62 protein-coding genes (1 of these 62 running past the window's edge) are annotated in these 57,671 nt (G+C 32.3%); 47 read left to right on the forward strand and 15 right to left on the reverse strand.

Going from position 1 to position 57,671, the window contains the following annotated elements:
* Positions 1-322 precede the first annotated feature (322 nt).
* The 6 genes from CD111_RS00505 (at position 323) to ptsP (ending at position 6,517) form a co-directional block, all read left to right on the forward strand.
* Complete coding sequence (locus CD111_RS00505; RefSeq protein ID WP_095088689.1) at positions 323-1,495, forward strand: class I SAM-dependent rRNA methyltransferase; 1,173 nt, start codon at positions 323-325, stop codon at positions 1,493-1,495.
* A 72-nt stretch (positions 1,496-1,567) separates the two neighbouring features.
* Positions 1,568-2,095, forward strand: coding sequence for a DUF697 domain-containing protein (locus CD111_RS00510; protein WP_095088688.1), 528 nt, complete (start codon positions 1,568-1,570; stop codon positions 2,093-2,095).
* Between the two features lie 302 nt (positions 2,096-2,397).
* The gene (locus CD111_RS00515) at positions 2,398-3,489 is read left to right on the forward strand and encodes a carbohydrate kinase (protein WP_095088687.1); all 1,092 of its coding nucleotides are present in this window, start codon (positions 2,398-2,400) and stop codon (positions 3,487-3,489) included.
* Positions 3,489-4,406, forward strand: coding sequence for a pseudouridine-5'-phosphate glycosidase (locus CD111_RS00520; protein ID WP_095088686.1), 918 nt, complete (start codon positions 3,489-3,491; stop codon positions 4,404-4,406). Before CD111_RS00515 ends, CD111_RS00520 begins: the two co-directional genes overlap by 1 nt.
* A gap of 135 nt (positions 4,407-4,541) precedes the next feature.
* Entirely contained in the window at positions 4,542-4,808 is a 267-nt protein-coding gene (locus CD111_RS00525; RefSeq protein ID WP_095088684.1) for a phosphocarrier protein HPr, read from the forward strand.
* Positions 4,808-6,517, forward strand: coding sequence for a phosphoenolpyruvate--protein phosphotransferase (gene ptsP / locus CD111_RS00530; protein ID WP_095088682.1), 1,710 nt, complete (start codon positions 4,808-4,810; stop codon positions 6,515-6,517). The genes CD111_RS00525 and ptsP overlap by 1 nt, the downstream gene beginning before the upstream one ends.
* A gap of 85 nt (positions 6,518-6,602) precedes the next feature.
* On the opposite strand, the gene CD111_RS00535 is transcribed toward ptsP, so the two are convergent.
* On the reverse strand, positions 6,603-7,376 hold the full coding sequence (locus CD111_RS00535) for a metallophosphoesterase (RefSeq protein ID WP_095088681.1): 774 nt from the start codon (positions 7,374-7,376) through the stop codon (positions 6,603-6,605).
* Positions 7,373-7,606, reverse strand: coding sequence for a glutaredoxin domain-containing protein (locus tag CD111_RS00540; protein ID WP_095088679.1), 234 nt, complete (start codon positions 7,604-7,606; stop codon positions 7,373-7,375). The genes CD111_RS00535 and CD111_RS00540 overlap by 4 nt, the downstream gene beginning before the upstream one ends.
* 183 nt (positions 7,607-7,789) lie before the next feature.
* Here CD111_RS00540 and CD111_RS00545 point away from each other — a divergent pair, with 183 nt between their 5' ends.
* From CD111_RS00545 to CD111_RS00555, 3 genes are read left to right on the forward strand one after another with little or no spacing between them, the layout of a single operon-like run.
* Positions 7,790-9,136: a cytochrome ubiquinol oxidase subunit I gene (locus CD111_RS00545; RefSeq protein WP_095088677.1), complete on the forward strand. Its 1,347-nt coding sequence runs from the start codon at positions 7,790-7,792 to the stop codon at positions 9,134-9,136.
* Positions 9,136-10,152 (forward strand): cytochrome d ubiquinol oxidase subunit II, encoded by a 1,017-nt coding sequence (locus CD111_RS00550; protein ID WP_095088675.1) that lies wholly within the window; start codon positions 9,136-9,138, stop codon positions 10,150-10,152. Before CD111_RS00545 ends, CD111_RS00550 begins: the two co-directional genes overlap by 1 nt.
* A 27-nt stretch (positions 10,153-10,179) precedes the next feature.
* Positions 10,180-10,842, forward strand: coding sequence for a potassium channel family protein (locus tag CD111_RS00555; protein WP_095088673.1), 663 nt, complete (start codon positions 10,180-10,182; stop codon positions 10,840-10,842).
* A gap of 260 nt (positions 10,843-11,102) precedes the next feature.
* Here CD111_RS00555 and rnjA read toward each other — a convergent pair whose 3' ends face one another.
* Both rnjA and CD111_RS00565 read right to left on the reverse strand, forming a co-directional pair.
* On the reverse strand, positions 11,103-12,776 hold the full coding sequence (rnjA, locus tag CD111_RS00560) for a ribonuclease J1 (protein ID WP_095088671.1): 1,674 nt from the start codon (positions 12,774-12,776) through the stop codon (positions 11,103-11,105).
* Positions 12,776-12,988, reverse strand: a complete 213-nt coding sequence (locus CD111_RS00565; RefSeq protein WP_095088669.1) for a DNA-dependent RNA polymerase subunit epsilon — start codon at positions 12,986-12,988, stop codon at positions 12,776-12,778. Before CD111_RS00565 ends, rnjA begins: the two co-directional genes overlap by 1 nt.
* 234 nt (positions 12,989-13,222) lie before the next feature.
* On the opposite strand from CD111_RS00565, the gene CD111_RS00570 reads away from it, so the two are divergent.
* Both CD111_RS00570 and CD111_RS00575 read left to right on the forward strand, forming a co-directional pair.
* Positions 13,223-14,002 (forward strand): Cof-type HAD-IIB family hydrolase, encoded by a 780-nt coding sequence (locus CD111_RS00570; RefSeq protein ID WP_095088667.1) that lies wholly within the window; start codon positions 13,223-13,225, stop codon positions 14,000-14,002.
* Between the two features lie 12 nt (positions 14,003-14,014).
* Entirely contained in the window at positions 14,015-14,287 is a 273-nt protein-coding gene (locus tag CD111_RS00575; RefSeq protein ID WP_095088665.1) for a hypothetical protein, read from the forward strand.
* A gap of 104 nt (positions 14,288-14,391) precedes the next feature.
* Here CD111_RS00575 and def read toward each other — a convergent pair whose 3' ends face one another.
* A complete protein-coding gene (def, locus tag CD111_RS00580; RefSeq protein ID WP_095088663.1) occupies positions 14,392-14,946 on the reverse strand; it encodes a peptide deformylase in 555 nt (184 codons plus the stop codon).
* A gap of 121 nt (positions 14,947-15,067) precedes the next feature.
* On the opposite strand from def, the gene CD111_RS00585 reads away from it, so the two are divergent.
* The 13 genes from CD111_RS00585 to CD111_RS00645 all read left to right on the forward strand — a co-directional run bounded on the left by CD111_RS00585 (position 15,068) and on the right by CD111_RS00645 (position 27,249).
* Positions 15,068-15,700, forward strand: a complete 633-nt coding sequence (locus tag CD111_RS00585) for a YkyA family protein (protein ID WP_095088661.1) — start codon at positions 15,068-15,070, stop codon at positions 15,698-15,700.
* A 163-nt stretch (positions 15,701-15,863) separates the two neighbouring features.
* Positions 15,864-16,976, forward strand: a complete 1,113-nt coding sequence (gene pdhA / locus CD111_RS00590) for a pyruvate dehydrogenase (acetyl-transferring) E1 component subunit alpha (RefSeq protein WP_095088660.1) — start codon at positions 15,864-15,866, stop codon at positions 16,974-16,976.
* Between the two features lie 3 nt (positions 16,977-16,979).
* On the forward strand, positions 16,980-17,957 hold the full coding sequence (locus tag CD111_RS00595; RefSeq protein WP_095088658.1) for an alpha-ketoacid dehydrogenase subunit beta: 978 nt from the start codon (positions 16,980-16,982) through the stop codon (positions 17,955-17,957).
* A 42-nt stretch (positions 17,958-17,999) separates the two neighbouring features.
* Entirely contained in the window at positions 18,000-19,298 is a 1,299-nt protein-coding gene (locus tag CD111_RS00600) for a dihydrolipoamide acetyltransferase family protein (protein WP_095088656.1), read from the forward strand.
* Positions 19,299-19,300: 2 nt separating this feature from the next.
* Complete coding sequence (gene lpdA / locus CD111_RS00605; RefSeq protein WP_095088654.1) at positions 19,301-20,707, forward strand: dihydrolipoyl dehydrogenase; 1,407 nt, start codon at positions 19,301-19,303, stop codon at positions 20,705-20,707.
* A 68-nt stretch (positions 20,708-20,775) separates the two neighbouring features.
* Positions 20,776-21,048 carry a UPF0223 family protein gene (locus CD111_RS00610; protein WP_095088652.1) on the forward strand — a complete coding sequence of 91 codons (273 nt, stop codon included), beginning with the start codon at positions 20,776-20,778 and terminating at the stop codon, positions 21,046-21,048.
* Between the two features lie 112 nt (positions 21,049-21,160).
* Positions 21,161-21,703 carry a helix-turn-helix domain-containing protein gene (locus tag CD111_RS00615; protein WP_095088650.1) on the forward strand — a complete coding sequence of 181 codons (543 nt, stop codon included), beginning with the start codon at positions 21,161-21,163 and terminating at the stop codon, positions 21,701-21,703.
* Between the two features lie 9 nt (positions 21,704-21,712).
* Entirely contained in the window at positions 21,713-22,810 is a 1,098-nt protein-coding gene (locus CD111_RS00620; RefSeq protein ID WP_095088648.1) for an ABC transporter ATP-binding protein, read from the forward strand.
* Complete coding sequence (locus CD111_RS00625) at positions 22,803-23,606, forward strand: ABC transporter permease (protein WP_095088646.1); 804 nt, start codon at positions 22,803-22,805, stop codon at positions 23,604-23,606. Before CD111_RS00620 ends, CD111_RS00625 begins: the two co-directional genes overlap by 8 nt.
* Before the next feature lie 2 nt (positions 23,607-23,608).
* Positions 23,609-24,421: an ABC transporter permease gene (locus tag CD111_RS00630; protein ID WP_095088644.1), complete on the forward strand. Its 813-nt coding sequence runs from the start codon at positions 23,609-23,611 to the stop codon at positions 24,419-24,421.
* Positions 24,418-25,491 carry an ABC transporter substrate-binding protein gene (locus tag CD111_RS00635; protein WP_095088642.1) on the forward strand — a complete coding sequence of 358 codons (1,074 nt, stop codon included), beginning with the start codon at positions 24,418-24,420 and terminating at the stop codon, positions 25,489-25,491. The genes CD111_RS00630 and CD111_RS00635 overlap by 4 nt, the downstream gene beginning before the upstream one ends.
* 159 nt (positions 25,492-25,650) lie before the next feature.
* Positions 25,651-26,622: a DUF4064 domain-containing protein gene (locus tag CD111_RS00640; protein ID WP_095088640.1), complete on the forward strand. Its 972-nt coding sequence runs from the start codon at positions 25,651-25,653 to the stop codon at positions 26,620-26,622.
* A gap of 60 nt (positions 26,623-26,682) precedes the next feature.
* Complete coding sequence (locus CD111_RS00645; protein WP_095088638.1) at positions 26,683-27,249, forward strand: DUF4064 domain-containing protein; 567 nt, start codon at positions 26,683-26,685, stop codon at positions 27,247-27,249.
* 85 nt (positions 27,250-27,334) lie between these two features.
* Here the strand turns inward: CD111_RS00645 and CD111_RS00650 are convergent, their stop codons facing one another.
* On the reverse strand, positions 27,335-27,946 hold the full coding sequence (locus CD111_RS00650; protein WP_095088636.1) for a YktB family protein: 612 nt from the start codon (positions 27,944-27,946) through the stop codon (positions 27,335-27,337).
* Positions 27,947-28,050: 104 nt separating this feature from the next.
* Between CD111_RS00650 and CD111_RS00655 the strand changes: the two genes are divergently transcribed.
* Positions 28,051-28,875: an inositol monophosphatase family protein gene (locus tag CD111_RS00655; RefSeq protein WP_095088634.1), complete on the forward strand. Its 825-nt coding sequence runs from the start codon at positions 28,051-28,053 to the stop codon at positions 28,873-28,875.
* Positions 28,876-28,928: 53 nt separating this feature from the next.
* Here the strand turns inward: CD111_RS00655 and CD111_RS00660 are convergent, their stop codons facing one another.
* Entirely contained in the window at positions 28,929-29,114 is a 186-nt protein-coding gene (locus CD111_RS00660; RefSeq protein WP_095088632.1) for a DUF5325 family protein, read from the reverse strand.
* Between the two features lie 209 nt (positions 29,115-29,323).
* On the opposite strand from CD111_RS00660, the gene typA reads away from it, so the two are divergent.
* Both typA and CD111_RS00670 read left to right on the forward strand, forming a co-directional pair.
* Complete coding sequence (typA, locus tag CD111_RS00665) at positions 29,324-31,165, forward strand: translational GTPase TypA (protein ID WP_095088630.1); 1,842 nt, start codon at positions 29,324-29,326, stop codon at positions 31,163-31,165.
* 11 nt (positions 31,166-31,176) lie between these two features.
* Entirely contained in the window at positions 31,177-31,515 is a 339-nt protein-coding gene (locus CD111_RS00670) for a YlaH-like family protein (protein WP_095088628.1), read from the forward strand.
* A gap of 227 nt (positions 31,516-31,742) precedes the next feature.
* On the opposite strand, the gene CD111_RS00675 is transcribed toward CD111_RS00670, so the two are convergent.
* Positions 31,743-31,895: a DUF2197 domain-containing protein gene (locus CD111_RS00675; protein ID WP_095090156.1), complete on the reverse strand. Its 153-nt coding sequence runs from the start codon at positions 31,893-31,895 to the stop codon at positions 31,743-31,745.
* A gap of 5 nt (positions 31,896-31,900) precedes the next feature.
* Positions 31,901-32,383 (reverse strand): hypothetical protein, encoded by a 483-nt coding sequence (locus CD111_RS00680; protein ID WP_095088626.1) that lies wholly within the window; start codon positions 32,381-32,383, stop codon positions 31,901-31,903.
* 141 nt (positions 32,384-32,524) lie between these two features.
* Between CD111_RS00680 and CD111_RS00685 the strand changes: the two genes are divergently transcribed.
* From CD111_RS00685 to CD111_RS00695, 3 genes are all read left to right on the forward strand, one after another.
* Positions 32,525-32,800, forward strand: coding sequence for an Fpa/YlaN family protein (locus CD111_RS00685; RefSeq protein ID WP_095088624.1), 276 nt, complete (start codon positions 32,525-32,527; stop codon positions 32,798-32,800).
* Between the two features lie 67 nt (positions 32,801-32,867).
* The gene (locus CD111_RS00690; RefSeq protein ID WP_095088622.1) at positions 32,868-34,070 is read left to right on the forward strand and encodes an FtsW/RodA/SpoVE family cell cycle protein; all 1,203 of its coding nucleotides are present in this window, start codon (positions 32,868-32,870) and stop codon (positions 34,068-34,070) included.
* Between the two features lie 126 nt (positions 34,071-34,196).
* Positions 34,197-37,646 (forward strand): pyruvate carboxylase, encoded by a 3,450-nt coding sequence (locus CD111_RS00695; protein ID WP_095088620.1) that lies wholly within the window; start codon positions 34,197-34,199, stop codon positions 37,644-37,646.
* A gap of 78 nt (positions 37,647-37,724) precedes the next feature.
* Here CD111_RS00695 and CD111_RS00700 read toward each other — a convergent pair whose 3' ends face one another.
* On the reverse strand, positions 37,725-38,636 hold the full coding sequence (locus CD111_RS00700; protein WP_095088618.1) for a COX15/CtaA family protein: 912 nt from the start codon (positions 38,634-38,636) through the stop codon (positions 37,725-37,727).
* 378 nt (positions 38,637-39,014) lie between these two features.
* Here CD111_RS00700 and cyoE point away from each other — a divergent pair, with 378 nt between their 5' ends.
* The 7 genes from cyoE to CD111_RS00735 all read left to right on the forward strand — a co-directional run bounded on the left by cyoE (position 39,015) and on the right by CD111_RS00735 (position 45,507).
* Positions 39,015-39,902: a heme o synthase gene (gene cyoE, locus CD111_RS00705; protein WP_229726507.1), complete on the forward strand. Its 888-nt coding sequence runs from the start codon at positions 39,015-39,017 to the stop codon at positions 39,900-39,902.
* Between the two features lie 37 nt (positions 39,903-39,939).
* Entirely contained in the window at positions 39,940-41,007 is a 1,068-nt protein-coding gene (gene coxB / locus CD111_RS00710; RefSeq protein ID WP_095088614.1) for a cytochrome c oxidase subunit II, read from the forward strand.
* A 23-nt stretch (positions 41,008-41,030) separates the two neighbouring features.
* Positions 41,031-42,932 (forward strand): cytochrome c oxidase subunit I, encoded by a 1,902-nt coding sequence (ctaD, locus tag CD111_RS00715; protein ID WP_095088612.1) that lies wholly within the window; start codon positions 41,031-41,033, stop codon positions 42,930-42,932.
* Complete coding sequence (locus tag CD111_RS00720; protein WP_095088610.1) at positions 42,932-43,561, forward strand: cytochrome c oxidase subunit 3; 630 nt, start codon at positions 42,932-42,934, stop codon at positions 43,559-43,561. Before ctaD ends, CD111_RS00720 begins: the two co-directional genes overlap by 1 nt.
* A gap of 1 nt (position 43,562) precedes the next feature.
* Complete coding sequence (locus CD111_RS00725) at positions 43,563-43,916, forward strand: cytochrome C oxidase subunit IV family protein (RefSeq protein WP_095088608.1); 354 nt, start codon at positions 43,563-43,565, stop codon at positions 43,914-43,916.
* A gap of 164 nt (positions 43,917-44,080) precedes the next feature.
* Positions 44,081-45,034 carry a cytochrome c oxidase assembly factor CtaG gene (gene ctaG / locus CD111_RS00730; RefSeq protein ID WP_095088606.1) on the forward strand — a complete coding sequence of 318 codons (954 nt, stop codon included), beginning with the start codon at positions 44,081-44,083 and terminating at the stop codon, positions 45,032-45,034.
* Positions 45,035-45,045: 11 nt separating this feature from the next.
* The gene (locus tag CD111_RS00735; protein ID WP_188350525.1) at positions 45,046-45,507 is read left to right on the forward strand and encodes a DUF420 domain-containing protein; all 462 of its coding nucleotides are present in this window, start codon (positions 45,046-45,048) and stop codon (positions 45,505-45,507) included.
* Between the two features lie 80 nt (positions 45,508-45,587).
* Here CD111_RS00735 and ytvI read toward each other — a convergent pair whose 3' ends face one another.
* Both ytvI and CD111_RS00745 read right to left on the reverse strand, forming a co-directional pair.
* Positions 45,588-46,634 (reverse strand): sporulation integral membrane protein YtvI, encoded by a 1,047-nt coding sequence (gene ytvI, locus CD111_RS00740; RefSeq protein ID WP_095088602.1) that lies wholly within the window; start codon positions 46,632-46,634, stop codon positions 45,588-45,590.
* A gap of 84 nt (positions 46,635-46,718) precedes the next feature.
* Positions 46,719-47,090, reverse strand: coding sequence for a YugN family protein (locus CD111_RS00745; RefSeq protein ID WP_095088600.1), 372 nt, complete (start codon positions 47,088-47,090; stop codon positions 46,719-46,721).
* A 169-nt stretch (positions 47,091-47,259) separates the two neighbouring features.
* Here CD111_RS00745 and CD111_RS00750 point away from each other — a divergent pair, with 169 nt between their 5' ends.
* Positions 47,260-48,324: a CAP domain-containing protein gene (locus tag CD111_RS00750; RefSeq protein WP_095088598.1), complete on the forward strand. Its 1,065-nt coding sequence runs from the start codon at positions 47,260-47,262 to the stop codon at positions 48,322-48,324.
* 14 nt (positions 48,325-48,338) lie between these two features.
* On the forward strand, positions 48,339-48,779 hold the full coding sequence (locus CD111_RS00755) for a YlbF/YmcA family competence regulator (RefSeq protein WP_095088596.1): 441 nt from the start codon (positions 48,339-48,341) through the stop codon (positions 48,777-48,779).
* A 78-nt stretch (positions 48,780-48,857) separates the two neighbouring features.
* On the opposite strand, the gene CD111_RS00760 is transcribed toward CD111_RS00755, so the two are convergent.
* Positions 48,858-49,772: a glycerophosphodiester phosphodiesterase family protein gene (locus CD111_RS00760; RefSeq protein WP_095088594.1), complete on the reverse strand. Its 915-nt coding sequence runs from the start codon at positions 49,770-49,772 to the stop codon at positions 48,858-48,860.
* A 159-nt stretch (positions 49,773-49,931) separates the two neighbouring features.
* On the opposite strand from CD111_RS00760, the gene CD111_RS00765 reads away from it, so the two are divergent.
* Positions 49,932-50,198: a DUF2129 domain-containing protein gene (locus CD111_RS00765; protein ID WP_095088592.1), complete on the forward strand. Its 267-nt coding sequence runs from the start codon at positions 49,932-49,934 to the stop codon at positions 50,196-50,198.
* Here the strand turns inward: CD111_RS00765 and CD111_RS00770 are convergent, their stop codons facing one another.
* Positions 50,199-50,588, reverse strand: a complete 390-nt coding sequence (locus CD111_RS00770) for a DUF7147 family protein (protein WP_095088590.1) — start codon at positions 50,586-50,588, stop codon at positions 50,199-50,201.
* Positions 50,589-50,662: 74 nt separating this feature from the next.
* On the opposite strand from CD111_RS00770, the gene rsmD reads away from it, so the two are divergent.
* Both rsmD and coaD read left to right on the forward strand, forming a co-directional pair.
* Positions 50,663-51,217, forward strand: coding sequence for a 16S rRNA (guanine(966)-N(2))-methyltransferase RsmD (gene rsmD / locus CD111_RS00775; RefSeq protein ID WP_095088588.1), 555 nt, complete (start codon positions 50,663-50,665; stop codon positions 51,215-51,217).
* Positions 51,210-51,707: a pantetheine-phosphate adenylyltransferase gene (gene coaD / locus CD111_RS00780; protein ID WP_095088587.1), complete on the forward strand. Its 498-nt coding sequence runs from the start codon at positions 51,210-51,212 to the stop codon at positions 51,705-51,707. The genes rsmD and coaD overlap by 8 nt, the downstream gene beginning before the upstream one ends.
* A gap of 90 nt (positions 51,708-51,797) precedes the next feature.
* On the opposite strand, the gene CD111_RS00785 is transcribed toward coaD, so the two are convergent.
* Positions 51,798-52,940, reverse strand: a complete 1,143-nt coding sequence (locus CD111_RS00785) for a nucleotidyltransferase (RefSeq protein ID WP_095088585.1) — start codon at positions 52,938-52,940, stop codon at positions 51,798-51,800.
* 125 nt (positions 52,941-53,065) lie between these two features.
* Between CD111_RS00785 and CD111_RS00790 the strand changes: the two genes are divergently transcribed.
* The 5 genes from CD111_RS00790 to pheT form a co-directional block, all read left to right on the forward strand.
* Entirely contained in the window at positions 53,066-53,611 is a 546-nt protein-coding gene (locus CD111_RS00790) for a YceD family protein (RefSeq protein ID WP_095088583.1), read from the forward strand.
* Positions 53,612-53,650: 39 nt separating this feature from the next.
* Entirely contained in the window at positions 53,651-53,824 is a 174-nt protein-coding gene (gene rpmF, locus CD111_RS00795; protein WP_095088581.1) for a 50S ribosomal protein L32, read from the forward strand.
* 115 nt (positions 53,825-53,939) lie between these two features.
* Positions 53,940-54,680, forward strand: a complete 741-nt coding sequence (locus CD111_RS00800; protein WP_095088579.1) for a TrmH family RNA methyltransferase — start codon at positions 53,940-53,942, stop codon at positions 54,678-54,680.
* Positions 54,681-54,975: 295 nt separating this feature from the next.
* Positions 54,976-56,034 (forward strand): phenylalanine--tRNA ligase subunit alpha, encoded by a 1,059-nt coding sequence (pheS, locus tag CD111_RS00805; RefSeq protein WP_095088577.1) that lies wholly within the window; start codon positions 54,976-54,978, stop codon positions 56,032-56,034.
* A protein-coding gene (gene pheT, locus CD111_RS00810; protein ID WP_095088575.1) for a phenylalanine--tRNA ligase subunit beta crosses the window boundary here: on the forward strand, positions 56,034-57,671 show its 5' portion. It continues 768 nt past the right edge of the window; 1,638 of the gene's 2,406 nt are visible here — the first part of the coding sequence; the start codon lies at positions 56,034-56,036; its stop codon lies beyond the right edge, outside the window. Before pheS ends, pheT begins: the two co-directional genes overlap by 1 nt.

Raw genomic sequence — 57,671 nt, forward strand, 5'->3', positions numbered from 1 at the left:
ACTTGTGAGTTGTTATTTAACAAGTTAAGAGATTTTATTTATTTTTTATGTAAGTATAACCAATAAATTATAAGCACTTATTAAATTTATAGTGAAATTTTTCATAATTTTTATTGAAAAAGTATTGCACCTAAATAATTTATCATTTATACTATCCATAGTAAGCGTTTACATAAAAGGGGATCAAAACTTTCTGGGGGAAATTTTTGGTTAATACAATACGGTTAACAGGGTATTCTAAAGGGGGATACTCTGTTTTTTTGGTTTCTCGACGATTATACGGTATAATGTGTAAGATATTTCGAAAGGATGGCCAAATAAAATGAAACAAATTATGCTCAAAAGAGGCAAAGAAGAAAAATACTTAAGAGGATATCCTCTTATTGAAAAAGAAGATGCATTTGAAATGCCTAATATGGATGAAGGCGAACTTATCGCGTTAGTAGATGAAGGAAAGAATTTTATAGCAACAGCTTATTATGGTGAACAAAATAAAGGTATCGGATGGGTGCTATCACTAGATTCAACTGAAAAGATAGAACATAAATTTTTTGTAAACTTATTTGAGAACGCTAAAGAGGAAAGAACTTACTATGAGAACGTCAATGGAATAAATGCGTATAGACTTTTCAATGCTGAAGGAGATGGTATTGGAGGTTTAACGATAGATAATTATGATGGTCATTTGCTTATTCAATGGTATTCAGTCGGTATATACAGACTGAAAGATAGAATTTTACCGGCCATTAAAGAGACATTCGAATATAAATCTATATTTGAGAAGAAAAGATTTAAAGGAATGGAAACGACTTCTGACTTTGTTGCTGGAGAAGCACCTGAATTTCCATATGTAATTGAAGAAAATAATTTGTTTTACAATATCAATTTAGATGACGGTCCTATGACTGGTATTTTCCTTGATCAAAAAGATGTACGAAAAAAATTAAGAGATCAATATAGTGAAGATAAAGATATTCTAAATTTATTTAGTTATACTGGTGCATTTTCAGTTGCAACAAGTATGAATGCACGTTCAACAACTAGTGTAGATTTAGCAAATAGAGCAAGAGCATTAACTGAAGATAACTTTGGATTAAACGAAATGGATCTAGAAAACAATCACATTTTCATTATGGATGTATTTGATTATTTCAAATATGCATATAGACATGGATTAACTTATGATGTTGTCGTTATTGATCCACCAAGCTTTGCTCGAAATAAGAAAAAAACATTCAGCGTTCAAAAAAATTACCATGAGTTAATTGAAGGTGCAGTTGATATATTAAATGAAAATGGTCATCTTGTTTTAAGTACAAATTCAAGTGCTTTTCCTCAAAAAGCATTCAAAAAAATGATTAATCATACGTTAGATTCAATGAATTTAGATTATACAATTACAGATGTAATGGGCTTACCTAAAGATTTTAAGAGCAATCCACATTACAAGCCAAGTAAGTATTTAAAAGTTGTTTTTGTTCAAATAAATGGTTAAAATTTACTTTTAGAGGGTATATAATAACATTCATTAAAATGAATATTAATGATATGTGAGGAGACTAATATTATGAGTATTTTTAATAAATTAACAACTAAAGCAGGAAGCAAAGCATTCGGAATTGAAGAAATTAAAAAACGTTCTGAATTGCCTGTAACACAAGAAGAAATACTTGAGCGAAGAAAAAGAGCGCAAGAGATTGTAAGAAAAAAATCTTTAATGTCAACTGCAGCTAATGTTGTACCAATTCCAGGTCTTGGAGTAGGTATGGATATTAAATTGATGGGAGATATTATCGAAGATATCAATAAAATTTATGGATTAAGTCATAAACAAGTTAACAATATGCAAGATGACTTAAAACAAAAAGTTTTAGCATCAGCAGCGATGAAGGGTAGCCAATTTATCGGTCAAAAAGTTTCAAATGCTATGGTGAAAGTTTTCTTTAAATCTATAGTTAAGAGAGAAGCGGCTAAACAATCAAGATGGGTACCAATCGTTGGGCAAGCAGTAGCTGGTTCAATTAGTTACTATTTAATGAAGAAAATGGGAGACGATCACATTCAAAAATGTGAAAATGTCCTAGAAAATTTATAAATAATATTTACGAAAAGGGAGCGGGACAGAAATCTCATTTTATCAAAAAAGATTTCGTTGTCCCACCCCGGCAAGGATGACTAGAATTGAAAACAGCTTGATATAAAGCGTATTTTCAATTCAGTCATCTACTGCCAATAAAACAAAAGTCTGGGACTTATTCATGATGTCCCAGACTTTTTTGTATTCCTAAATTATGATTCGTAACTTTAGGTTAAATTTGCAATTATAATGAAAGCGTTTTATAATCAAAATATGAACAAAAGTTTGGAAAATAAACAAATGTTTGAGAGGTGAACGTATTGAATGAAAATGAAAAGCTAATACTCAAATTAATTAAAGAAAATCCTTTCATATCTCAACAAGAACTTTCTGAAAGTGTTGGATTATCAAGACCAGCAGTAGCCAATTTGATTTCTGGACTTGTAAAGAAAGAATATGTACAAGGGAAAGCGTACGTATTAAATGAACAAAGCCCGATTGTATGTATTGGAGGCGCTAATATTGATCGAAAGTTTCATATAAGTAATCAACTTATAAATGGGACATCAAATCCAGTAACATCAGAATCTTCTATAGGCGGCGTTGCAAGGAATGTAGCAGAAAACTTGGGTAGAATCGGTGAAGATGTACTGCTATTAACGACATCAGGCAATGATGCAGAATGGCAGCATATTGCTGACTTATCAAGACCGTTTATGAACGTGGATTATGTTGAGAAAATATCAAACGAATCTACAGGTAGCTATACAGCGTTACTTGATCAAGAAGGTAATATGACATTAGGTCTGGCAGATATGTCTGTATATGATAAAATCACGCCAGAATTTATGATTAAAAACACATATTTATTAAACAAAGCCCAATGTATCATTGCTGATTTGAATTGTCCGAGAGAAACGCTTGAATTTTTATGTGCTTACGCTGAAAAGAAACATATTAAACTCGTATTAATTGCTGTTTCAGGACCGAAAATGAATCGCATGCCTCATAATTTACACGCTGTTGATTGGTTAATTTTAAATAAAGATGAAGTTGAAGCATTTGTTGGAAAAAATGCTGAGAACAATGACCAACTAACTGACTATATGAATGAAATTTATTCATTAGGCGTAAAGAATATTATCGTTACGACTGGTAAAGAGAATATTTATTATGTAGGTGAGATGGGAAGCAAAGTTTTCGATGTTACACCTGTTAAAGAAGTAACAGATGTGACAGGTGCGGGTGATGCATTTTCATCAGCACTCGTATATGGATGGTTAAAATCATACGACATTGATAAGATTATTAAATTTGCGAATGCAAATGCTTCAAAGACGATACAAACACCATTTACCGTAAGACAAGATTTACATGAAAAACAATTAATAAAAGACATGGAGGAATTATAATGAAAAAATATATTCAATTTTCGAAAGAAGTAGAGCAAGCAAAACGTGAAGGAAAAGCGGTAGTCGCTTTAGAATCAACTATTATTTCACATGGTATGCCATACCCACAAAATGTTGAAATGGCCAAAAAAGTAGAACAAATTGTAAGAGATAACGGTGGCGTACCAGCAACAATTGCGATTATTGATGGAGAAATTAAAGTAGGTTTAAATGAGGAAGAATTAGAATTATTAGCAAGTGCTGAGGATGTTGCGAAAGTTTCAAGAAGAGATATAGCAGAAATTCTTGCGACGAAACGAATTGGTGCAACGACTGTTGCTTCAACTATGATATGTGCACAATTAGCAGACATTCAATTCTTTGTGACAGGTGGAATTGGTGGTGTTCATAAAGGTGCTGAACATACTATGGATATTTCAGCAGATTTAGATGAATTATCTAAAACAAAAGTAGCTGTTATTTGTGCTGGTGCGAAATCAATTTTAGATTTAGATAAGACGTTAGAGTACTTAGAAACGAAAGGTGTTCCTGTTGTAGGTTACAAAACAGATGAATTACCAGCATTCTTCACGAGAGAAAGTGGTTTGAAACTAAATACAAGAATCGATGATGTAAAAACTATTGCGAAACTAGCTGAAGTACAATGGGATTTAGGATTAGATTCAGGTATTGTCATTGCGAATCCAGTACCTGAAACAGATCAATTAGAACCATCATATATTAATGCAATAATAGATAAAGCAGTTCAAAAAGCCGAAGAAGAAGGTATTCATGGTAAAGATTCAACGCCATTCTTATTAGGTGAAATCGTAAAACAAACTGGCGGAAAATCTTTAGAAACAAACATTAAACTAGTGGAACATAATGCAAAAATAGGTACTCAAATTGCTGTTGAGTATACAAAGCTTTCAGAATAGTTATATATACAACAAATAAATGCATAGTTATGTAATTTTATTGAATTTTATCTATTTTTTTGATACTATTTAAACGTATAGATAAAATTTGATTTTATACATTTTAAATATAGGAATCAAAAGGAGATAATAAAAATGGAACAAAATTCTTACGTAATTATTGATGAAACGGGTATTCATGCAAGACCAGCAACAATGTTAGTACAAACAGCTTCAAAATTTGACTCAGACGTTCAATTAGAATATAACGCTAAAAAAGTCAACTTGAAATCAATAATGGGTGTAATGAGCTTAGGTGTTGGTAAAGACGCTGAAATTACTATCTACGCTGAGGGTAGTGACGAGAAAGAAGCGATTGCTGCTATTACTGAAGTATTATCTAAAGAAGGATTAACTAAATAATGTCAGAATTATTAAAAGGTATCGCTGCTTCTGATGGCGTAGCTATCAGTAAAGCATACTTGTTAGTTGAACCAGATTTATCTTATTCTAGTGAAAATATCAGCGATGTAGATGGTGAAGTTGAAAAGTTTAAAGCTGCAGTGAACCAATCTAAAGTCGAACTTACTCAAATTCGTAATAATGCTGAAAAGCAACTTGGACCAGATAAAGCTGCGATTTTTGATGCACATTTACTTGTGTTAGAAGATCCAGAGTTACTTAATCCAATTGAAGAGAATATTCGTAACAATAAAGTGAATGCACCAACAGCATTAAATGAAGTATCTACTAACTTTATTACAATCTTTGAAAATATGGATAATGAATATATGAAAGAACGTGCAGCAGATATTCGCGACGTTTCTAAACGTATATTGGCACATATCTTAGATGTAGAATTGCCTAATCCAAGTATGATTAACGAAAGTGTTGTTATTGTCGGGGAAGATTTAACACCTTCTGATACAGCGCAGTTAAACAAAGAATTTGTTAAAGGTTTTGCTACAAATATTGGCGGTAGAACTTCACATTCTGCAATTATGAGTCGCTCATTAGAAATACCAGCAGTTGTTGGTACTAAAGATGTTACAGTACGTGTTAAACACGGGGATAGTATCATAATTGACGGACTAACTGGTGATGTCATAATTAACCCAACTGATGATGAAGTATTAGCATATGAGCAAAAGCAAAAAGACTTCTTAGCTGAAAGGGAAGAATTAGCTAAACTTGTAAACGATGAATCAGTCTCAAAAGATGGCGTCCACATAGAACTTGCTGCGAATATTGGAACACCTAACGACTTAGAAGGTGTTAAGAACAATGGCGCAGAAGGTATTGGATTATATCGTACAGAATTTTTATATATGGGTAGAGATAATATGCCTTCAGAAGAAGAGCAATTTGAAGCATATAGTAAAGTTCTTAAAGAGATGAACGGTAAACGTGTTGTTGTTCGTACTTTAGACATAGGTGGAGATAAAGAATTATCTTACTTGAACTTACCTAAAGAGATGAACCCATTCTTAGGGTATAGAGCGATACGTTTATGTTTAGATCAACAAGATATCTTTAGAACACAATTAAGAGCACTTTTACGTGCTTCTGAGCATGGTAGGCTGAACATCATGTTCCCAATGATCGCTACGATTCAAGAGTTCAGAGATGCTAAAGCGATTCTTTTAGAAGAGAAAGAAAAACTAGTATCTGAAGGTGTGAAAGTAGATGATGATATCGAAGTTGGTATCATGGTTGAAATTCCTGCAACTGCAGCACTTGCAGATATTTTTGCTAAAGAAGTTGACTTCTTTAGTATTGGAACAAATGACTTAATTCAATATACAATGGCTGCAGACCGTATGTCTGAGCGTGTTTCTTATTTATACCAACCATATAACCCAGCGATTCTTCGATTAGTTAAACAAGTAATTGAAGCTTCTCATAAAGAAGGTAAATGGACTGGTATGTGTGGAGAAATGGCCGGAGACAGTACTGCTATTCCATTATTACTTGGATTAGGGTTAGATGAATTTTCTATGAGTGCAACTAGTATTCTTAAAGCAAGAAAACAAATCAAACAATTAGACCAAAAAGAAATGCAAGAATTGGCTGGACGTGCAATCAATTGTGCGACATCTGAAGAAGTTATAGAATTAGTTAACCACATATAATGAAATAACTTAACTAAGTTTGAATATATTTCATGCTGAAATAAAAGCTCACATTACTAGGATTGTCCTAATAATGTGAGCTTTTTTATGTGGAATATGCGTTTGCCTTAAGATGAAAAAGGGCAATTTCTGGTTGGCAAAATAATCGTATAGGAAGTCTAGTCATTCCTATACCAAAATTGACGTATAAATATTGATATCTTCTTATTTGATATAATCCTTGTTTATATATTTTTCCGAAATCTGGAGTGTAAATTGCACCATATTTTGGGAGACGAACTTGACCTCCATGTGTATGGCCAGAGAGAACTAGATTAATGTTAGGGTTTAATAACTTAACATTATCTGGTTCATGCATCAAACATAAACTAAAGTCTGGTGTTATTTCATCATGCTTAAATGAAGCATTGTAGCTTGGTTGTCCAAAACATGCATCATCTATACCTTGAATTAGAATATTACCACCATGTGTTTGAATATAATGGTGTTTATTTAATAATACGTTGAATCCAGATTGGGTTATGATATTTAGTACTTCTGAAATGCTATTTGACCCATAATCATGATTACCAGGAACAAAGTATTTACCATACTTAGAATAAATAGTTTTTAATAATGGTATGATGAGCTTAGGATTAAAATTTAATAATTTAATATTATCAAAGCAATCACCAGTAAAACATACAATATCTGGTTTTAACGCATTAATAGATAATACAAGTTGATGTAAATCTTCTAAATCAAAGTGGTATCCAATATGAGTATCCGTTATGTGTACAATTTTAATATCATGTTGGAGATTTGTATTAAATGAAATTTCTTTCGTTTTTATATTTGAATTCGGAAAATTTATTTTCATAATGAAATTCCTAACGCTATATTGAAAGATTCAATATCTACTTGATAATAAATATTGTCATTGATAATGATAGTAGGCGTAGAGAAGCTATCTAAATCTATTAATTCGTTTTTAAATTGTTTGTTTTTTATATTTTTTTCAGTGAAGTCTATATTATGATTCGTAAAATATTGTTTAACAAATTGACACGGAGGACATTGATCTTGTGTATAAATAGTGACTTGATTCATCTTTTTCACCTCAACTTTATATAGACATAATATACTGTATTTATCTTATCTTCAATCTTTATAGATCAATTTGCCATTAATTTGTCATCAATTAAGAATTTAATATATTTTAAAAATGTTTGGATTGATGTATAATGTTATACAAATGTGATGTAAATCACAAACATTGAATGGAGGAATATTATGGATGCAGTAGTTGTAAGTCGTTTACTTACTGCTATGACTTTAGGTTTTCACATCATTTTTGCAACAATTGGTGTGGGTATACCATTGATGTTTGCAATAGCAGAATTCATAGGTATTAAAAAGAATAATCCAATGTATATTGCTATGGCGAAGAGATGGTCTAAAGGATATACAATTACAGTAGCAGTAGGGGTTGTAACGGGAACAATTATAGGTTTACAGCTTTCTCTTTTATGGCCATCATTTATGCAATTAGGTGGTCAAGTTATTGCATTGCCATTATTTATGGAAACATTTGCATTTTTCTTCGAAGCAATTTTCTTAAGTATATATTTATATACATGGGATAGATTTAAAGGGAAATGGACACACTTTTTAATTACATTACCAGTTATTATCGGAGGAACATTCTCAGCGTTCTTTATAACATCAGTGAATTCATTTATGAATACACCGAATGGATTTGACTTTATTAAAGGGAAATTAATGAATATTGATCCAATTGCAGCGATGTTTAATGCATCATTTGCAGTAAGGTCTTTCCATGTTGTAGCAACTGCTTTTATGACAGCAGCATTTATATTAGCAAGTATTGCAGCATATCGACTCATTAAAAATAAATTTAATGATGATAGAGAATATCATAAAAAAGCATTGAAGTTAACAATGACAGTCGGATTAATTGCTAGTTTGTTAGCAATGTTAGCTGGAGATATGTCTGCTAAATTTTTACATCAAGAACAACCTGAAAAATTAGCAGCAATGGAGTGGCATTTTGAAAGTGAGTCAAAAGCAGATTTAGTTTTATTTGGCTATGTTGATGAAAAAAATCAAGAGGTCAAAGGTGCAATTAAAATACCTGGCGCGTTAAGTTTCTTGTCAGATAATAATTTTAATACTGAAGTTAAAGGATTAAACGAATTTAAGAAGGATGAAACACCACCATTAATTATTCATTATTTCTTTGATCTTATGGTATTCTTTGGTGTATATTGTTTCATCGTATCTGCGATTTTTGTTGTATTAAAATGGACAAAGAAATGGTCTCAATATAATAAACCGTTATTATATTTAGCGGTATTAACAGGTCCACTTGCTATGTTAGCTATCGAGTTTGGTTGGTTCTTAGCAGAAATGGGTAGACAACCATGGATTCTAAGAGGCTATTTAAAAGTAGCAGATGCAGCAACGAATGCAGATGGTTTATCATTAGTATTTATCGCTTTTGCAATTCTGTATTTAGTATTAGGTATTTCATCAAGCTATGTATTGATTAGAATGTTTAGTCATAGTAAAGCAACCGATGATGTTAATAAAATTATAGAAAGAAAGGGTGAAGTATAATGGATTATCAACATATAGGTGTCACTGTACTTTGGCTCTTCTTGTATGGTTATATTATCATAGGTGCTATTGATTTTGGCGCAGGGTTCTTTGCTTTTCACGCGAAATTAACGAAGCAAGATCATATTATTAATAATTTAATTTCAAGATATTTAAATCCAGTTTGGGAAGTGACCAACGTATTCTTTGTATTCTTCTTTGTTGGTATAGTCGGATTCTTTCCAGACTCTGCATATTATTTCGGATCAACATTATTAATTCCTGGTAGTGTCGCTTTGATATTATTAACGATTCGCGGTAGCTTTTATGCATTCGAAAATTATGGTCAAGAAGGTAAATTATCTTGGTTGTTCTTATATGGTGCTACAGGTTTATTAATTCCAGCATCTTTATCTACGATTTTAACGATAGCTGAAGGTGGATTTATTAAAGAAGACAAGCATGGCGTACATTTAGAATGGTTGGATTTATTGTTAAGTCCTTACGCCTGGGCAGTCGTATTTTTAGCAATAGTATCGGTACTATATATATCTTCAGGATTTTTAACTTATTATGCGAATAAAGCTAAAGATAATGAAGCATACAAATTATTAAGACAATGGTTCTTAATTTGGGCAATCCCAATGATTATCATATGCCAATTTGTTTTCTTATCACTTAGACAACATAATGAAACGCATTTCAATAATGCTATTACACACTTTTGGTGGTTATTTGGACTTAGTACGACATTCTTTATTATAGCAGTTACTTTAATTTATTTAAGAAGAGCGCACGGGCTGGCATTCATCATGATGTTACTTCAATTTGGAACAGCATTCTTTGGATACGGAATAAGTAAGATGCCATATATTTTATATCCTTATATAGATATCAATAAAGCAGTAGTAAATGAGCAAATGGCATTAATGTTAGTCATTGTATTTATTTTAGGTTTACTTTTATTAGTACCATCGCTAATATTGTTATTGAGATTATTTATCTTTGATGCAGATTATGTGAAAGGTAAAAAATAATTTTAAACAATAGTCTGGAGGCTTATCATGAGTAAGGAATTTGTAGTAATTGGCTTAGGTCGATTCGGAGGCAGTATTGTAAGAGAATTAAACGCTTTGGATATGGATGTAATGGCCATTGATGCTGATGAGGCAAGAGTGAATGAATTTAGTGATATTGCCACACATGCTGTAATTGCTGATACGACAGATGAAGCAGTAATGAAAAGTTTAGGTATTCGTAATTTTGATCATGTTATTGTTGCCATAGGTGAAAATATCCAGGCAAGTACACTTACTACTTTGATTTTAAAAGAGTTAGGTGTTAAGAAAGTAACAGCGAAAGCCCAAAATGATTACCATGCGAAAATACTTAACAAAATTGGTGCAGATACAGTTGTTCATCCAGAAAGAGATATGGGTAGAAGAATTGCTCATAATGTAGCAAGTGCTTCTGTATTAGATTATCTTGAACTTTCTGATGAGTATTCAATCGTTGAAATTAAAGCAGGGGAAAGACTTGCTGGAAGCTCTATATTAGAGTTAGATGTACGAGCTAATTTTGGTATCAATATTATTGCGGTTAAACGAGGTAAGGATATTATTGTAGCACCAGATCCAAATGAAAATATTGAATATAATGATATATTAATTGTGATTGGTCACGACAATGATTTAAATCGTTTTGAAAAGAAATTAGTAAATGAATAAACATATTACGACATAAATCAAAATAAATAAGCATCTCACTTAACTGATTTTAGTTTTATAGTGAAATGCTTATTTTTTTATAATATCATATGATTTTTTCACGCGCTATTTGTTACTTCAACCTCTAAGTAGCAAGATTCACTAGTCTAGCAAAATAGCACGCCTCTATACCATTATCATCAAACAAGTCAGTATTATCTTATTCACTTCATAATTAAAGAAGCTACGACATTTATGTCGCAGCTTCTTTAATACTTCAATTATTTAATTTTCATAATAATTGGTAATATCATTGGTTTACGTGCTGTTTTTTCATATAAGTAAGGTTGAAGTGCTTCAGTAATTGTTGACTTAACATGATGCCATTCAACTTTATCGTTATTGTTTAATTTTTCGATGACTGCTTTCTTGATTAATCTTTGTGCGTCGTAAATTAAATGTCCTGATTCTCTCATATAAACAAAACCACGAGATATAATATCTGGACCTGAAAGTAGTTGTTTTGTTTTGAAATCGATACTCACAACTACGATTACAAGGCCTTCTTCTGATAGTACTTTACGATCTTTAATAACAACGTTACCGATATCACCAATACCGCTACCATCTACAAATACTGAACCAGATGGTATACGTCCTGCGTGTCTTGCAGAATCTTTAGTTAACGCAAGAACATCTCCAATTTCATAAACGAAGATATTGTCTGGATCTACGCCACAGTTTATTGCTGTTTCACTATGTTTCTTAAGCATTCTGTATTCGCCGTGTATCGGCATGAAATATTTAGGTTTCATAAGTCGTAACATTAATTTTTGTTCGTCTTGTGAACCGTGTCCTGATGTATGGATATTAGATAATTTACCATGTATGACATCAGCTCCAGCTTTATAAAGTGAATTAATTGTTCTGTTTACACTTTTCGTATTACCTGGAATAGGTGATGAACTAAATACAACCGTATCTTCAGGTATAATACTGATTTGTCTATGTGTACCATTAGCGATACGAGATAATGCTGCCATTGGCTCACCTTGTGAACCTGTACATAATATTAATAATTCATGTTTAGGAACTGAATTAATCTTATTTGGTTCAACGAATGTTTCAGGTGGTACTTTAATATAACCTAATTCTGTACCAATCTTAATATTGTTTTCCATTGAACGACCAAATACGACTATTTTTCTATTATATTTAACGGCTGCTTCAACTGCTTGTTGAACACGATATATATTTGATGCGAATGTAGCAAATATAATTCTACCGGTACACTTACGGAAGATTTCGTCGACATTTTGTCCTACTTCTTTTTCACTAAGTGTAAAGTTAGGTATTTCTGAATTTGTTGAATCTGATAATAAACAAAGAACGCCTTCTTCGCCTAGTTGTGCCATCTTAGCTATATTAGCTGGTTCCCCAACAGGTGTGAAGTCGAATTTAAAGTCACCAGTATGAACGACTTTACCTTCAGGCGTGTCTGCAATAATACCATATGCTTCAGGTATACTATGTGTTGTTAAATAGAATGAAATTTTAAAGTGTTTAAATTCGAACACTGATTCTTCGTTAATTTCAATTAGTTGTGCAGTTTTTAATAAATGGTGTTCTTCTAACTTATTTCTAATTAAACCTAATGCTAATGGTCCACTATAAACTGGGACATTAATTTGCTTTAATAAGTATGGAACGCCACCAATATGGTCTTCGTGTCCATGGGTAATAAATAACGCTTTGATTTTGTGTTTGTTTTGAATTAGATAAGTATAATCAGGAATAACGTAATCGATACCAAGTAATTCATCATCAGGGAATTTAATACCTGCATCAATTACAATGATTTCATCTTGATATTCGAGGGCATACGTATTTTTACCGATTTCACCGAGTCCTCCCAGTGCGTATACACCTAATTCATTTTTTTGTAGAGGCTTCATTAAATTGTCTCCACAGTAAAGTGATCTGATTGTTGTTCATATTCTAAATGAGCGCCCTCTAATTTTTGGACAAATTCGATGTTATAATTACGATCTGATAAAAATCGTCTAACTTGTTCTTCAGTTTGTCCTTCGAAATATTTTGTTTGTGTACTTTCACGTACTATTACTTCGCTTTTATCTTGTTGAAAAAATACTTTAAAAATTGCCATATCTATAAATCCTCCTAGGTTAATTAACATAAATAAAGCCCTAGTTACAATCTAGGGTTTGTCAATTTTGAAATTTGATTCCCGTACATTTTTAAAAGTAATTATACAATTTATATAAATACCTTTTTAATAAGTTCATTTTACATGATAATCACATATAAATAAAGATATTTAACTAAATCTTTCATATATATTGATTATGGACTAAAATAGTAAAAAAGGAGGCGATGAAAGTTGGATACAAAATTAATATTTTTTGATATAGATGGAACAATCTATGACGAGAATAAAGAGATACCTAAATCAACATTAGTAGCAATTGAAAAATTAAAGGCTGCCGGACATATTGTCGCAATTGCAACTGGACGAGCACCATACATGTTTAAAGAAGTAATTAAGGCTACAGATATACATACATTTATCTCTTTAAATGGTCAGATTGTCGTTAACAACGATAAAGTAGTAGGGAAATATCCTTTAAATAAAGAAGAATTAAGCCAAATTGTAGAAAATGCACATCAGAACAATCATCCACTTGTATTCTTTGGAGAAGATGATGTTTATGCAAATGTTGAAAGTAATCAAGATATTTCGGAAAGTTTAGGGTCATTAAAGATGGATTACCCTAAATACCAAAATACATTTTATTTACATCATCCTGTATATCAAGCGCTTATATTCCATACAGAAGATGAAGATGATAAATATGATGGTTTATTTGAATCATTAAAATTTTACAGATGGCACACATTAAGTAGGGATGTTGTCCCGAACAATCGTTCAAAAGCTGAAGGCATTAAGGAGTTAAGTCATGAGCTAGGCTTTAAAATGGATGATGTAAATGCCTTTGGTGATGGGCCAAATGATATTGAGATGATAACGGAAGTTGGATGTGGTGTTGCCATGGGAAATGCTGTTGACGAACTTAAATCTATTTGTGATTTTGAGACGAAACATGTCAGTGAGGACGGCATTTACTATGCATGTATTAAATTAGGATTGATAAATGAATAGGATGTGAATGTAATGGATAAAGTTGAACGCATTATCAAAACAATAAAAGCTGAAAAAAACAGAACTGATAAACATTTCAAAGGCATTGAATTTAATATCAGACAAAATGAAGTCGTCATGATTTTTGATTATGATGAAACAGTTAATAATGTTAAACAAGACCCTCATTATATTAAACATAACAAAGACCCAGAATGGTTAACACTCGAAGAACTAGAAAAAATCCAACAAGCATTACATGAACAAAATATTCATTTTATTGAACGACGAGATGAATTTATGTAAGTGTGAGAACATAATATATTTATAAACTAAAAACACCCAATCCATGAAAAGTTTCGTCATGGATTGGGTGTTTTGCGTTTAAATACTAACTTTCATTTAAAATGTTAGTTAACTTCAATAGCGTCTTGTAATGGTTCAAAAGGTGCTTCTTGATTGATGTGATCATAGAACATAACACCATTCAAATGATCGATTTCATGTTGTAATACGATAGCTGGATATCCTTTGAATCTTTTTTTGAAGAGATTTCCTTCAATGTCGTACGCTTGAATTGTTATTTTGAAATTACGGTGAACTAAACCTGGAATAGATTCATCCACGCTTAAACAACCTTCGCCACCTTGCAAGTATGCTTTTTGAATGCTATGACTTACGATTTTTGGATTAACTAATTGTAATTCAATGGCGTTTCCTTTACCGTCATCACTAATATAAACTGCAAGCATCTTCTTAGATACATTGATTTGTGGTGCTGCTAAACCAACACCAGAGCGAAGACCGTACTTTTTAGCTAATTGTTCATCTTGTGAGTTCTTTAGGAAAATTAACATTTCATTTAAAGTTTCTTTATCCTCATTAGATATTGGTAATTCAACGTCCATTGCTTTTTTTCTAAGTGTTTCGTGTCCATCACGAATTATATTTTCCATTGTAATCATTTAAATGCACCTTCCTCATATAAAATATATCAAAAACACGCCACATTTACATCTATAAATAATTGTGTAAATAAAAAAAACAGAGTAACATGTTTATAGAATATGTAAGGAGGCAATACAAATGATTGGCAAGAAATTATTAACAGTAACATTAACAACTTCTATAATATTAACAGCATGTAGTCAATCTACTGATTCGCTTGAGGCTTACTATAATAAGTTAGATAAAGCAAATCAAAAAGAAAGTGTGATAGTGGATTTAAATAAAAAAATGAAATCTTTAGAAATGAAAAAAGTTAAAAAGATTCAAGAATTGAATAAAGCAAAAGGAAATGACTTCAATACTAAAGCTAAAAACATAACAGATGGAATTGATGATAGAGAAGCAATCATTAATAAAGAAGAGAAAGCTTTGGCTGAATCGGAAAAGATTTATAAAAGTTCAAAGAAAGAATTTAATGCAATAGAAGATAAAGATCAAAAGAAAGAAGCTAAAGAATTAAAAACAGCATTAGATAAAAAATATGCATTACACGAAAAAGTTATCAGTGGTTATAAAAATGTCTTAAAAGCTGAAAAGAATTTGTTTGGTTATTTATCAAGACCAAATGCTACACAAAAGGAAGCTGATGAACGTTCTAAAGAACTTTCGGAACAAAACAAGAAAGTAGAAAAAGTAGTAACAGATTACCAAGAAATACTTAAAAAAGTTCAGAAAGAAAAGAAAGATGTTGCGGATTTATTAGACAAATAAAGTATACTAATACAGTTATTTTTTTGTTGTAATACAGCAAGAGTAAATCCCTTTATAAAAGGGCTCTTTCAATGTTAGTATTTTTTATTTAACAGTAAAACAGTTTTGTGTTAAACTGATTAAGAAATGATTATTTAATATAGGGAAAGGTATGGTGAATTGAATGGCTCCGAGAAAAAAAGCCCAATTCGATGCAGTAGCGACTTTAAATGAAATAGAGTCTAAATTTGAAATGGTTCAAGTATTAGATGAAGAAGGCAATGTCGTAAATAATGACTTATTACCAGACTTATCAGACGAAGAATTAGTTGAATTAATGGAAAGAATGGTATGGACACGTGTATTAGATCAACGTTCAATTTCTTTAAATAGACAAGGGCGTTTAGGATTTTATGCTCCTACAGCGGGACAAGAAGCGTCACAACTTGCGTCACACTATGCACTAGAAAAAGAAGACTATGTATTACCAGGTTATCGTGATGTACCACAATTAATCTGGCACGGATTACCTTTAACTAAAGCGTTCTTATTCTCACGTGGACACTTTATTGGTAACCAATTCCCAGAAGGGGTAAATGCATTGAGTCCACAAATCATTATCGGTGCTCAATTTATCCAAACTGCTGGAGTTGCATTAGGTATCAAAAAACGTGGTAAGAAAAATGTTGCAATCACTTATACAGGAGATGGTGGTTCTTCACAAGGTGATTTCTATGAAGGAATTAACTTTGCATCTGCTTATAAAGCGCCAGCTATTTTTGTTATCCAAAACAATAATTATGCAATTTCTACACCTCGTGACAAGCAAACAGCAGCTAAAACGTTAGCACAAAAATCTGTTGCAGTTGGTATTCCTGGTGTATTAGTTGATGGAATGGATGCTTTAGCAGTTTATGCAGTTACTAAAGAAGCGCGTGATCGTGCTGTAAATGGTGACGGTCCTACATTAATCGAAACATTAACTTATCGTTATGGTCCACATACAATGGCTGGTGACGACCCAACTCGTTATAGAACTTCTGATGAAGATTCAGATTGGGAAAAGAAAGATCCATTAGTACGTTTCAGAAAATATCTTGAAGCCAAAAAATTATGGTCTGAAGATAAAGAAAATGAAGTAATGGAAAAAGCAAAAGAAGAAATTAAAGCTGCGATTAAAGAAGCAGATAGTACACCTAAACAAAAAGTTACTGATTTAATGGAAAATATGTATGAAGAAATGCCTCATAACTTGGCTGAACAATATGAAATTTACAAAGAGAAGGAGTCGAAATAAGTCATGGCACAAATGACAATGATTCAAGCGATTAACAATGCACTTCAAAACGAATTAAAAAGAGACGAAGATGTTCTTTTATTCGGTGAAGACGTTGGTGTAAACGGCGGAGTTTTCCGTGCTACAGAAGGTTTACAAAAAGAATTCGGTGAAGATCGTGTATTTGACACGCCACTTGCAGAATCTGGTATTGGTGGTTTAGCTTTAGGTTTAACGCTTGAAGGTTACCGTCCTGTCATGGAAATCCAATTCTTTGGTTTCGTATTTGAAGTTATGGACTCAATAGCTGGACAAATTGCACGTCATCGTTTCCGTTCAGGTAACTCAAAAACTGCACCAGTTACAATCCGTGCGCCATTCGGTGGTGGGGTTCATACACCTGAATTACATGCGGACAACTTAGAAGGATTAATGGCACAATCACCAGGTTTGAAAGTTGTTATTCCATCAAACCCATATGATGCTAAAGGTTTATTAATCTCAGCAATCCGCAGTAATGACCCAGTTGTTTATTTAGAACACATGAAACTTTACCGCTCATTCCGTGAAGAAGTTCCAGAAGAAGCTTACGAAGTAGAAATCGGTAAAGCAAAAGTTAAACGCGAAGGTACAGATTTAACAATAATTACTTATGGTGCAATGGTTCAAGAATCATTAAAAGCAGCAGAAGATTTAGAAAAAGATGGCTATTCAGTTGAAGTTATTGATCTTATCACTGTATCTCCATTAGATGTTGAAACAATCGTTAAATCAGTAGAAAAAACAAATCGTGTCATTGTTGTTCAAGAAGCTCAAAAACAAGCTGGTGTTGGTGCAAATGTTGTAGCTGAAATTTCTGAAAGAGCAGTATTATCTTTAGAAGCGCCAATTGCAAGAGTTGCAGCTGCAGACACAATCTATCCATTCACACAAGCTGAAAGTGTATGGTTACCAAACAAAAAAGACATCGTAGCACAAGCTAAAAAGACATTAGAATTTTAATGTGTATTAAAATACTAATTTAATATTTAGGAGGAAAAAATCGTGTCATTCGAATTTAAATTGCCAGATATCGGTGAAGGTATCCACGAAGGTGAAATTGTAAAATGGTTTGTTAAAGCAGGAGACGAAATTCAAGAAGACGATGTATTATGTGAAGTACAAAATGATAAATCTGTCGTTGAAATTCCATCACCTGTTTCAGGTAAAGTTGAAGAAGTCATGGTAGAAGAAGGTACAGTATCAGTTGTTGGTGATACAATCGTTAAAATCGATTCACCTGATGCAGAAGGATTACAATTTAAAGGTCATGATGAAGAAGAAGAAACTAAAGAAGAAGCAAAAGAAGCGCCTAAAGCAGAAGAAACTAAAGAAGAAGCATCTTCTGAAAGTAAATCTGAAGAAGTAGACGATTCTAAGCGTGTTATTGCTATGCCTTCAGTTCGTAAATTCGCACGTGATAACGATGTAAACATTAAAGCAGTATCAGGTTCAGGCAAAAATGGTCGTATCTTAAAAGAAGATGTTGAAGCATACTTAAATGGTGGTTCTAAACAAGAAGCAGCAACAGAAGAAGCACCAGCACAAACTTCAACTGAAGATACAAAAGCTGTACAACCAGCACAAGTTCCTGAAGGAGAATTCCCAGAAACACGTGAGAAAATACCAGCTATGCGTAAAGCGATTGCGAAAGCAATGGTTAACTCTAAACATACTGCACCTCATGTTACATTAATGGATGAAATTGATGTTCAAGAATTATGGGATCACCGTAAAAAATTCAAAGAAGTTGCGGCTGAACAAGGTACCAAATTAACGTTCTTACCATATGTTGTTAAAGCATTAGTATCAGCACTTAAAAAGTACCCAGCTTTAAATACTGAATTTGATGAAGAAAATGGTGAAATTGTTCATAAACATTACTATAATATAGGTATAGCTGCAGATACTGATCGTGGATTATTAGTTCCTGTAGTTAAAAACGCTGATCATAAATCAATGTTCGAAATTTCAGATGAAATTAACGAATTAGCTGTAAAAGCTCGTGATGGAAAATTACAAGCTAACGAAATGAAAGGCGCAACTTGTACAATTAGTAATATTGGTTCAGCTGGCGGACAATGGTTTACACCAGTAATCAACCATCCTGAAGTAGCAATTTTAGGAATTGGTCGTATTGCTCAAAAACCTATTGTTAAAGATGGCGAAATCATTGCAGCACCTGTATTATCATTATCACTAAGCTTTGACCACAGACAAATTGATGGTGCTACTGGTCAAAACGCTATGAACCATATTAAGAGATTATTAAATAATCCAGAATTATTATTAATGGAGGGGTAAAAATGGTAGTTGGAGATTTTCCTATTGAAACAGATACTATTGTAATTGGAGCAGGTCCTGGGGGTTATGTTGCAGCAATTCGTGCAGCGCAATTAGGACAAAAAGTAACAATCGTTGAAAAAGGCGAATTAGGTGGCGTTTGTTTAAACGTTGGTTGTATTCCATCTAAAGCGTTATTATCAGCATCACACCGTTTCCATAATGCACAACATTCAGAAGATATGGGTGTAATTGCAGAAAAAGTTTCATTAAACTTCGAAAAAGTTCAAGAATTCAAAAATGGCGTAGTTAAAAAATTAACTGGCGGTGTTGCTGGATTAATGAAAGGTAACAAAATTGAAGTTGCTAAAGGTGAAGCGTATTTCGTAGATGAAAATAACTTAAAAGTTATGACTGAAAAAGCATCACAAACTTACACATTTAAAAATGCAATCATTGCAACTGGTTCACGCCCAATTGAAATTCCTAATTTCAAATTTGGTAAACGTGTTATCGATTCAACTGGTGCATTAGCACTTAAAGAAGTTCCAAAAAAATTAGTAGTAGTTGGTGGCGGATATATTGGATCTGAGCTAGGAACTGCATATGCTAACTTTGGTTCTGAAGTTACAATTCTTGAAGGCGCTAAAGATATTTTAGGCGGATTTGAAAAACAAATGACTCAAATTGTTAAAAAAGGCTTAAAAGCTAAAGGCGTTGAAATCGTTACAGAAGCAATGGCTAAATCTGCTGAAGAAACTGATAATGGTGTTAAAGTTACTTATGAAGCAGGCGGAGAAACAAAAGAAATCGAAGCTGATTACGTGTTAGTAACTGTAGGACGTCGTCCAAATACTGATGAATTAGGTCTTGAAGAATTAGGCTTAAAAATGTCAGATCGTGGATTAGTTGAAGTTGACGAACAAAGCCGTTCTTCAATCGAGAACATCTTCGCAATTGGTGATATCGTTGCGGGACCTCCATTGGCTCATAAAGCTAGTTATGAAGCTAAAGTAGCAGCAGAAGCTATTTCAGGTGAAAGATCTGCAGTAGATTACTTAGGTATTCCAGCTGTATGTTTCACTGAACCAGAATTAGCTACTGTTGGTCATACTGAAGCAAGTGCTAAAGAAGCAGGAATTGAAGTGAAAGCTGCTAAATTCCCATTTGCTGCAAATGGTCGTGCATTAGCATTAAACGAAACTGCTGGTTTTGTTAAACTAATCGCATTAAAAGAAAATGGATTATTAGTAGGTGCTCAAGTAGCAGGTACTGGTGCTTCTGATATTATTGCTGAACTAGGTTTAGCTATTGAAAGCGGTATGACTGCTGAAGATGTATCATTAACTATCCATGCTCACCCAACATTAGGTGAAATTTCTATGGAAGCTGCTGAAGTTGTATTAGGTACGCCAATCCATACTATGTAATAAATATACTACAGAGGCTGGGACACATTAAACTATGTCCTAGCCTCTTTTTGTAAAGGAGAATTTAAATGGAATATAGTTATCCGTTCGATGTTGATTGGTCACAAGAAGAAATACTACAAGTTATAACGTTTTTCAATTTAATTGAAGATGCATACGAATCAAGTGCCAATCGAGAGAACTTAAAAGAAGCATACGCCAATTTTAAAAAAATAGTGCCAGGAAAATCACAGGAAAATAATATTTATAAAGAATTTAAAGAAGCTAGTGGTTATGATGGCTATAAAGTTATTAAAGAATTAAAAGAAAATCAAGATGAACAAAATATTTCAATTAAATAAAAAATAAACTTCCCCAAAAAAGTGTTGATGTATAAAATAATATCTGTTATTTTATTAAAGGTGCTAAACTTTTTGTTTAGTAAAAGTAAACAACAACTTTTTTGGGGGATTTATGAATATTGGAGAAAAACTTAAAAATTTAAGATATCAAAAAAATTTAACGCAAGAAGAATTAGGTGAGCGTACAGACTTATCTAAAGGATATATATCACAACTAGAACGAAACTTATCTTCTCCTTCAATGGAAACATTTTTGAATATATTGGATGTATTAGGGGTTGAACCAAGTGAATTCTTTAATGAAAAGTTATATCAAGCGCGCATTCACTATCCCATTGAAGAACAAACTTTATATGATGAATATGATGAAGGTTACATTATTAATTGGTTAGTTCCAGATTCAAATGAACTCGAAATGGAGCCTGTCGTGATTACATTAAGAAAAGGTTGTAAGTATAAATCTTTTGCTCCGTCGTCATCTGAGACATTTGCATATGTGAAAAAAGGAAGCATCACTTTAAATATAGGTAAAGATACATATACTGCCAAAGAAGGTGAGTGTTTCTACTTTAAAGCAAATGAAAGTCACCAATTTTCAAATCAAACAAATCAAGATGCCGAAGTATTAATTGTTGCTACAGAATCGTATTTATAGGAGGAAATAATGACAAAACCAATAATTAAATTTGAAAACATTTCTAAAAGTTTTAATGAAACAAAAGTGTTAAATGATGTGAGTTTTGATATAGAGGAAGGGCGCTTCTATACGCTGTTAGGACCATCTGGATGTGGGAAGACTACTATATTAAAGTTGATTGCGGGTTTTGAAACTCCAACAAAAGGTAATATTTTATTTAATGATAAAGTGATCAATAAAGTACCAGCTAATAATAGAAAAGTGAATACTGTATTCCAAGACTACGCTTTGTTTCCTCATTTAAATGTATTTGATAATGTAGCTTTTGGACTGAAAATCAAAAAGTTAAATAAAAATGTTATAAAAACAAAAGTAGATGAAGCGTTAAAGCTCGTTAAACTTGAAGGTTATCAAAATCGAGAAATCTCAGAAATGAGTGGTGGTCAAAAGCAACGAGTTGCAATTGCACGTGCATTGGCCAATGAACCTGAGATTATATTGTTAGATGAACCATTATCTGCATTAGATTTAAAATTAAGAACAGAAATGCAATATGAATTACGAGAATTGCAACAGAGACTAGGTATTACGTTTATATTCGTTACCCATGATCAAGAAGAAGCATTAGCAATGAGTGATTATATCTTCGTAATGAAAGATGGTAAGATACAACAAAGCGGAACACCTGTTGATATATATGATGAACCTGTAAATAAATTTGTTGCTGACTTTATAGGTGAATCCAATATTGTGCCAGGAATCATGAGACAAGATTATGAAGTTGAGATGTACGGGATATCTTATGAATGTGTTGATGCTGGGTTCAAGAAAGATGCTAAAGTAGATGTGGTCATAAGACCAGAAGATATAACGATTAAATCAGTGAGTGAAGGTCGTGTATCTGCGAAAGTAGATTCTCAATTATTTAGAGGCGTGCATTATGAAATTTGTTGTTACGATGAACAAGGTAATGAATGGATCATTCAAACAACTAAAAAAGCAACAATCGGCGAGACTGTCGGATTAGATTTCGATTCCGAAGCCATACATATCATGTTGCCGGGTGAAACTGAAGAAGAATTTGATCGTCGTATTGAGAGTTATGAGGATGAATCCAATGAATAAAATAAAATCATTATTATTAGTCCCGTATATGATATGGATTGTTTTATTTATAATCGTTCCAATTATCATGATTTTTTATGCATCATTATTAGATTTAGAAGGTAATTTTTCGTTTGAAAATTATAAGAACTTCTTTACGAGTAGTTACTTACAAATGACGCTTAGTTCTATTTGGTATGCCATGATTATTACATTCTTTTGCTTGATAATAAGTTACCCACTTGCACTTGTGTTGAGTAATTCAAAGCATAAAGAAATATTGTTACTACTTATCATTTTACCAACATGGATAAATTTACTGTTAAAAACTTATGCTTTTATCGGGATATTAAGTCACGATGGTTTATTAAATAAGATGGTACAAATATTCAATGTACCTTCGAGTGAATTTCTATTTACGAGTACTGCATTTGTTATCGTTTCAGTATACATCTATATACCGTTCATGTTGTTACCTATATTTAATTCCATGGATGAAATTCCGGGAAATTTAATTCAAGCATCGAGTGATTTAGGGGCCAATTATTTAACGACATTTAGAAGAGTGATTATGCCTCTGACATATGAAGGTGTGAAAACAGGTATACAAATTACATTTATACCAGCATTATCTTTGTTCATGATTACAAGGTTAATAGCAGGTAATAAAGTCGTGAATTTAGGTACAGCGATTGAGGAACAATTTTTAGTAACTCAAAACTATGGTATGGGTTCTACAATTGCAGTGTTTTTAATTTTAGCTATGGCACTTATATTAATTATTACTAAATCAAAATCTGAAAATAAGGAGGTATAGAAATGAAAATAGCAGGTAAAATATATTTTGCAATTATGATGGCGTTTCTATACTTACCCATTTTCTTTTTGATTTTTTACTCATTTAATAGCGCAGGTAATATGACACATTTCAAAGGTTTTACATTTGATCATTATATGTCAGTTTTTCAAAATAAGCGTTTAATTGTCATCATCGTTAATACGATTGCTATCGCACTGTTAGCAGCGAGCATTTCTACAATAATTGGTATCTGTGGTGCAATAGGAATTTATTACATGAGAAATAAAAAATTAAAAGTTGGATTACTTACTTTAAATAACATTTTAATGGTTAGTTCTGATGTAGTAATTGGTTCGTCATTTTTATTATTATTCACAGTTATTGGTCATTATACTGGTATGGGGCTTGGTTTTTGGTCGGTATTAATTTCACATATCGCGTTTTGTGTACCAATTGTCGTCCTTCTTGTGCTGCCTAAATTATATGATATGAATAAATCTATTGTAGATGCCGCAAGAGATTTAGGTGCATCTTCATTTCAAACTTTAGTAAAAGTCATTATTCCACATATTTTACCGGGTGCCATTGGTGGTTTCTTTATGGCATTAACGTATTCATTAGATGATTTTACGGTCAGTTTCTTTGTAACAGGAAGCGGATTTAGTGTACTTTCTGTCGAGGTATATTCAATGGCACGTAAAGGTATTACGATGGAAATTAATGCAATATCTACATTATTATTTATGTTAGTAATGATATTGATACTTGGCTATTATGCTATTAAAAAAGGACAACAAAAGCGAGTCCAAAAAAGAGGAGAGGTTATGAGATGAAACAATTGATGCAATTAGTTGGCATATCACTGATTGTTGGCGCATTGTTAATGTTATCAACAAGACTCATAGACCCTCCACCAGATAAAGGGAAAAAAGATGTCATCTACGTTTATAATTGGGGAGAATATATTGACCCAGATTTAACAAAGAAATTTGAAAAAGAAACAGGCATTAAAGTGGTATATGAAACATTCGATTCAAATGAAGCAATGATGGCCAAAATTAAAAATGGTGGCACAGCATATGATGTTGCAGTTCCAAGTGAATACACAGTTCAAAAAATGAAAAAAGAAAAATTATTATACCCAATTGATCATAATAAAATTTCAAATTTAAAAAACATCGATAAAGATTTTATGAATTTACCTTTTGATAAAGGAAATAAATATTCTATACCGTATTTCTGGGGAACTGTTGGTATATTATATAACCCAAATAAAACTAAAGGTATAGATTTCTCATCATGGAATAGTCTTTGGGATAAACGTTTGAAAGACGATGTTCTAGTAGTTGATGGTGCACGTGAAGGTGTAGGATTTGCTTTGAATAGCATGAACGAAAGTTTAAATGAAACGAATCCAAATAAATTAAAAAAAGCACAAGATAAATTAGTTGAGTTAGCACCGAACGTTAGAGGCGTTGTAGGTGACGAAATTAATACAATGATGGTACAGCATGAATCTGATGTTGCAGTCGTATGGAGTGGTATGGCAGCAGATATTATGACTGAAAATCCTAACTTAGATTTTGTAGTACCAGAAGAAGGATCTAATCTATGGTTTGATAATTTAGTTATACCTAAAACAGCTCAAAATGTAGAAGGCGCTCACAAATTTATTAATTTCTTACTCGATGAGGAAGTAGGTAAACAGAATGCTGAATGGGTTGGCTATGCAACACCAAATAAAGCATCATATCAATTATTAGATAAAGACGTTCGGGAAGATGAAAGATTTTATCCTGATTCTAAAGTAAGGAATAAGCTTGAAGTTTACAAAGATTTAGGCAAAGAACATATTGCTGAGTATAATGAAGCATTTCTAAAATTCAAAATGTCTTTAAAATAAACTACAAAGTCAGTTAACAAAATTGTATATTTTGTTGCTGTCTTTTTTTGTGAACGATCATTTAACATCATGATTAATTCAGCTAAGACTTATGATGTATGTTTATTTACTTCATTTTTGATATAATTAATACAATTCATCGTCGAGGAGGAAATTATAATGAGTTCATATGTAGAACATGTGAAACAGCCCGTTGGAAGAGGATTTGAAAAATTCTTCGGGTGGTTAGCTTGGATTATCGTTCTTGGAGTGACGGTATTATCATTATTTGCTGCACTAGTATTATTGAATAATCCTACCAATCTTAATAAACTTGAAACTTTAATTGATCAGTTAAAGATAAATGTTCAATCTAATGGGCAATTTCTATCTTCAGCTGAAATCGCATTAAATATTCAAAATGGTATTTGGTTATTTATTATCTATTTAATCATTGTTTTAATTTTTGCATTTATTGGCTTAGTGCTAATAAGATGGAGAATTTTTTCAGCATTATTGTTCTTAATATTGGCAATAGTGACTTTACCTTTAGTCATCGTACTTGTACCGTTATTATTCTTTATTGTAAGTATTTTATTATTTGTTAGAAAAGATAAAGTATTACCAATACAAGATAGAGCCCACCCAAGACAACATTTTGATGAGCGAGAGGCATATAATGAGCAAGTAAGACCGTTGCCAAGACAACCACAATACAGAAATAATGAAGAAAATGAATTCTCACACAAAGAAGAAGTTCCAGAAGAAAGTAATACGAATGACAGTATAGAACAAACAGAAACTGCTAATCATGAAATACTATCACGTTCAAAAAAACATCAAAAACAACATAAACCACAAAAACAAGAAGAAATAACTGAAGAAGAAGTAAATGAATCAGATGATTTAAATTATGGTGAACAAGATAATATAGGACAAAGACAAGAGAGTCCATATAACTATCAAACAACACAAGCAGATGATTACCAAGTTCAAACTGAAAAACAAAAAAGAAAAAAAGAAAAAAAAGAAAAACCAAATGCAACTATTGAAAGACGCAAAAATTATGAAAAAAGAATGAAACAGCAAAATAAGTATTTTGAAGATGAAGAAAAATATTTGGAAGAAAAAGTAAAAAAAGAAGAAGAATAGACTTGTAATAGCATTAAACACCTGAGAAAATAATAATATAAACTATTTAGGAGGCTATTTATGAAAAGAACAGGAGAATATACGTTACTGATTATTGGTTTAATATTTTCAATAATTGGAATTGTATTATCAGTATTTTTTAAATTCGCAATAAAAACCGAAGATTTCAAAGTACAATTTGAGAATGAGTTTAATAATCAAATTCAACAATCGGGTGATATACCAGAAGGAGTTTCTGCAAATGAAATGTTAAATTTAATTCAAAGTTTAACTACGTTTAGTATTATTGTATTAATCATTAGTATATTACTAGCCGTGTTTGCTATTGTATTTATAAAAAGACGTCGTGTTTTAGCAGCTATATTTTCAATTTTAGCAGGTCTAGTATCTCTCTTAGCATTTAACATCTTGTCATTATTATTATTTATAATTGCAGGTATTATGTTATTAGTAAGAAAGAATAAATCAGATAATCAATTTGAAGAAGCAGCATTTCAAAACAATGATAATTTAAATCATGATACGCATAATGGTTATGGATCAGATTTCAATAATGAGAAAACTCACGATGTTGTTAAAGATGAAGTAAAGAAAAACAAAAATAATGACGATCCATATATTTATTAGTTAAAAAAAGAGCCTGTGACGCAAAATGTGTCACAGGCTCTTTTATTGATTTAGAAGTACAAGAAGGCTACTTTAAGATTTATATTTAACTATAAAACTTAACCATTTCATCAAATGTTTCATTCAAGAAGTCTGTGAATGCTTTATCTGTTTTTAAGATATCAGACTTAGGATCTAATGTTCTCGCTACGAAAAATTCGGCTTTTTTAACTTCTTTAAGTCGTTTTATATGATGTTTTAAATCATCTGTATTTAGACTATTAATTGGTGATTTATCGATTTTGTAATGGTCGAAGCAAAGTGAATAATCTTGTGGTAATGATTCTAATAAGTTTATGTTCTTGTTTAAAAATTGAGCCATGTTCCCTTTATCTTGGTTTTCGTGCATTACGCCGAACATAACGAATAGTTGTGATTCGAATAGTCCGATTTGGAAGTGGGGTAACATCTTGTAACCACGTTGATTTGTTGCAAAAGCAACCCATGTATCTTTAGGTGGGTTTACCGTTCTACGGGCATGCTTTGCTACATGGAAGTAAAACTTATCACCTGTAGCTTCTGTTAAATATTTGCTATATCGTTCACCTAAGGCATTTAACTGAGGTCTCACTCTTTCTTCGATAGCTTTCATTCTATTATCTAATCCTTCAACACTAAAAACTTTAAAATCTTTTTGTTTAAACGTATACTTAGTCATAGTTGTCCTCCTAATTACAGTGTTACTATGCATTTATTTTATCATAAATGCTATTGAATATATAAAGAAGAATGCTAATATAAAATTAACAAGGAGGTATGTATATGGAAATATATAAATTTGCATATCAAATTATAGAAGAAGCGGGTAGAATCATCCGAGATTCTATCGATGATGAACTCCATATTGAAACTAAATCAAATCCTAACGACTTAGTTACGAACATAGACAAAGAAACTGAAGCATTTTTAACGAAACAAATTTTAAATACATACCCGCATCATCGAATTTTAGGTGAGGAAGGTCAAGGTAGAGATATTGAAGATGAAGCTGGTACGATATGGATTATTGATCCAATTGATGGTACGTTAAACTTTGTTCATCAGCAAGAAAATTTTGCGATTTCAATTGGTATATTTATAGATGGTGTGAAATATGCAGGATTTGTTTATGATGTAATGAATAAGAAAATGTACCATTGTAAAGTCGGTAACGGTGCCTGGATGAACGAAACACAACTTAAACCATTAAAGAATTCTGAATTAAAGAGTAGTTTAATTTCTACAAATCCTATTTGGCTAACTAAAGATAAATTAGCGGATATTTATAAACTGATTATAGATGATGCAAGAAGTACGAGAGCGTATGGTTCGGCGGCATTAGACTTTGCAAATGTTGCAAAGGGTATTACGAGTGCGTATTTGACGATGAGATTACATCCTTGGGACTTTGCAGGCGGTTTAATTCTTGTAGAAGAAGTTGGCGGCGTGGTGACAAATCAACTTGGTGAACCTTTAAATATATTAGAGGCAAATTCAATTCTAATTGGTAACAAATCGATTCATGATGAATTATTGAGTCAGTATTTCTTACCACACACATCACTTTTAAAGAAAATTCATACAGAAAGATTTAAAAAGAATAAATAACATAATAAAAAGATGCGAAATTTCTTTCGCATCTTTTTATTATGTTATTTAATTTATAGCCAACCGTTTTCACGATACTTCTTTTTAAGTGTAAAACCGTAGCCCATCGTTGCTGTAATTAACACAACAGCTAGCAACATAAAGAGGATAGAGCCTTCTGCTAAAGCAAAACTAAACACTAAAAGTAAAAAAGTTACAATTAAAGCAAGTAACACAAAAATTGCTTTAGATTTCTTCATTTAAATCCATCCTTTAACCGTTTTCATGATTATAGTATGCGTTACAATTAAATAAAAATCAACCTCAAAACTTTATTAAGAATATTAAAATATACGGAAAATTGAGTAAAAGTGGTCAATAATAGTTATTTTTCTAGCAATATATGTTATAATTATCAAGTTATAAATATAAACCGAACAAATCTTAATTGGAGAGGAAAATTTTTTGCATGACTAATTTAAGAGAGAACGTACGTAACATTGCAATAATTGCCCACGTAGACCACGGAAAAACAACACTAGTTGATGAACTATTAAAACAATCAGGTATATTCCGCGAGAACGAACATGTAGCAGAAAGAGCAATGGATTCAAATGATATAGAAAAAGAACGAGGTATTACAATTTTAGCGAAAAATACGGCAATAGATTATAAAGATCACCGTATTAATATATTAGATACACCTGGACATGCTGACTTCGGTGGAGAAGTTGAGCGTATCATGAAAATGGTTGACGGTGTAGTTCTAGTTGTAGATGCATATGAAGGAACAATGCCTCAAACTAGATTCGTACTAAAAAAAGCATTAGAACAAAATCTAAAACCAGTAGTAGTCGTAAACAAAATCGATAAACCTTCAGCTAGACCTGAAGCGGTAGTAGATGAAGTATTAGATTTATTTATCGAATTAGATGCTAATGATGAGCAACTTGATTTCCCTGTTGTATACGCATCAGCATTAAGTGGTACTGCTAGTTTAAATTCAGAAAAACAAGATGAAAACATGCAGTGTTTATATGAAACAATTTTGGATTATATTCCTGCACCTATCGATAACAGAGAAGAGCCATTACAATTCCAAGTTGCATTATTAGATTATAATGATTACGTTGGACGTATCGGTGTTGGACGTGTATTTAGAGGTACTATAAAAGTTGGACAACAAGTTTCATTAATTAAACTTGACGGAACAATTAAGAATTTCAGAGTTTCTAAAATATTTGGTTTCTTCGGTTTAAACCGTGTTGAAATTGATGAAGCATACGCTGGAGATTTAATTGCGGTAAGTGGTATGGAAGATATCAACGTTGGGGAAACAGTAACACCTCAAGATAATGTTGAAGCTTTACCAGTTCTTCGTATTGATGAACCGACTTTAGAAATGACTTTCTCAGTAAACAATTCTCCATTTGCGGGTAAAGAAGGTACTTATGTAACTGCTCGTAAAATAGAAGAAAGACTAGAAAATCAATTAGAAACAGATGTTTCATTACGCGTTACACCAACTGAATCACCAGATGCATGGACAGTTGCTGGTCGTGGAGAACTACATTTATCTATTTTAATTGAGAACATGAGACGTGAAGGTTATGAGTTACAAGTTTCTAAACCTCAAGTAATCGTTAAAGAAGTTGATGGCGTGAAATCTGAGCCATACGAACGTGTTCAAATTGATGTACCTGACGAATATACAGGTGCAATTATTGAATCATTAGGATCTCGTAAGGGTGAAATGATTGATATGCAATCAAATGAGAATGGTCAAACTAAATTAACATTTATGGTCCCAGCTCGTGGTTTAATTGGTTATACTACTGAATTTATGTCAATGACACGTGGTTACGGTATTATAAATCATACATTTGATTCTTATCGTCCAAGAATTAACAGTCGTATCGGTGGAAGAAGAAACGGCGTACTTGTTTCAATGGATAAAGGTGTAGCAAGTACTTATGCTATCTTAAACCTTGAAGACAGGGGCGTTAACTTCATGGAACCAGGTACTGAAGTATATGAAGGTATGATCGTCGGCGAAAATAACCGCGAGAATGATCTAACTGTCAATATTACTAAAGTAAAAGCAGCTAATAATATCCGTTCAGCAACAAAAGAACAAACGACAACAATGAAAAAACCTAGAAAATTAACGCTTGAAGAAGCTTTAGAATACTTGAACGATGATGAATTAGTTGAAGTAACGCCTGAATCAATTCGTTTAAGAAAAAAAATTCTAGATAAATCAGAAAGAGAACGTGCTCAAAAGAGACAAAAAATGGCTGAAGAAGAATAGGAGTGATATAGATGCTCTTTGTCGCTAAAAATGTAAGTGTTAACCCAACAGAGAGACTTTCATTTTTTGGTAAATTATTTAGAGTAGATGAAAATCCAGAACTTGGTATGTGGCTCTTACTATTAACGATATTTGTACTAAGTGCAATTGTATACAATTTAGGATTTGCTCGAAAACTGAAGTTTTGGCAAAATGTCATCATCTATATCGTGCTATTTTTAGGTTGTTTATTGTTAACCTTCTTAGCTGTATTCCTACCTGTAGGAGAAAGTTTAATCATTGCAGCAATAGTACTCGGACTTTATAGGTATAGATTGCATAAAGAACGAAGTACGGGGAATAAAAATTAAATAAAAATTTTCTAGGCTACTCGTTTCTTGATTTCTATAGGAGATAAGTAGCCTAGTTTTTGTTTATTACAAGATATAGCCCAACTTAAGGATTAAAGACTAAAGTATTCCACGAGTTGCTTCTTAACTATGGATAATTAGTATTTAAGTATTAAAAAACGAGAAAATCATTGTTTATCATGATTTTCTCGTTTATTGTGATGTCTGAAACGAAAAGTGTTTCAGAGCTATTGTTTATTTGGTTTCGGCTTATCTAATTTCGCCTTACAATCATCACACATGAATGTACGAATTGGATGATTTTTTATTCTTTTTGCTTCTAAAGATTTAGAATCTAAATTGACTACCGTATCACAAATAATGCATTTAACTTTCGTAATCAACGTTATACAACCTCAATCTCAGCAACATAGCTAAATTTATTTGAATAACCATCTTCTTGATTGTAAGTAAAGGCGTCAATTTTGCCATCTTTATAAATCATTTTCCCTTTATTAGAGAAATGGAAGAATAAGTAAGGCCATTCTTCAATGGGGATTTCTATAGAATCTTTATCATTTTTAAGGATTACTTTTGTAGTGTCTTCATTCGGTTCAGAATTCTTAATGAAAGGCATTGCGTTTATGACAAAACTTTCTTCTAAGAAAGAGCGCTTCTTGTATGTTGTTTCACTATTTAAAGTAGGTGGCATCGTCGCACCTTCTAGAATAGCACGATTCCATGCAACATTATTTTCGAATTCAATCGGTTTTTCACCATTAAATATGCCTTGCTCTAAATCTTCAATCTTTACTTTACGATCATCAAAAATCCATGTCGATGCATCTAAAGTAATATTGAATTTAGAATTACCTTTTATTTGTATCATGTTTTTCACTCCTATCAATATCTCTTCATAATTTTAACATACTTATATCGATGAACGTTCTGTTTTTACTTGCAATTTTAAGATTTCTAGTCTAAACTTTTATAAGTATAGAAACTAAAAATAATTAAGGGGGAGTATGTCATGCATTACGATGCGGAAATTTGTCAAAAGGCATATGACCAATTATATAACGATTCTGAAAAAATCCTTCAATTAATAAAGGTTCAAATGGACAATTTAACAATGCCACAATGTCCTTTATATGAGGAAGTTTTAGATACGCAAATGTTTGGTCTACAAAAAGAAGTTGATTTTGCAGTACAAATTGGACTTGTTGATAGAGAAAAGGGTCAGACACTTATGGCAAGTTTAGAAAAGGAATTATCTAAATTGCATGATGCTTTCACAAATGCTTAAATGATACAAAGTCTAGAGGGGGAGAAATCTTACTTTAGACTTATTTTTTTAGAATTGGAATGAGTAGATGGACTACATTAAAAGGTTTTTTCGCTACATAAAGAATTATTCTAAATACATAGATTTCACATTATTAATTACGTATATAATGCTAAGTTTGATTGGTTTAGTTATGGTTTATAGTGCAAGTATGGTTGCTGCAACGAAAGGTACATTAACTGGTGGTATACCTGTATCTGGGACTTACTTTTTTGTGAGGCAGTTGATGTATTGTATTGCTGGATTTTCCATTGTGTTTTTTATGTCATATTTTATGCACATCAATATATTGAAAAATAAGCGTGTTCAACAAATTGTGATATTTTCTATTTTTGGATTATTAGTACTAACATTATTAGTCGGAACGACTATAAACGGTTCGAAAAGTTGGATCAATTTAGGATTTATGAATTTACAAGCATCTGAAATTCTTAAAGTAGGTATGATTTTGTATTTATCTTTTATCATTGATAAAAGAAGAAATAGACTTAAACAATTCAAACTTGCGCTCATGATGCCACTATTTCTGATTGGTACTTGTATAGGACTCGTGTTATTACAAAATGATACTGGACAAGCATTAATATTGTGTTTAATTGTTTTTTGTATATTTGCATATTCAGGCATAGGCATAAAGGCAATTTTGAAATGGTCAGGTCCAATATTTGCAGGTGTAGTTATCTTAGTAATCTTTAGTATCGTATTTAAAGGTGGCGTGTTATCTCAACATCAAGCCGACCGTTTCCACGTATTAGAAAACCCATTTAATTATGAAAGTGGTATCGGTTATCACCTTGCGAATTCATTATTAGCAATTGGTAATGGTGGTATATTCGGTAAAGGATTAGGTAATAGTATTATGAAATTAGGATACTTACCTGAGCCACATACAGACTTTATATTCGCTGTAATTGCTGAAGAACTTGGATTAGTAGGGGTATTATTTATACTATTTCTACTTATGTTTATCGTATATAAAGGATTCTTATATGCTGCACTTACGCAATCGTATTTCTTCAAACTTGTATGTGTTGGTATCTCAAGTTACATAGGTATCCAAACATTTGTAAATTTAGGTGGTATTTCAGGAACTATTCCATTAACTGGTGTGCCGTTACCATTTATGACATTCGGTGGATCATCGATGTTAAGTTTAAGTATTGCAACAGGAATTCTGCTCTTGACTGCGAAACAAATTAGAATTGAACAATACGAAAAAATGCATATTTAGTCAGAGAAATTAATATTATTTTAATAAAAAAACGTATTACAGTAGAATGTAATACGTTTTTTTTATATAATAGATGAGTATTCCGTTTTTTGAAAATTCAAATACATTGAGGGGAGCCTTTAAAATATGAGCAACATAAAGAAATTATTAGTAGCCAATCGTGGTGAAATCGCAATTAGAATTTTTAGGGCAGCAACTGAATTAAATATTGAAACAGTAGCAATTTATTCAAATGAAGATTTAGGAGCTTTGCATAGATATAAAGCCGATGAATCTTATTTAGTAGATGAAAACTTAGGTCCAACGGAAAGTTATTTAAATATAGAAGCAATTATTAAAGTGGCAAAGAAAGCAGAAGTCGATGCTATTCATCCAGGTTACGGATTTTTAAGTGAAAATAAAACATTTGCAAGAAGATGTGCTGAAGAAGGCATTAAGTTTATCGGTCCAGAGTTGAAACACTTAGATATGTTCGGAGATAAAGTTAAAGCAAGAGAAACAGCAATAGCTGCTGATTTACCTGTAATACCAGGAACTGATGGATCAGTAGAATCCTTTGAAGAAGTAGAAGAATTTTCGAAAAAAAGTGGATTTCCAATCATTATTAAAGCCATTTCAGGTGGCGGTGGTAAAGGGATGCGTATCGTTAATGATGAAAGTGAACTTGAAGATGCATACCAACGTGCTAAATCTGAAGCAGGTAAATCATTTGGTAATAGTGAAGTTTATGTGGAAAAATACATAGATCAACCTAAACATATTGAGGTACAAATAATCGGAGATGAACATGGTAATCTCGTTCACTTATTTGAAAGAGACTGTTCAGTGCAACGTCGCCATCAAAAAGTAGTAGAGGTAGCGCCATCCGTTTCATTAAGTGATGATTTAAGACATAGAATTTGTAATGCAGCATTAGATTTAATGAAGAAAATAGGATATGTGAATGCTGGTACTGTTGAATTTCTTGTATCAGGAGATGAATATTTCTTTATTGAAGTTAATCCACGTGTACAAGTTGAACATACTATTACTGAAATGGTAACTGGTGTTGATATTGTCAAAACACAAATATTAGTTGCTGATGGTGAATCATTATTTGGTGATAAAATTGAAATGCCACAACAAGAAGATATTAAGACGTTAGGATTTGCCATTCAAAGTCGTATTACTACAGAAGACCCATTAAACGATTTTATGCCTGATACAGGTAAAATTATTGCTTATCGTTCAAGTGGTGGGTTTGGTGTAAGACTTGATGCGGGTGATGGATTTGAAGGTGCAGAAATTTCGCCTTACTATGACTCACTACTCGTTAAAGTATCAACACATGCTATGAGCCTACGACAAGCAACAGAAAAAATGCTACGTTCTTTAAAAGAAATGAGAATTAGAGGGATTAAGACTAATATTCCATTCTTATTTAACGTTGTAAATCATGAAAAATTTGCAAAAGGTACTTATACAACTAAATTCTTAGAAAATAACCCTGAATTATTTGATATAACGCCTTCACGAGATAGAGGTACAAAAACTTTACAATATATTGGGAATATTTCTGTTAATGGTTTTCCAAGTGTTGAAAAACGTGAAAAGCCACATTTTGAAAAATTCAAATTGCAAGAAGTTACAAATGAAGAATTATCTGCACTTAGTGGTACAAAGCAAATATTAGAACAACATGGACCAGAAGGTGTAAGCAAATGGTTGAAAGAACAAGATGAAGTATTGTTGACAGATACTACTTTTAGAGATGCTCATCAATCATTGTTAGCGACTAGAATGAGAACGTATGATATGTTGCAAATAGCACCCGAAACGGCTAAGCATTTAAACGATGCTTTCTCATTAGAAATGTGGGGTGGCGCTACGTTTGATGTTGCTTATAACTTCTTGAAAGAAAATCCATGGGAGAGATTAACAAGATTACGTAAGAAAATCCCGAATGTGTTGTTCCAAATGTTATTGAGAGCATCCAATGCAGTAGGTTATAAAAACTATCCAGACAATGTAATTGAAAAGTTCGTTAAGGAAAGTGCAGAAGCTGGAATTGACGTATTTAGAATTTTTGACTCATTGAACTGGTTAGATCAAATGAAAGTCGCAAATGAAGCTGTTCAAAAATCTGGCAAAATTTCTGAAGGTGCAATTTGTTATACAGGTGATATATTAAATCCTGAACGTTCAAGTGTGTATACTTTAGACTACTATATTAATTTAGCTAAAGAACTACAAAGTGAAGGAGTTCATATATTAGGTATTAAAGATATGGCAGGTTTATTGAAGCCAAAAGCAGCATACGAACTCATTAGTGAATTAAAAACTCAAATTGATATTCCTATACACTTACACACGCATGATACAAGTGGTAATGGGTTATTAGTATATCAAAGTGCAATAAGAGCTGGTGTAGATGTTATAGATACTGCAGTTGCCAGTATGAGTGGTACAACATCACAACCATCGGCCAACTCCTTGTACTATGCTTTAAGTGGCAATGAGAGAGATGTTAGAACGAACATTGATGGATTAGAAAGATTATCTCAATATTGGGATACAGTTCGTAATTATTATTCTGACTTCGAAAGCGACATTAGATCACCACATACAGAGATTTATCAACATGAAATGCCTGGTGGGCAATATTCTAACTTAAGTCAGCAAGCGAAAAGTTTAGGCTTAGGAGAAAGATTTAATGAAGTTAAAGATATGTACAAACGAGTTAATTTATTATTTGGTGACATTGTTAAAGTAACGCCATCTTCTAAAGTAGTAGGTGATATGGCACTTTATATGGTACAAAATGATTTAGATGAAGAAAGTGTTATTAAGAGAGGTCACACACTTGATTTCCCTGAATCAGTAGTGTCATTCTTTAAAGGCGAAATTGGTCAACCAGTCAATGGATTTAACAAAGAATTACAAAAAGTTATCTTAAAAGGTATAGAACCAATCGAGAAAAGACCAGGTGAATTATTAGAACCTGTTGATTTCGAAGAACTTAGAGAAACATTACAAGAAAAACAACAAGGAGAAGTAACTGAACAAGATTTAATCAGTTATGCCATTTATCCTAAAGTTTACGAGCAGTATATTAAAACATACGAAAGCTTTGGAAACTTATCATTATTAGATACGCCGACATTCTTGTTCGGTATGGCTAAAAATGAAACTGTCGAAATAACAATTGATAAAGGTAAAATTTTAATAGTAAAATTATTATCAATCGGACATGTTTATGAAGATGGTCATCGTTGGGTATACTTCGAATTGAATGGTCAACCAAGAAAAGTTTACGTTAAAGATGAACACGTTAAAGTATCTGAAGCGGTATTACAAAAAGCAGATTTAAGTAATGATTCTCATATTGGTGCACAAATGCCTGGTACAATTTCTGAGGTTAAAGTGAAACAAGGTGATGAAGTGAAACAAGGTCAAGCCCTAATTATTACAGAAGCAATGAAGATGGAAACAACGATACAAGCACCTTATGATGGAACGATATCTAATATTTATGTTTCAGCAGGAGATAGTATCCAAACACATGATTTAATTATTACGATAGACAAAGCAGAATAAAGTAGATATAAGTTTTAACACAAAATAAATAAGCATATCACTTAACTGATTTTCAGTTTTATAGTGATATGCTTATTTTTAATTTCTACGTTTAGATCTTGTTATTAACATGATGAAGTAACAAAGTAAGCCGAATAACATTGTAATAAATAATGCATGGAACAACGCAATAAATAAATTAACTCTTGTTAAGACTGATAAAGCACCCGTAGTTACTTGTAAGCAAACTAATACAAATGCAAGTGTCCATCCGTATTTGATAACTCTATATTGTGTATAATTTCTTATAGCGTGTATAAATATATATAGTATCCAAATAAATATGATAAAGGCTAATGTACGATGTGACATTTGAACCCATTCATAAAAGTTTTGTGGTAAGCCAACACTACCTGTACGACATAGCGGCCAGCTTAAGCAAGCGAGACTTGCATCAGCATGTCTAACTAATGCACCAGAATAAATAACAATATATATGAAGAACGTAACACCGAAAGTATGCATTTTTAGATGATTATGAATGACGATCGTTGTTGCATCAAATTTCTTGTCGATTTCATAAATAATCAATGTAAGTAATAATACAGATGCAAAACTTATAAGTGAAATTCCGAAATGTAACGAAAGAATGAAATCATTTTGTTGCCATATTACTGCTGCAGCACCGATAAGTGCCTGCGCAAAAATAAAAGCAATACTTGTAATACATAATGGTTTGACTTCTCTAATATGACCGAGTTTAACCCAGCTAAGATATGCTAATAGGCAGACGAGAATAAGACCAAGTCCAGAAACGCCTCTATGTGCTAATTCAATTATTGTCTCAACTGGCCAATCTGATGGAATAACGGAGCCATGACATAATGGCCAAGAATTTCCACATCCGTCACTTGAACCCGTCTTAGTTACCAATGCCCCACCAAGTTGAACAAATAACATTACAATCGTTGATAAAGTTGCCAACCATTTTAAAAATTTATCATTAAACAATATGAACACCTCATGTAAAATTATAATTCATATTTATACTGCTATAAAATGGGCTTTATTTCTAAAATAAACCTTATTTATGTTAAAAAATATGATAGAATTTAATTGAAAGACGTATTAACAAATTTTAACTATCAATACGTATCTGATTTAAACACTGTTATCTATATTATAACAATGATTGAGCATTGTAAATGTTACACAATAATGACTTTTTATTAGGTGAACTTACTTAAACCGATAAAATGTCAAAATTTTGTTTCAAAAATGTATAGATTATGTGACAATTTTCATATATCATTGAGTTATATGCGATAGAAAATGGAAGGAGGGACAAAATTGCAACAAAATCAATATAGTGTGACTTCTGAAAGTGAAATGGAATCAGGACGTCTCACGTTATATGAGATTAAAGCCATTATTAAAATGGGCCTTGTACAAGGTAATCTCATACCAACGTTTGCAGGTGCTTGGCTTGCAATTGCATTTGGTGGGTTTAACTTCTTCCAAAGTTTACCTATTGTTCTATTGATGATAGTAGGTTCTACCTTAATCATGGGTGGTGCTTGTGCAATCAATAATTACTATGATCAAGATATAGATTCAATCATGCCATCTAAACAAAAGAGACCAACTGTGAATGGACGAATTAGCGATAAACATTTAGTTCAGTTCAGCTTTGCATTAATGATAGTTGGTGAAATCTTGTTATTTATGATCAATATTCCAACAGGTATCATTGGATTACTTGGAATATTTGGCTACGTCGTATTGTATTCTATCTGGTCAAAAAGACATACAGTTTGGAATACAGTTGTAGGTAGTTTTCCAGGCGCAATACCACCATTAATTGGATGGGCAAGCATTGATCAAACATTGAGCCCATTAGCATGGACGCTATTTTTAGTATTGTTTATGTGGCAACCAGCGCATTTTTATGCATTAGCATATCGTCGTAAAGACGAATATGCCTTAGCTAATATTCCAATGTTACCTGCTGTTAAAAGCTTTAATCGTACACGATTAAGCATGTTATTTTGGGTACTGTTATTATTGCCATTACCATTTTTAATGACGCAGCTTGGTGTTGTATTTGTGATTATTGCAACTTTGCTTAATTTAGCTTGGATGTCATTAGCTTTATACGGATTTAAAAAGGAAATTAACAAATCTAAATGGGCAACAAGTATGTTTGTATTTTCTTTAAATTACCTTGTTATTTTCTTTGTAATGACAGTGATTGTTACTGTTATTCAATTAATATAATTAATTATGATGAATGCATGAAAGAGGGGTTAAACGAATGAAGACACGTTTAAAAAACACGAAAATGTTCGGTTTACTTGTTGCACTGCTTTTTGTGCTAGCAGGTTGTGGTCAACCACGTCTATCGGTACTTCACCCGGCTGGGGAAGTTGCTGACAAACAATTCTTTTTACTAATGCTGTCTATTGGCATTATGTTACTAGTAATTGTAGTAGTAGTTCTTATATTCTTATTCGCAATGATTAAGTTCCGTCGTAAAAAATTAGGTGAAGATTTTGAACCTAAAGATGTTGAAGGTAATCACAAATTAGAATTAGTTTGGACAATCATTCCAGTCATCTTACTTATAATTTTAGCTATTCCAACTGTAATGCTTACTTTCTCACTTGGAGATACTAAAGCCATTGATAAAGTAGATGAAAAAGGTAAAAGTAAAGAATTAGTTATTGATGTTACAGCTAATCTTTATTGGTGGGAATTTAGTTATCCAAATGAAAAAATTGTTACCAGTCAAGAACTTGTTGTTCCGACTGACAAGAAAGTATACTTCAGATTACATTCTGCAGATGTTAAACACTCATTCTGGGTACCAGCTGTCGGAGGTAAAATGGATACAAACGTAGAAGGAATTAATAAATTCTACTTAAAATTTGATGATAAAAAAGCAAAAGATGTTAAAAACTTATTCTACGGTAAATGTGCTGAGCTTTGTGGGCCATCACATGCTTTAATGGACTTTAAAGTAAAAGCATTACCGAAAGATGATTTTGACAAATGGGTTAAAGATATGAAATCTGTAGATAAACCTGTAGCTGCGACTTCAAGTCAAGCTAAAGAAGGTGAGAAGGTCTTTAATAAATCATGTGCAGGTTGTCACGCAGTAACACCAACAGGTGAGGGTGCTAAAGGTCCAAACCTTACAAACTTTGGTGATCGTGAACTAATTGCAGGATATTTAAACCATGATGAAAAGAACCTTAAAAAATGGATTAAAGACCCAGAAAGCATCAAACCTGGTAATAAAATGGCTGGAAAATATAAAGTTTCTGATGAAGACATTGATGCTTTATCTGCCTATTTAATGGAACGAAAAGTTGATAAGTAAGAATTGAAAGGGAGGTTACTCTAGTGTCTACTCAAAGTAAAAAGGGGTTTGGCTCAACTATTTGGGATTATTTAACAACAGTTGACCACAAAAAAATTGCTATATTATATTTAATTGCTGGTGGATTATTCTTTGCTGTCGGTGGTATAGAAGCAATGTTAATTCGTATCCAGTTAGCAGTTCCGGAAAATGACTTTGTTACAGCTGGACTGTTTAATGAAATTATAACGATGCATGGTACAACGATGATATTCTTAGCAGCAATGCCGTTGTTATTCGGTTATATGAATGCCGTTGTTCCACTTCAAATTGGTGCACGTGATGTTGCGTTTCCATTCTTGAACGCTTTAGGTTTTTGGTTATTCTTCTTCGGTGGAATATTCTTGAACTTATCTTGGATTCTTGGTGGCGCACCAGATGCTGGTTGGACATCATATGCAAGTTTATCTTTAGAATCAGCGGGGCATGGAATTAACTTCTATGCACTAGGTTTACAAATTTCAGGTGCTGGTACATTAATAGCAGGTATTAACTTTGTTGCTACTATTGTGAACATGAGAGCGCCAGGTATGACATATATGCGTATGCCTTTAATGACTTGGACAACATTTGTTGCTTCAACATTAATCGTATTTGCATTCCCACCATTAACAATTGGTTTATTCTTGTTAATATTCGATAGAATGTTCGGTACGTCATTCTTCGTAGCTTCACAAGGTGGAAATACAATTATTTGGGAACATTTATTCTGGATATTCGGTCACCCAGAAGTATATATTTTAGTATTACCGGCTTTCGGTATTTTCTCTGAAATTATACCGGTATTTGCAAGAAAAAGATTATTCGGTTATTCAGCAATGGTATTTGCCACAGTGCTTATTGGTTTCCTAGGCTTCATGGTTTGGGCTCACCATATGTTTACTGTAGGTTTAGGTCCAGTTGCGAATGCTATTTTCGCAGTAGCAACAATGGCAATTGCAGTTCCAACAGGTGTTAAGATCTTTAACTGGTTATTAACAGTTTGGGGCGGTAGCGTAGAATTTACGACGCCAATGTTATATGCACTCTTCTTCATTCCATCATTCGTTATGGGTGGGGTAACAGGTGTTATGCAAGCATCAGCACCAGCTGACTACCAGTTGCATGACTCGTACTTTATCGTTGCTCACTTCCACTACGTTATTGTTGGTGGTGTTGTATTCGCATTATTAGCAGGATTACATTATTGGTTCCCACTAATCGCGGGTAAAATGTTAAGTGAAAAGTTAGGTAAAATAACTTTTTGGTTATTCTTTGTTGGTTTCCATTTAACATTCTTAATTCAACATTTCTTAGGTCTTTGGGGAATGCCTCGTCGTGTGTTTACATACTTACCAGGACAAGGATATGATATTCCTAACTTAGTTTCATCAATCGGTGCTTTATTAATGGCAATAGCTGTTATTATCGAAGTAACGAACGTTGTTATTACATTAGCTAAAGGTGAAAAAGTTGGCAGAGATGCATGGGGAGATGGACGTACATTAGAATGGGCTTTACCAGTACCTACACCTCATTATAACTTTGCACAAACACCGTTAGTTCGTGGTTTAGATGCACTTTGGATTGAAAAGAAACATGGTGACGGTAAAATCTTACCAGCAGAATCATTAGATGAAATCCATATGCCTAACAATTCATTCACACCATTTATGCAAGCATTCGGATTATTCGTTGCAGCATTTGGTGCAATGTATTTTGCAGATGGTAAAGAATGGGCATTAGAAGCTGTTAAAGGTTTAGACGAAAAACCATGGGCAGTATTCGTATTAATTATAGGTTTAGGTATTACAGCTGGAAGTATGATTTATAGATCAGTTAAAGATGATCACGGACATCATATTTCTAAAGAAGAGTTATTAGAGTATGAAAGGGGTGAGCGTTAATGGCACATGAAGAAGTAAAATTCACAGCTGATAATTGGCCAGATCATCCTGAAACGGCATCAATGGAAGGTAAGAATAAACTTGTAGGTTTTTGGGTATTCTTAGGTGGAGAGGTTGCATTGTTCGCTTCACTATTCGCTACTTATTTAGCGCTAAAAGATGCAGTACCAAGTGAAGATCATCTACTAGCTAAAGACTTGTTCCATCTTCCATTAGCGTTTGTCATGACGATGTTATTATTAACATCATCATTAACAAGTGTTTATGCTTTATATCATTTAAGAAACTTTAATGCTAAAGGAACGTTCATTTGGATTGGTATTACAATTCTATTAGGATTAGGTTTCTTAGGATTAGAAATATATGAATTTGCGGAATATGTTCATCAAGGTCATACATTCCGTTCAAGTGCATTTGGTAGTGCATTCTACTTCTTAGTCGGAACGCATGGTTTCCATGTTGTTATTGGTTTAACGTGGTTAACATTGTTAATTCTGCGTAATAGAGGTAGAGGATTAAACCTATATAATTCACATAAATTTAATACTGCTGCTTTATATTGGCACTTTATTGATGTTGTATGGGTGTTCATTTTCACAGTAGTATACTTGATGGGAGCGTTAGGATAATATGAGCCAACAATTAAATCATGACGCACAGGCACTGAGAGATTACAAGAGACGTAAAAGTACGCAAGAAATGCGTTTACAAGTAACAAACTTTGCTATAATGATTTTTGTTACATTTATTGCTTTCGGATTAGTAGCTGCAGAACTTCCTAAAGAATTTGTAATACCAACAATATTAGCACTAGCGGTATTACAAGTTGTATTACAGTTCTATTATTTCATGCATATGAAAGCTGAAAAACACGGTATTTCAAAATTATTCATGATAACTGGCATTTTCTTTGGATTGTCATTTATCGCAACATTTCTTTATATTGTTTGGTTAGGCGATCCTTTATTCGTGAAAACTAAATAATAATAGCTAAGGCTCAAAAACTTTGTTATATAAGTTTTTGAGCCTTTTTTGTATCATTAGAAATATGGTCATATCATTGTCATAACTATTTCACGAGTTGGGTTGTTTATATATCTATAAAATTTTATAATAAGAGTAATGACTTAATGGGGAAGTGAATTAAAATGAATGGTTTATCCTCGATTTCGATTTTTGGATTTTGGGCAAATTGGACACCGTTCTTTTTCATAGGTGTAGTTTGTGTTATTGTCTTATATTTATTAATTTGTGGAAAATGGTATAAAGATATTCCTGGAGGGAGACCGTTAAAGAAAAGTGAGGCTATATTATTTAGTGTACTTATGCTCATGATTTATTTACTTGAAGGTGGCCCAATCTATTTATTATCACATATCATCTTTAGTTTCCATATGTTACAAATGGCCATTATGTTCCTAATCGTAGTGCCTATGTTATTTTATGCGATACCAGAATATATTGTTAAATATGTAGAAGGATTACCCGTCATCAATAAAATTGTGAGTCTATTTACAAAACCAATTTTAGCAATCATATTATTTAATGGTCTATTTTCTGTGTATCATTTACCAATAGTGTTAGATACTTTGAAACAAGATGCGACATTACATAGTCTTTATACAATTTTATTATTTATCAGCGCATGGTTTATGTGGCATCCAATTTTTAATAGACATATTTCAGAAGAACAACAAATGTCTAATATAAAGAAAATATTATATATATTCTTTATTGGCGTATTATTAACACCTTCATGTGGACTCATCATATTTAGCAATAATGCAATGTACGACACTTATACATCAGGTAAAGCATGGATGGGCGCTATGGCGTTATGTGTGCCTCCTGACACCCTTAATAGTGTTGTGCAAGGGTCTGGTATATCTGGTCCAGAATACTTTACGAACTTTACACCATTAGAAGATCAACAAACTGGTGGCGTCATTATGAAAGTCATGCAAGAAATAGTATTTGGCATTTATTTATATATCATTTTCATAAAGTGGTATAGATATGAACGTAAGAATGAACAACAAATTACAGATGATAGTTTAAGAAAATTAAAAGAACAAAAAGCTTTATATAATCAATTTAGATAGGATGTATAAAAATGAATTTACCTATATTACCGACAATCAGTACAACATTTATAGTTTTAAGTGCGATATTAGTAGCAATTGGTTGGTACTTTATTGCCCAGAAAAAAATTGAAACACATAAAAAGTTTATGCTTTCTGCAGCTGTAGCAGCAGTTATATTCTTTACTATTTATGCGAGCAGAACAGTATTTATTGGAAACACTTCTTTCGGTGGTCCCGATAACATTAAAATATTCTATACAATATTCTTAATATTCCATATTACACTTGCAACAGTTGGCGCGATAATGGGGATATATACGATTTATTTAGGATTAAAAAACAGATTAGACCGACACCGTAAATTTGGACCAGTTACATCTATTATTTGGTTCTTCACTGCCATAACAGGTGTAGCAGTTTATTTATTACTATATGTTTTCTATCATGGTGGGGAAACAACATCAATGATAAAAGCAATTTTAGGACATTAATATTAATTAAAGTTGTAACTATATTCACAAAAAATCGAACGCATTGTTAGAAATTATACTAACAATGCGTTCGATTTTTATTATATTTTAAAGTCTGTTTTAATAAGTCCGGATTCTAGTATGGTCTTGATAACAATTAGAAATAATGGGCCTAGGAAAAATCCGATAAATCCAAGTAACTTTAATCCAATAAACATGGATATGAGAGTAGGAAGTGGTGTTAATCCGACACCTGTTCCAAATATTTTAGGTTCTAATATTTTTCTTTGAACAAGTAAGATAATGGATAAGACGATAAGTTGGATGCCTAATGTAGGATCACCGACCACATATGCATAGATTGCCCAAGGTATTGTTAATCCGGTAGCACCTATTATCGGGAGTAAATCGATAAACCATATAAATAAGCTTATAATGAATGCTGACTCGACACCTATGATAAGTAGTCCAACATAAGTGAAAACCCATGTTATAAAGCTTAAAATAATAGTAGCAGTAAGCATGCCGATGATAGAATGACCGATTTTTTTATAAATCTTAAAAACTTGGTTGTAAGAGTTTGGATAGAGATGCTTTTTTATAAATTTATGTATATTAGGAATCTCTAACATAAACAGAAATAATGCAACTAAGAATACAACTAAACTAATGATAAATCCTGGTAAAGATGATACTGCTTCTGTAATATTTTCAACACTAAAATAGTTCGTGATAGAATCTCTCATAGAAGCAACAAAATTTTGTAATTCTTTATTTATCGTTACGGCCATTTCATCAGGAAGTACGGCTTTCATTTTGTCATTATATTGTTCAATGACAGAGATGAGTTTGTTGATTTTGTTTGGTAAATCTTTAATAAATAACACGATTTGGTCTATAAGTTTTGTTAAAAACAAATATATTAAAAATCCTGTTACTGTTACGATTAAAGTATAAATAATTGTAACGCTCCATTTACGACTTTTAAGTCTTGTAGTTAATTTATTAACAAGAGGATTAAAAGTAAGAGCCAGAACAAATGCCGTAATTAAAGGTACGGATATAGGTATTATAAAATAAATAAATAGTATAGCTAAAAGTAAGATTATAAGTATGCTAATATTTCGTTTGCTAATCCATTTTTTCATAGTATGACCTCTTTATTAAATGAATAGATAAATTAAGAGACGTGAAGGTCACGTCTCTTAATCTTTCTTTGTCTAAATGTTGTATTAATGTGATCCTAATGTGTTTAATGCTTTTACATCTGTAGAGATATTGTCGATTAACAAGTTACAGTGTGCTACTAGATTATCTGGATATACTTCATCATCACCATATTCAACACCTGTTGGGTAATAGTGTTTACCAAGATACGGGTCCATTAATTGAATTGTAGCGTTCTTTGCACCAATGTCCCCTTTAAGTGCATAACCTGGAATTCTTAAATAATAAACACCTTCACTGATTTCATATTTAAAATCATATGTAATGCGTTCATAATCCCAATGTCCACCAGCAATAAATCCATGTTTATTCATAACATCTTGTAATAGTTCTTGTTCAATGATAACTTTTTCAAGACCTGTATTATCAAATACCATGTATTGTTCCTCCCTCTATGTACCTTTATATTTATTTTATGATAAAACGCACAATGTTGCAATGTACATTTGAATTTATTGCGAATAAACGTATTTCGATTGATTTAACTTAAACTTATACGGTAAAATGATATAATTGATATTAGGAGTAAAAAGAGGAGGTAAATAGTTGAAGAATATCATCATAAAAGTTATCGCAATCACTATTTTAATCATTGTACTCTTTTATTTATTCTATTCTCCTAAATTAGAATTTGATGTCTTAAAGAACCCGAACTACTCTCATGAAAAAGCAGATCAAAATTATTATCAGCAACAAGCTGAAAAAACGACTGGAAATGCTAAATTAAAAGAGGGCGTAGGAACTTATGTAAATAAACATATAAACGATGTCATTAAAGATTTAGGACAACCAGATAGGGTATATAAGGCAGAACATGATAGAAAGAATTATGTGTTTAAGAATAAAGACCATTATTATTTAGTATCAACTAAAAATAATAAAGTGTCATCTGTTTTTGCTACTGGTGATAAAGTAAATGTTTCACCAATTAAAATTAAGCAAGATGCGACAAATTTATTTAATGGTACAAACATAGATATGGAACCATTAGTAGAAAGTACATATGGAAACTATAAGATTGAACTATCTGAAAGAGATATCAAAACACAATTGTTAGTTAAGTATGGTGATGTATATGCTCAAGTTCTTATTGATAGCGAAACAAATGAAGTAATGGGCGTTCAGTTCATGAATTCTGATGTAGTGGTCGAACATGCACCATTTTCAATGTCAAAAGTTTCTAATAAATCTGAAAAACTAGGAAGAAAAGACAGTCAAAAATTACAATCACATATCAACAAAGACATTACACTTTTAGAAATCGTCAATGAAAACAGAAAAATGAAAGGTGTTAAACCTTTAAAAATGGACGATCAGTTAACATATATTACTCAAATGGAAGCTGATTTAATAGATGAGGATGTAAATGAAGAAGATGCAGTTAAGTCTTTAGAAGACGGTATCACAAAACATATCAACGACCAAAGTATTGAATATGAAGCAATCAATCAAAATTTAGCTTTCAATTTCTATGATATGCCGACATTAATCAATAGTTGGCTGAACAACAATAGTTATCGAGAGAAGTTATTAGGTAGTCAATATGATGAATTTGGTGCCGGTAATTCAAGAGCATATTACTCACTTGTATTTAAAGAAAGTAAAAAATAAGGAGGTAATTGTCGATGTTTACTGTTGAAACAATCAATATTCTAGATCAATCAGATGAATTAAGCGCTTGTATTAAAGACTCTTTTATTTATCAAGAATATAAAGAAGCGAAATATAAACTTGAAACAAATTTAGAGGTTAAAATTTTAAGACAAAAATTTGATCAAATAAAGTCACATTATGATGATTGTTTAAGATTTGGAAGATATCATCCTGATTACAACAAGGTTATGAAGGAAACAAGACAACAAAAACGTGCATATGAAATGCATCCAGTTGTTTCAGACTTCAAAATTAAAGAAGCAGAATTACAAAATTTATTAGACGAAGTCATCAGTATCGTCTCTTATTCCGTGTCTAATAATGTTAAAGTAGATACAGGTAATCCATTCTTCACGAGTGAAAGTCATGGATCTGGATGCTCAACAGGCGGATCTTGTGGTTGCTCAAGCTAAACATGCATTTATGTAAGATTAATAAGATATATCAAAAAAAGCTTAACAGGCAACTGTTAAGCTTCTTTTTCTAATGTATTAATAATGTTTCTTAATGAGGAAATGCGCTGTATCTGGTCTATCAGTCACAATAGTATGAACGCCTTTTTGTATCAATTCATCCATAGTATCGATTTGATTGATCACCCAATATGCGACCGCAATATTTAATGAAGTTAAATATTGGATGAATCCTTCACTATCAAGCGGTAAACCTTTAGCATTTAATGGAATTTGGAAAGTGTCTGTCTTTGGTTCATACACATGACCAAATCCTGAATGATAAGCAAAGAATGCCTTCGCTACTTCATTCTGACCTGTTCCTAACGCAACGGTGTTTTGAGCATATAAATTAAATCGTTCTATTTGTTCATCATAAAAACTTGCCACGTTTACACGTTTTTCAGCTTTTGCTTCAGATATAACGCGGTATAATTGAGAAGGTGCTAAACTACCCGCATATGTCTCAGGATGGTCCTTAATATCGATATTAATCAGTACATCAGGGTATTCTGTTAGAAGCTCTTTAAGCGTTATGATTTTTGCTTTTTCGTTACCTCTGTATGGATGTTCATTGTTTATATCTTTAAAATGATATCCAAAATCTAATTTGCGTAAATCTTCTAAAGTATGATCTCCAACATACCCTGAACCGTTACTTGTTCTATCAACAGTATCGTCGTGCATGACAACAAGTTCTTCGTCTTTAGTAAGGCGAACATCTATTTCAAAACCAGTTACTTCATAGTTTAATGCATGATCAAACGCAAGACGTGTATGTTCTGGTCTTAGTGCCATTCCGCCACGATGTGCAAATACGTATGGCGCAGGTTGTGTGAAGAATGGTTTAATTGTTCGAGGTTTAACTTGTGAAGTTGCTTTCGTTACCATCCATGATCCCGCAACAATGCCTCCAACAAGACCTGTAGTTTTTAATAAATTAAATTTTGACATGTTATCCAATCCTTTCGAAATGCGATTCAGACTCATTTATATTCTATCAAATTGGATAGTGTTATAAAAGTAAGTAAGATTTTAATAAGAAGTTTAACTCCTTTCATACTATAATAGAACATGCTAATATAAAAATAAAAAGAATTAGGTGAGATTATCGTGGATATAGTTGAAAGAATAAGCATAATTGTCTATTTAAAAAATATGAAACATGAAAGACAATTACGCAAATTTGGGAACATTTATTTTACACATAAAAAAGAACACTATGTCATGCTTTATACGAATGAAGATAAAATAGATGACACTATACAACATTTAATGAAATTAAAGTATGTAAAAGACGTAAAAGTGTCACCATTTAAGCAAGTGAAAAGAGATTATTCAAGTAAAAATGTTGAGAAGAAGGAATATTTGAATTTTTAATTATTGTAATGGGGGAATAAACCTTTCGAGTCTTAGAACACCTTTTAGGTATGTGAAGTAAAGATCATCTTCAGCGAATTCAGAACGTGACTTTACATCTAATCCTCTTACTTTAAAGTTATATTCATTTGCCCATTCATTAATGAGGTCGAACTTTTTATTTGTATCAGGATATGGGTATTTAATACCCTCTAAAATCGTATAAATCGCTTGAAAATGATTTTCTTCTGTAGGTTTCATAATGATACAAGCTGACGATAATTTGTCCTTTGATAACGGTGTATGTAACATTAGAATATCTGAAATTCGTTCATGGTTATATTCTATTAAAGTTTTGAATTCAAATAAATCAGTTAAACCTTGGCCTATAACAATAAATGATTGTTTCATTTTTAAAACCTCGTTTTTCATTAATATATATTAAGTATAGTTAATTATGAATAATAAAGAAAGTGATGATTAAATTGAGAGTAATCGGCGGAAAATATAAAAGGCTTCACATAAAAACGATTGAAGGACAATCAACTCGACCTACGACAGATAAAGTTAAAGAAAATATATTTAATCGATTACAAGATATTGAAGGTAATGGATTAGATTTATTTGCTGGAAGCGGTGGATTAGGTATAGAAGCTTTATCTAGAGGACTTCATAAAGTGATTTTCATAGATGGAAACTTTAAAGCAACTAAAATGATAAATCAAAATTTAAATACTTTAAAAATACCTCAAGAACATTATGAAGTTTATAAAAACGATGCGTTAAGAGCATTAAAAGCATTAAGTAAAAGAAAAATTAAATTTGATTATATATTTTTAGATCCACCATACAAGAAAGATTTGATAAATAAATCACTTGAAAAAATAGCAGAATTTGATTTGTTAAATGCAAATGGTACAATTGTTTGCGAATTTGATAAACATGAAAATATAAACACTTATGGCTTTGACATAATCAAGAAATATGAATACGGTTTGACGCACGTTATGTTGCTTACAAAAGGAGAATATGATGACTAAAAGAATAGCGGTTGTTCCAGGTAGTTTTGATCCAATTACATTAGGCCACATAGATATCATAAAAAGAAGCGCAAAAATTTTCGATGAAATACATGTATCTGTATTGAAAAATTCATCTAAAAGTGGACTGTTTGAAACACAAGAACGTGTAAGTTTAATTGAAGAAGCACTGCATGATGTACCAAACGTAGTTGTACATTCGTTCCATGGATTACTTGTTGATTTTTGTAAAGAAATCAATGCGACAACTATCGTGAGAGGTTTAAGAGCAATAAGTGATTTTGAATATGAGATGCAGCTAACATCTATGAATAAGAAATTAGATGATGATATCGAAACATTGTATATGATGACAAATAATAATTATTCATTTATCAGTTCAAGCGTTGTTAAAGAGGTAGCACAATTCGGTGGAGACATTTCAGAATTTGTACCTGAAAATGTAAATAAAGCATTAAAAGAAAAAATAAAAACAAAAAACAGCAAATAGTGAAAGCAAAGTTGATTTTTCACTATCCAAAAACAGACATCAAGTCCTATGCTTGATGTCTGTTTTTGGATAGCGATACGCAACGTAAATTTATTCATGTATATAGACTGCTTGGTTAAAATCAGTTTCAGGTTGTCCTGATACTGATTGATAAAGTTCAGTCGCTTTTATTTCATGTTTAAAAAACTCAGCAGACTTCTTATTAACATTTGTAACTATTGGTAATGGACAATCTTCTTTAATTTCTTTTAGGTACGCTTGTCCATTTCTAGTCATTGCCAATACTCTAATAGCAGTATCTTCATACTGATGGACATCTGTAGATTTAATGTTTAATAGTGTTGCTGTAAGTAATCTTTGAATTCTAGTCCATGTATAACGTTTGGATTTAACTTTTTTCACGAAATCTTCAAAGCGATGGCAATCTCTAATTTCTTTCTTCAATTTATATTCTAATCCTTCAGACATCATATAGATTTGTCTTAATTCTTCATGACTTGATCTCAAAATTGTCCATCTTAAGTATGGAAAGAAGTCATCCCAATTTATTCCGTTAGTTTGTTTTAATATTTCAACGCTTGTATGAGGTAAACTTTGTTGATAAGTTTCTTGCTTATTAAAATATGCATTTCTAATTGAAGTAGCGCTTGAAATATGTGTATTGTCATTTAAATGTGCATCTAAATATAAATTATCTTTTCTTTGAATGGTTACAGGTTGAATCGATAATTGGTGGTTCATAATATGTCGGACATATTCTATTGCTAATAAGTTATTAGAGCCATTTAGTAAACTAGAATCATTAATTAATTCGGAAATAATTCTAGGATGTGATTTACCTTCTTTAACTAAAGCTTTATATCGGTCGTCGTGTTTTAATTGCTCAATTTGATGTATAACCTCTGTTATTTCATCTATATTACCTGATTCACTTCCAAATGATAATGTATCGCATTTCAGCATCTCCGCAATTTGTACACCACCTTGAGCAAATAATTCACCAGATGAAATAGCATATATGAGCGGTAATTCAATAACTAAATCAACATGTTGTATGGCCATTTTTGCTCTGTTAAATTTATTTAATAACGCTGGTTCACCACGCATCGTAAATGATCCACTCATGATTGCTATTGTGACATCACTTTGTGTTTTGCTTTTAGAAGATTGGGCGTGGTAAACGTGACCATTATGAAATGGATTATATTCTGTAATTAAAGCAACACTTTTCATTTGCATTTCCTCCGATTAAACTTCATTATAAGTATTGTATCAGATAATGAATGTTAAGAAAAAATCTTGACAAACATTGTCGTTAAGGTTACAATAATTTTTGTGTTTGTAAGAGGTGAACCCAGATGAAGTGGTCAATAACACAACTTAAAAAAAACCAAAACGAACCGTTTACTTTTGATAAAGAAATCGATATGAATTATCTTACGGAACGAGTAGATGAACTCATCGATATATCTCCAATAAAAGTAACTGGAGACGTTCAAGTGCGTATGCATGATATAATTGTCAATCTTGACATTACAGGGGTATTGACGTTACCATGTGCCCGTACTTTAAAGCCAGTAGAGCTACCATTTGATACAACATCAACAGAAATATTCGAACTTGATGAGTCCAGTGATAGAGAAGGCGTCTATGATGAAGCGAGACACAAACTCGACGGAGGCATGGTTAACCTATTACCTATTATTGAAGAACTCGTTATTTTAGAGAAACCGATGCAAGTTTTCTCTGAAGGAAGTGAAGATATTTCATTGGCAGGCAATGGTTGGGAAGTTATTGGCGAAGATCAAGTTGAATCGACCGATAATTCAGATGAAGAATCATCAGAAAAGAAAGTTGATCCAAGACTTCAAAAATTACAACAATTATTCGATGATAACAAATAATCGAACAAGTGTTTATAAAATTTTAAGGAGGAATTAGACATGGCAGTTCCAGCTAGAAGAACTTCAAAATCAGTTAAAAGAAAACGTCGTACTCATTTCAAAATCTCAGTGCCAGGTATGGTAGAATGTTCAAACTGTGGAGAAATGAAATTATCTCACCGTGTATGTAAAGCATGTGGATCATACAAAGGTAAAGAAGTCGTTTCTAAATAATAATTAACAAAAACGTCCAATCATTGGGCGTTTTTTATTTTTATAATCATTTCTATTCAATATGCTATATTTCATATATACTAGAGTTATAAATAGTAAAGTAAGAGGAGATTATATGGAAGAAATCACTTCAGTTCAAAATACAAAAATAAAACAAATAAATAAATTAAAAAAGAAAAAAGAAAGAACAAAACAAGGACAATTTTTAATAGAGGGATTCCATCTAATTGAAGAAGCATATAATAGCGGACTTAAAATCATGTCACTGCTCTTAGTCGATCCTTCTAGAATTGATGAAAAAATGATTGAATATGCCGAAGAAGTTTATACAATTAATTTTAAAGTTGCAGAAGCGCTATCTGACACTACGACGCCCCAAGGTGTTTTTGCTGTTGTTGAGCTTCCTTCAAATGATGTTTCGACTGATAATCAAGTTCTTGTACTGGATAGAGTTCAAGATCCAGGAAACATGGGAGCATTAATTAGAAATGCAGATGCAGCAGGGATGGATGCCGTGATGTATTCTAAAGGTTGCGCCGATCCTTATCAGGATAAAGTATTACGCGCTTCGCAAGGTAGTGTTTTTCATCTGCCTGTAATAGAAGTTGATTTAGAAAGTTATTTAAATGGCTTTGATGGCAATGTATTTGGCACGAGTCTTGAAGATGCAGTTAATTATCAAACCATTAATAAACAAGATAAATTTGCCTTAATTATGGGTAACGAAGGTAGTGGCGTCGAGGAATCTTTACTAAAACAAACGACACAAAATTTAAATATCCCTTTGTATGGCAAAGCTGAAAGTTTAAATGTGGCTGTATCGTGTGGTATTTTGTTATATCATTTGAAAGGTTGACAAAAAACTTAATTTTAATATAATTAATTTATATTAATATGTGCTAAGAAAAGGACGTAAATTAATGTTTACACATAAAAGGGAATGGATTCGCGACTGAAAGATCCTATGTTATGACTTAATTTTTTTCATCCTTTTAGCAACTTAAAGAAATTTAAGTCGGAAAGTAAATCCGTTATCAACACATAAGTGTATGCATAACTATGCATAAATTTGGGTGGTACCACGGAAGACTTTCGTCCCTCGTCTATTGAGGGATGGAAGTCTTTTTTTGACTAATTAGGAGGAAGTAAAAATGTCATTAATAGACAAGTTAGCTGAACTAAGACAAGAAGCTTTAGTGAGTATAAATGAAGCGAAATCTGAAAAAGCATTACAAGACGTTAAGGTTAATTATTTAGGTAAAAAAGGTGTCATCACTGGTTTAATGAAAGAAATGAAAGATCTACCTAAAGAAGAAAGACCAGAATTTGGACAACGTGTAAACGAAGTTCGTAAAGCGGTTGAGGTAGAAATTGAATCGAGAAAGAGCCTATTAGAAGAAGAAGCATTAAATGCACAATTGGAAAATGAATCGTTAGATGTTACATTACCAGGCAGAAAAATAACATTAGGGTCAAAACATCCTTTAACGAGAATACAAGAAGACTTAGAAGATTTATTTATCGGTCTAGGTTATGAAATTGTAGAAGGTTATGAAGTGGAGTCAGATTATTATAACTTTGAAGCTTTAAATTTACCAAAATCTCATCCTGCTCGAGATATGCAGGATAGCTTTTATATTGATGAAGAAATATTGCTTCGTACACATACGTCACCAGTTCAAGCGAGAACACTTGAAAAAAGAAATGGTGTTGGACCAGTTAAAATCATTTGTCCAGGTAAGGTGTATAGAAGAGATTCAGATGATGCTACTCATAGTCATCAATTCACTCAAATTGAAGGTTTAGTCGTTGCAGAAAACATTAAGATGAGTGACCTAAAGGGAACATTAGAATTATTAGCACGTAAACTATTTGGTAAAGACCGTGAAATTAGATTAAGACCAAGTTTCTTCCCATTTACTGAGCCTTCAGTTGAAGTTGATGTATCGTGCTTCAAATGTAAAGGTAGTGGATGTAACGTATGTAAACAAACAGGGTGGATAGAAGTATTAGGTTCAGGTATGGTACACCCAAATGTACTTGAGATGGCTGGTTTTGATTCAACTAAATATTCTGGATTTGCATTTGGTCTTGGACCAGACAGAATGGCTATGTTGAAATACGGTATTGAAGACATCAGACATTTCTATACAAACGATGTAAGATTTTTAGAACAATTTAAGCCTGTAGAAGATGGTGGTGAAGCATAATGTTAGTAAGTAAAGAATGGTTAAATGAATATATTAATATAAATGTTGATGTTGAAGCGCTAGCCGAGAAAATCACAAGAAGTGGTATTGAAGTAGATAGCATTACTGATTATGCTAAAGATATTAAAAAATTAGTTGTCGGTCATGTTATAAATATTAAAAAACATCCAGAAGCGGATAAACTTAATATTTGCTTAGTTGATGTCGGTGAAGAAGAACCAATACAAATCGTATGTGGTGCACCTAATGTCGCTGCAGATCAATTCGTAATAGTATCAAGAGTAGGTGGCCGATTACCTGGTGGCGTTAAAATTAAACGAGCTAAATTAAGAGGCGAAGTTTCAGAAGGTATGATTTGTTCTTTACAAGAAATAGGTATTGATCAAAATCTTATGCCTAAAAAATATGCTGACGGTATTTATGTATTTTCAGATGAACCAAAACCAGGTAGTGATGCACTAGAATCATTATTATTAAATGATGCAGTAATGGACTTTGATTTAACACCTAATAGAGCTGATTGCCTAAGTATGTTAGGTGCTGCACACGAAGTACGAGCATTATATGGTAATGAAATTAACTACCCGAACACAACTGTAAATGAAGAGCATGACCTAGCAGTAGATGAAATTTCAGTACGCGTAGAAGATGAAGAAGCAACACCATATTATGCAGCAAGAGTCGTGAAAAATCTCAAAATTGAGCCATCACCTACTTGGATGCAAACAAGATTAATGAAAGCGGGCATCCGTCCAATTAATAATGTAGTTGATGTTTCGAATTATATTTTATTAGAATATGGACAACCACTTCATATGTTTGACCAAGACGAAATTGGTTCAAATAGCATTGTTACACGTTATGCGAATGAAGGCGAAAAAATAACTACTTTAGATGAGGTAGAAAGAACTTTGAAATCATCTGATGTTGTCATAACTAACGGGAAAGAGCCAATTGCATTAGCAGGTGTAATGGGTGGTAATTTCTCAGAAGTTACAGAGAAAACACAAAATGTCGTGATAGAAAGTGCATTATTTAATGCTGTTAACGTTCGTCAAACTTCAAGAAGATTAGGATTGAGAAGTGAAGCTTCTAGTCGTTTTGAAAAAGGCGTAGCCACAGAAAGAGTAAATGATGCATTAGATAGAGCAGCATTTTTATTACAAGAAATAGCGAATGGCTCAGTGCTAAAAGGCATTGTATCAGATGGTCAATTACCTGAAACTTCAAAAGTCATTACAATTTCGACTAGTGATGTCAATCGATTAATTGGTTTTGAATTATCAACCGAAGATATCAATACGATATTTGAACGTCTAGGATTTGGTACAGAAATACAACAAGACGAGTTCAAAGTTACAGTACCATCAAGAAGAAACGATATTTCAATTAAAGCAGATTTAATAGAAGAAGTTGCAAGAATATATGGTTATGATCAGCTACCTTCAACTTTACCGAATTTTGAGCAATCAACTGCAGGATTTTTAACTGATAATCAATTAAAGACACGTAAAGTGAAAGAAATACTAGAAGGCGCTGGACTTAACCAAGCCATCACGTATTCATTAGTACGCAAAGATATGGCAACAAGATATACACTTAGTAGCCATGAAGTCGTAGAATTAATGATGCCGATG

The sequence above is a fragment of the Mammaliicoccus stepanovicii genome, from assembly GCF_002902525.1.
Taxonomy (GTDB): Bacteria; Bacillota; Bacilli; order Staphylococcales; family Staphylococcaceae; genus Mammaliicoccus; species Mammaliicoccus stepanovicii.

Bases quoted from the DNA above. Each gene is read 5' to 3' on its own strand.
- CD111_RS00685 (WP_095088624.1), top strand. From the start codon at position 32,525: ATGCATTACGATGCGGAAATTTGTCAAAAGGCATATGACCAATTATAT.
- CD111_RS00575 (WP_095088665.1), top strand. From the start codon at position 14,015: ATGGATAAAGTTGAACGCATTATCAAAACAATAAAAGCTGAAAAAAAC.
- pheS (WP_095088577.1), top strand. From the start codon at position 54,976: ATGTCATTAATAGACAAGTTAGCTGAACTAAGACAAGAAGCTTTAGTG.
- ctaG (WP_095088606.1), top strand. From the start codon at position 44,081: ATGAATGGTTTATCCTCGATTTCGATTTTTGGATTTTGGGCAAATTGG.
- def (WP_095088663.1), bottom strand. From the start codon at position 14,946: ATGATTACAATGGAAAATATAATTCGTGATGGACACGAAACACTTAGA.
- CD111_RS00720 (WP_095088610.1), top strand. From the start codon at position 42,932: ATGGCACATGAAGAAGTAAAATTCACAGCTGATAATTGGCCAGATCAT.
- ptsP (WP_095088682.1), top strand. From the start codon at position 4,808: ATGTCAGAATTATTAAAAGGTATCGCTGCTTCTGATGGCGTAGCTATC.
- CD111_RS00635 (WP_095088642.1), top strand. From the start codon at position 24,418: ATGAAACAATTGATGCAATTAGTTGGCATATCACTGATTGTTGGCGCA.
- CD111_RS00585 (WP_095088661.1), top strand. From the start codon at position 15,068: ATGATTGGCAAGAAATTATTAACAGTAACATTAACAACTTCTATAATA.
- CD111_RS00755 (WP_095088596.1), top strand. From the start codon at position 48,339: ATGTTTACTGTTGAAACAATCAATATTCTAGATCAATCAGATGAATTA.
- CD111_RS00660 (WP_095088632.1), bottom strand. From the start codon at position 29,114: ATGAAGAAATCTAAAGCAATTTTTGTGTTACTTGCTTTAATTGTAACT.
- coaD (WP_095088587.1), top strand. From the start codon at position 51,210: ATGACTAAAAGAATAGCGGTTGTTCCAGGTAGTTTTGATCCAATTACA.
- CD111_RS00790 (WP_095088583.1), top strand. From the start codon at position 53,066: ATGAAGTGGTCAATAACACAACTTAAAAAAAACCAAAACGAACCGTTT.
- CD111_RS00630 (WP_095088644.1), top strand. From the start codon at position 23,609: ATGAAAATAGCAGGTAAAATATATTTTGCAATTATGATGGCGTTTCTA.
- rnjA (WP_095088671.1), bottom strand. From the start codon at position 12,776: ATGAAGCCTCTACAAAAAAATGAATTAGGTGTATACGCACTGGGAGGA.
- CD111_RS00745 (WP_095088600.1), bottom strand. From the start codon at position 47,090: ATGGTATTTGATAATACAGGTCTTGAAAAAGTTATCATTGAACAAGAA.
- CD111_RS00760 (WP_095088594.1), bottom strand. From the start codon at position 49,772: ATGTCAAAATTTAATTTATTAAAAACTACAGGTCTTGTTGGAGGCATT.
- CD111_RS00520 (WP_095088686.1), top strand. From the start codon at position 3,489: ATGAAAAAATATATTCAATTTTCGAAAGAAGTAGAGCAAGCAAAACGT.
- CD111_RS00725 (WP_095088608.1), top strand. From the start codon at position 43,563: ATGAGCCAACAATTAAATCATGACGCACAGGCACTGAGAGATTACAAG.
- CD111_RS00655 (WP_095088634.1), top strand. From the start codon at position 28,051: ATGGAAATATATAAATTTGCATATCAAATTATAGAAGAAGCGGGTAGA.
- CD111_RS00555 (WP_095088673.1), top strand. From the start codon at position 10,180: ATGAGTAAGGAATTTGTAGTAATTGGCTTAGGTCGATTCGGAGGCAGT.
- CD111_RS00735 (WP_188350525.1), top strand. From the start codon at position 45,046: ATGAATTTACCTATATTACCGACAATCAGTACAACATTTATAGTTTTA.
- CD111_RS00615 (WP_095088650.1), top strand. From the start codon at position 21,161: ATGAATATTGGAGAAAAACTTAAAAATTTAAGATATCAAAAAAATTTA.
- CD111_RS00540 (WP_095088679.1), bottom strand. From the start codon at position 7,606: ATGAATCAAGTCACTATTTATACACAAGATCAATGTCCTCCGTGTCAA.
- CD111_RS00525 (WP_095088684.1), top strand. From the start codon at position 4,542: ATGGAACAAAATTCTTACGTAATTATTGATGAAACGGGTATTCATGCA.
- CD111_RS00565 (WP_095088669.1), bottom strand. From the start codon at position 12,988: ATGGCAATTTTTAAAGTATTTTTTCAACAAGATAAAAGCGAAGTAATA.
- pdhA (WP_095088660.1), top strand. From the start codon at position 15,864: ATGGCTCCGAGAAAAAAAGCCCAATTCGATGCAGTAGCGACTTTAAAT.
- CD111_RS00610 (WP_095088652.1), top strand. From the start codon at position 20,776: ATGGAATATAGTTATCCGTTCGATGTTGATTGGTCACAAGAAGAAATA.
- typA (WP_095088630.1), top strand. From the start codon at position 29,324: ATGACTAATTTAAGAGAGAACGTACGTAACATTGCAATAATTGCCCAC.
- CD111_RS00505 (WP_095088689.1), top strand. From the start codon at position 323: ATGAAACAAATTATGCTCAAAAGAGGCAAAGAAGAAAAATACTTAAGA.
- CD111_RS00785 (WP_095088585.1), bottom strand. From the start codon at position 52,940: ATGAAAAGTGTTGCTTTAATTACAGAATATAATCCATTTCATAATGGT.
- CD111_RS00640 (WP_095088640.1), top strand. From the start codon at position 25,651: ATGAGTTCATATGTAGAACATGTGAAACAGCCCGTTGGAAGAGGATTT.
- CD111_RS00690 (WP_095088622.1), top strand. From the start codon at position 32,868: ATGGACTACATTAAAAGGTTTTTTCGCTACATAAAGAATTATTCTAAA.
- CD111_RS00695 (WP_095088620.1), top strand. From the start codon at position 34,197: ATGAGCAACATAAAGAAATTATTAGTAGCCAATCGTGGTGAAATCGCA.
- CD111_RS00680 (WP_095088626.1), bottom strand. From the start codon at position 32,383: ATGATACAAATAAAAGGTAATTCTAAATTCAATATTACTTTAGATGCA.
- CD111_RS00595 (WP_095088658.1), top strand. From the start codon at position 16,980: ATGGCACAAATGACAATGATTCAAGCGATTAACAATGCACTTCAAAAC.
- CD111_RS00545 (WP_095088677.1), top strand. From the start codon at position 7,790: ATGGATGCAGTAGTTGTAAGTCGTTTACTTACTGCTATGACTTTAGGT.
- CD111_RS00800 (WP_095088579.1), top strand. From the start codon at position 53,940: ATGGAAGAAATCACTTCAGTTCAAAATACAAAAATAAAACAAATAAAT.
- CD111_RS00535 (WP_095088681.1), bottom strand. From the start codon at position 7,376: ATGAAAATAAATTTTCCGAATTCAAATATAAAAACGAAAGAAATTTCA.
- CD111_RS00620 (WP_095088648.1), top strand. From the start codon at position 21,713: ATGACAAAACCAATAATTAAATTTGAAAACATTTCTAAAAGTTTTAAT.
- CD111_RS00625 (WP_095088646.1), top strand. From the start codon at position 22,803: ATGAATAAAATAAAATCATTATTATTAGTCCCGTATATGATATGGATT.
- CD111_RS00645 (WP_095088638.1), top strand. From the start codon at position 26,683: ATGAAAAGAACAGGAGAATATACGTTACTGATTATTGGTTTAATATTT.
- CD111_RS00770 (WP_095088590.1), bottom strand. From the start codon at position 50,588: ATGAAACAATCATTTATTGTTATAGGCCAAGGTTTAACTGATTTATTT.
- ytvI (WP_095088602.1), bottom strand. From the start codon at position 46,634: ATGAAAAAATGGATTAGCAAACGAAATATTAGCATACTTATAATCTTA.
- rpmF (WP_095088581.1), top strand. From the start codon at position 53,651: ATGGCAGTTCCAGCTAGAAGAACTTCAAAATCAGTTAAAAGAAAACGT.
- CD111_RS00670 (WP_095088628.1), top strand. From the start codon at position 31,177: ATGCTCTTTGTCGCTAAAAATGTAAGTGTTAACCCAACAGAGAGACTT.
- lpdA (WP_095088654.1), top strand. From the start codon at position 19,301: ATGGTAGTTGGAGATTTTCCTATTGAAACAGATACTATTGTAATTGGA.
- coxB (WP_095088614.1), top strand. From the start codon at position 39,940: ATGAAGACACGTTTAAAAAACACGAAAATGTTCGGTTTACTTGTTGCA.
- CD111_RS00650 (WP_095088636.1), bottom strand. From the start codon at position 27,946: ATGACTAAGTATACGTTTAAACAAAAAGATTTTAAAGTTTTTAGTGTT.
- CD111_RS00550 (WP_095088675.1), top strand. From the start codon at position 9,136: ATGGATTATCAACATATAGGTGTCACTGTACTTTGGCTCTTCTTGTAT.
- CD111_RS00510 (WP_095088688.1), top strand. From the start codon at position 1,568: ATGAGTATTTTTAATAAATTAACAACTAAAGCAGGAAGCAAAGCATTC.
- cyoE (WP_229726507.1), top strand. From the start codon at position 39,015: ATGGAATCAGGACGTCTCACGTTATATGAGATTAAAGCCATTATTAAA.